Raw genomic sequence first — 57,059 nt, 5'->3', positions numbered from 1 at the left:
TAATTACCGCACTTATATTGGGATGCTTTTGCTACCCGTTAACGCCGTACTGTTTTACAACAGTGCTCCCCACCCCATTGTAGTATACTCAATTTTAGGCCTTATTATTTCAGGAAGTGTTTATTCATACCTCATTACACTGAAGGCATATCAAAATTTGATAGTGGGCAAATTATTCTATTTTATTTTGTATCTTTGCACTCTTGAAATAGCACCCTATTATTTCATGTATTATTGGTTTACAAAAAGTTAGATATAACAACTATGTCAAATATGAAAGTGAAAACAATTTTGGTTTCGCAGCCGGAACCTAAAGTAGAAAATTCACCATACTTCGAAATTCAACACAAACTAAAAGTAAAAGTAGACTTTAGGCCATTTATTCACGTAGAGGGTGTAAGCGCAAAAGATGTTAGGGCGCAAAAAATTGACCTTAACAATTACACTGCCATAATCCTTACCAGCAAAAATTCTGTTGACCATTTTTTTAGAGTAGCCGAAGAAATGCGCTATAAAGTGCCTGAGACTATGAAATATTTTTGCCAGAGTGAAGCTGTTGCTTTTTACCTGCAGAAGTATGTGGTGTACAGAAAAAGAAAAATTTATGTTGGCCAGAAAGATTTTGTAGATCTGTCTCCGCTAATTAAAAAGTATAAGGATGAGAAATTCCTTTTACCTTCATCAGACCAGCTTAACGAGGATGTTCCTCAAACACTGGACAGCCTAAAGGTAAACTGGACTCCGGGTACTTTTTACAAAACAGTAATGAGCGACCTTTCTGACCTTAAAGATGTTTATTATGATGTGCTTGCATTCTTTAGCCCAACAGGTATAAAATCTTTATTTAAGAATTTCCCTGATTTCCAACAAAACAATACACGTATTGCGGTATTTGGAAGCACAACACAAAAAGAAGCCTTAGACAGAGGCTTAAGAGTAGACATTATGGCTCCTGCACCGGGAACACCGTCTATGACAATGGCTCTTGAAAAGTACATTATAGAAGCCAACAAAGCCAAATAATAAAACCAAACACATACAATATCAGAAGCCGCTTATATAAGCGGCTTTTTTATTGATAAACTAGAGTTACCTTCGATACGTAACACAATAAAATATCCTCTCAAACAAAAAAAGAGCCGTAAAACGGCTCTTTTTCATTATTCTAAAATTTCCTGATTTATGCCACTGGTGCACCTGCCATGATTTCGTCATTGGCAAACTCTTCAAATTTGGCAAAGTTTTTCCTGAATGATTCAGCAAGCTCATGCGCTTTAGCATCATAAGCATCCTTATCATCCCATGTTGTTCTTGGGTTTAAAACCTCATCCGGAACGTTAGGGCACGTTTGCGGTATAGCTAAGCCAAATACCTTATGTGTTTTATACTCCACGTTATCAAGCTCGCCGTTAAGGGCAGCTGTAATCATGGCTCTTGTATATTTTAATTTCATTCTGTGACCTGTACCATAAGCACCGCCTGTCCAGCCTGTATTTATAAGCCATACGTTAACGCCTGCTTCTTTCATTTTAGCACTTAGCATTTCTGCATACTTTGTTGGGTGAAGCGGCATGAAAGGCGCTCCAAAACAAGCTGAGAAGTTAGGCTGAGGCTCGTTAACACCTGCTTCTGTACCGGCTACCTTAGCAGTATAACCCGAAATGAAGTGGTAAGCTGCCTGACCCGGAGTTAATTTAGAAACCGGAGGCAGTACTCCAAACGCATCGGCAGTAAGGAAGAATATGTTTTTAGGATTATGGCCTATTGAATCCGGCTGTATATTATCTATATGATAGATTGGGTAACTTACACGGGTATTAGGTGTGATAGATATATCTTCAAAATCAACCTCGTTAGTACCTTCTTTAAAGATAACGTTCTCTAGGATTGCACCTCTCTTGATAGACCTGAAGATATCCGGCTCGTTTTCTTCTGTAAGGTTAATAACCTTAGCATAACAACCGCCTTCAAAATTAAAGATAGTGTTCTCTTTAGTCCAGCCGTGCTCATCGTCACCAATAAGCTTACGTGCAGGATCGGCAGAAAGAGTGGTTTTACCCGTACCTGAAAGACCAAAGAAAATAGCAGTATCTCCATCGGCTCCTACGTTAGCACTACAGTGCATTGGTAAAGTATCTTTAAATACAGGAAGTATAAAGTTAAGTGCAGAGAAAATACCTTTTTTCATTTCTCCGGTATAACCTGTACCGCCTATAAGGGCAATTTTTCTTGTAAAGTCAAGGATAGCAAAGTTATGCTGACGTGTACCGTCTACAGCAGGATCTGCCATAAAGCCCGGCGCACATACCACATGCCACTCTGGTGCAAAGTTCTCCAGCTCTGATTCTTCAGGACGAAGGAACATGTTGTAGCAGAAAAGATTTGACATAGGAAGCTCTGTAACCACCCTTACATTCATTCTGTAATTAGGATCGGCACACACATAGCTGTCTCTTACAAAAACCTCTTTTCCGCTAAGGTATTCCGTTACTTTGTTGTAAAGTTTTTCAAACTTATCGCTGTCAAAAGGCAGGTTTACATTACCCCACCAAACTCTATCTTCAGTTATACTGTCCCTTACAATAAAACGGTCCTGCGGCGATCTTCCGGTAAACTCACCGGTGTTAACTGCCAGCGCACCTGTAGAACTTTCGACACCCTGGCCTTTTTCTATCGTAATATCATGTAACTCATCCGGAGTTAACTGATATTTTACATTAGCATTTTTAATTCCCATTTTCTCTAACGAAATCGTTTTCGTAAAAAGGCCAAAATTACTCATAAGTTTTGTTATTAAGTTGCATTGTTTCAGGGGACAAAAGTATAAAATTAAATTTTACAAAATAAAAATTTAGGATAAAATTATTCCTTTTGCTTCATTATCTGTAAAAATAATACTACCCACGCGCTAATTAATAACAATCCTCCAACAGGAGTGATAAATCCTATCGTTTTGAAATCGAATGCAAAAAGCGAATTACAGGCCAAAAAATAGATCGATCCGGAGAAGAAAAACACCCCTAAAACGGTAAGTATCAAAATGGCCTTTTTTGCCTTGTCTGAAATGCGTGTTATAAGGCCGATAAAAAGAAGAAATAAGGCATGATACATTTGATATTTTACCCCCGTTTCAAATACGGCTATAGAATCGGGTTCTATAAGTTTTTTTAATCCGTGTGCGCCAAATGCCCCAAGTATTATACCTGTAGCTCCCAGTATTGCAGCAATAGCTATAGTTTTTTTGTCCATGTGTGTTGTTTATAATGGGTAAAATTAAAAAGTTTAACGCATTTATTTCGCTAAAAAATTTTTATAAATATAACAAATTACTACTTTCGTGTTATAATTAAACTCCTAAACTCAATGAGGCATATATTAATAATTGGCGCAGGACGCTCTGCATCATCATTAATTAAGTACCTTTTAAACAAATCGGAAGCAGAGAACCTGCACCTTACCATTGCTGACCTGTCTTTAGAGCTTGCGCAAAGGAAAGCAGGCACACATCCGCGTGCCACGGCGATAGCTTTTGATATCTTTAATGCTGAACAACGACATACGCAGATAAGCAAAGCCGACATAGTAATATCTATGTTACCGGCACATCTTCACTATGAAGTGGCAAAAGATTGTATAACCCATAAAAAGCACCTTGTTACCGCGTCATACATTAGCCCTGCCATGCAGGAGTTGGATGAACAGGTTAAGGCAAACAATCTTGTTTTTATGAACGAGATTGGGCTTGACCCGGGCATAGACCACATGAGTGCCATGAAGGTGTTGGATGAAATTCGGGACAAAGGCGGCAAGGTTATACTGTTTGAATCGTTTTGCGGAGGACTTGTAGCCCCGGAAAGCGACAACAACCTTTGGAACTATAAATTTACCTGGAACCCCCGTAATGTAGTTTTAGCAGGACAGGGGGGCACGGCAAAATTTATTCAGGAAGGCACTTATAAATACATCCCTTACAACAAACTGTTCCGCAGGACAGAGTTCATGGATGTGGAAGGTTACGGACGCTTTGAAGGTTATGCCAATCGCGATTCGTTAAAATACCGAAGCGTTTACGGACTTGATGATGTAAAAACATTATACAGGGGAACCCTGCGCAGGGTAGGCTTCTCTAAAGCGTGGAATATGTTTGTTCAGCTTGGAATGACAGATGACTCTTACATCATGGAAAACTCAGAAACCATGAGCTACCGCGATTTTGTGAATGCATTTCTTCCCTACCACCCTACCGATTCGGTTGAACTTAAACTGAGACATAGCCTTAAGCTGGATCAGGATGATATACAATGGGACAAACTGGTAGAGCTTGATATTTTTAATCCCAACAAGATTGTTGGACTTATAAACGCCACACCAGCCCAGATACTGGAAAAGATTTTAAGCGACAAATGGACGCTTAGCCCGGAGGACAAGGACATGATTGTAATGTACCATAAATTTGGCTACGAACTTAACGGTGAGCGCAAACAGATAGATGCTACCATGGTATGCATAGGCGAAGACCAAACCTATACCGCTATGGCAAAAACAGTAGGTTTGCCTGTAGCTATGGCTACCCTGCAAATACTTAACGGAAATATTACCACGCCGGGTGTACAGCTTCCTCTAAACAAAGAAGTATACCTGCCTATATTAAAAGAACTGGAAGAATTCGGGGTTGTTTTTCACGAAAAGCAAGTTCACTATACCGGCTATAATGCCAATAACGTAGTGAGCTAAAACTCCTTTACTAACTCAACTTTATTCTTAAACCCCTCCAAGCCCCTCGGAGGGGTTTTATTTTATAAGCAATTTGCTATATTTGATTTTAAACTGAAAGGCTATGAAGATAAATTCGCTACAGATAGAAATAGACGGGATTGATAAAGAGATTTTACGCTACCTCATGGAAGATGCCCGTAAACCCATTTTACAGATTGCTGCAAAAATAGGCATATCGGGAGCTGCCATACACCAGCGCCTTCGTAAGCTGGAGCAGGCAGGCGTTATATCGGGATCTAAATTTATAGTGAATACAAAGGTTTTAGGATACAGCACCATGGCTTTTGTAGGTATTTATCTTGAAAAGGCATCAAGTAACTTTGAGGCAGTTAAGGAACTGAGAAAAATACCCGAAGTACTGGAATGCCATTACACCACGGGTAACTGGTCCATTCTTATAAAAATGATTTGCCGCGATAATGAACATCTTATGCAGCTGCTTAATAAAAAAATTCAGCCCATAAACGGAGTGTCGCGCACCGAAACCTTTATATCCCTTGAGCAGCAGATTGAAAGGCAGATACAGCTTTAAGTTAGTGTTCAGCATCCACTATTCTATTAGCAGACAAATACTTACAAAAACTCTTCACATCACTAAGCTTCTTCAGAATCAAAGAGTATACTACAAAATAAAAAAACCGCCGGGTTATAGGCCCGGCGGTTTATCAAGATATATATAGACAGGGATTAATCCCTGGAACCTCCAAATAACTGAAGTGCCCAATACAATAACATTGCCAGCGATCCTAATGCAGCCACCACATAAGTACGTGCAGCCCATTTAAGCGAATCTTCGGCTCCGGCATATTCCTGCTGTGAAAGCATGTTTTTGCTTTTAAGCCACGCTAAAGCACGGTTACTGGCATCATACTCCACCGGAAGCGTTATAAAGCTGAACAATGTCGCTATTGCCATAAGCACCAACCCTAAAACAGCTACATAAAATCCAATACCCATATTTGCAGCAGCACCCATAACAATCCCAATTATAATAAGTATTGGCGCAAGGTTTGATGATACACTAACAACCGGAACCATTTTAGACCTAAACTGTAGCATACTGTATGCCTGTGCATGCTGCACAGCATGGCCTACCTCGTGTGCAGCCACGGCAGCAGCAGCAGCATTACGTTGGTTATATACAGCTTCACTTAGGTTTACGGTTTTATTCGTTGGGTTATAATGGTCGGTTAGACTACCTGATGTAGACATAACTTTAACATCATAAATACCGTTATCGGCTAACATTTTTTGAGCAATTTCGGCTCCGCTCATGCCGTTACGTAAATGCACTTTAGAGTAGTATGCAAACTTACTCTTTAGCTTAGCACTTACTGCGTAACTTGCTAAAGCTATAATACCAATTAAAATATAATATCCTAATGCCATCTTTTCATGTTTTTATTATAATACCTATATCAAAATCAAAGCCAATCTGTTGAAAGATTAGCTTTAACTGTTATTTTGACACTTATTTATAACTTCTTGAGCAGGTAAACTGAAAGAGTGGCACTTTTTTATGTTCAGTCACAGTACCTCACTCCATTACATTACGTATCGAAATGACAAGCTCCAACCCTCTCAAGATAAAAATAAAAAAACCGCAGCGTAAACTGCGGTTTTATATATACTTTGTAACTTAGAAGCTTACCCAACAATATTAATAATCTTACCCGGTACAACAATTACCTTTTTAGGCTGCTGTCCGTTAAGCTGTTGTATGGTTCGCTCATCTGCAAGGATAGCTTTTTCAATATCAGGCACTGCCATATCCATAGGCAGTTCTATTTTAAAGCGCATCTTACCGTTAAACGATACCGGATATTCCTTACTGCTTTCTACCAAATGCTCAGGATTAAACACAGGGAATTTCACTTTAGAAATACTACCCTGATGCCCCAACCTGTGCCAAAGTTCTTCGGCAATGTGCGGCGCATAAGGCGAAATAAGCACTGCAAGCGGCTCCAGTATGGTACGCTCGTGGCATTTGATAGCCGTAAGCTCATTAACGGCAATCATAAACGAACTTACCGATGTATTGAACGAGAAATTCTCTATATCTTCCTGTACTTTTTTAATGGTTCTATGCAGCACTTTGTAAGCCTCTTTGCTTGCAGGGTTAGAGGTAACAATTAGTCCGTTATCATCAAAATACAGTTTCCATAATTTTTTAAGGAAACCCGACACCCCTGTAATACCGGCAGTATTCCAAGGCTTGGCCTGCTCCAGCGGACCAAGGAACATTTCATAAAGCCTTAAGGTATCCGCACCATACTGATCGCAGATGTCGTCAGGGTTTACAACATTGTATTTTGACTTGGACATTTTTTCTACTTCACGACCAACTATATATTTACCGTTGTCATTCAATATAAATTCAGCACCTTTAAAATCCTGACTTAATGCATGATTTTTAAACCCTTCAACATCCAGTTCATCTGAAGCGTTTACCAGAGACACATCCACATGAAGAGCCTGATAAGTAACCCCATCAAGACCTTCAGCATCAACATTTTTATTATATTCTTCTTTACTGACAAAAGTTTGCTTCCCGCCTTCTCTTTTTAGGAAGGCAAAAGCCGAAGTACCCAAAATCATACCCTGATTTATCAACTTTTTAAACGGCTCTTCCTGAACTATAAAACCTCGATCTTTCAGAAATTTGTTCCAAAAACGGCTGTATAGTAAGTGGCCTGTAGCGTGCTCGCTACCGCCTATGTATAAGTCTACATTCTCCCAGTATTGTTGTGCCTCTTTAGACACAAACTCGTCGTCATTATGCGGATCCATATAACGTAACCAGTACCATGAGCTACCCGCCCAACCCGGCATGGTATTAAGCTCTAATGGGAATACCGATACATTATCTATAAGGTCGTTGCTAACCACTTTATGTTCGGCAACACTCCACGCCCATTCTTTAGAGTTTCCAAGAGGAGGCTGACCGTCTTCTGTAGGAAGGTATTTCTCCACATCCGGAAGGCGTATTGGTAAATGCTTACCCTCTATCATTTGTGGTAACCCGTTTACATAATAAACCGGGAACGGCTCACCCCAGTAACGCTGGCGCGAGAAAACCGCATCGCGAAGGCGGTAATTGGTTTTACCTCTTCCCTGTTCTATATCTTCAAGAGCCTCAATGGCTTTTTTAGTCGCTTTTTTATAGTCAAGTCCGTTAAGGAAGTCAGAATCCTTTAGCTTAACGTTATCTTTAGAAGCATATGCCTCTTCAGAAATATCAACTCCGTCAAAAATATTTTTAATCGGGATATTGAAATGCTTCGCAAAATCATAATCGCGCTGGTCACCACTTGGCACTGCCATAACAGCTCCTGTACCATAACCTGCCAGTACATAATCACCTATCCAGATTGGCACCGGCTCTTTTGTAAACGGATGCTCGGCATAAGCTCCTGTAAACACTCCTGAAATGGTTTTTACATCGGCCATACGCTCGCGCTCACTACGTTTAGCAGTAGCTTCTATGTAAGCCTCAACAGCTTCTTTTTGTTCCGGAGTGGTAATTTTAGCCACAAGTTCATGCTCCGGCGCAAGTGTCATAAAGCTCACCCCAAAAATAGTATCAGGACGCGTGGTAAACACCTCAATACTGTATTCACCTGTATCATCACCCGTTAACAGGTGAAGGAATTTATTATGATTGTCTTTTACTTTAAATGTAACTGATGCACCTACCGATTTGCCTATCCAGTTACGCTGGCTTTCCTTTAACGATTCTGTCCAGTCTATAGTTTCAAGACCCTGTAAAAGTCTTTCGGCATAAGCAGAAATCCTCATACTCCATTGTGTCATCTTTTTACGGATAACCGGATGCCCTCCCCTTTCGGAAACACCGTTTACAATTTCGTCGTTAGCCAGTACCGTACCTAAAGCCGGACACCAGTTAACCTCAGTCTCCGCAAGGTAGGTAAGGCGGTATTTCAACAACATTTTCTGTTGCTCTTCTCCCGTGTAACCTTTCCATTGTGCAGCAGTAAACTGCGGAATGTTATCATCACAAACAGCATTTACTTTAGTATTACCGTTTGCTTCAAACTCGGCAACAAGGGTTTTAATATCTTCTGCCCTTTCAGCATCTTTATTATACCATGAATTAAACAGTTGGATAAATATCCACTGTGTCCATTTGTAATACTCCGGGTTAGAAGTACGTACTTCCCTGTCCCAGTCAAACGAAAAGCCTATCTTATCCAGCTGCTCCCTGTAACGTGCAATATTGGTTTCGGTAGTAATTGCAGGGTGCTGCCCGGTTTGTATGGCATACTGTTCTGCCGGAAGGCCAAAGCTGTCGTACCCCTGGGGGTGCAGCACATTAAATCCCTGATGGCGCTTGTAGCGTGCATAAATATCAGATGCTATGTATCCCAGCGGGTGACCCACGTGAAGTCCCGCCCCAGATGGGTAAGGAAACATGTCCAGCACATAATATTTAGGTTTATCAGAAACGTCTTCTGCCCTAAAGGTTCCGTTTTCAGCCCAGTATTTTTGCCACCTGGCTTCTATTTCGTTAGGATTGTATTTCATTGTATAAGTCTAAAGTCAAATGTTTGAAAGTCTTAAAGGAACGCAAATTTACGCTTATTGTACGAAAGTCAAAACTTTGCCCGTTATAAACTATGTATAAACAAATACTTTATTTATTTTTACACCTAAAATTAATGTGTGTATGGCATCATCTTTTGATCAGTTTCAAAAAAGAAGACTCATTTCCTCTTATTTCTCGGTTATTTTAATCATTTTCATAGTACTTACCCTGCTTGGGGCACTTGGCCTCTTTGTAATAAATACAGAAAAGATATCGGGCTATGTTAAAGAAAACATACCCCTTACGGTTTACTTTAAAAGAGAAGCAAAGGACAGTGTGGTTACCGCTTTTGGCAAACAGCTTAAAGATGCACCCTATATTAAAGACTACAAATTTGTAACAAAAGAGGATGCTGCCGAAAAGAATAAAGACATTTTAGGTGACTTTGAAACCCTTATAGACAATCCGCTTTTTGATTCTTACGACATTCACTTAAAAAGTGCTTATGTTCAGTCAGACAGCATTAAGAACATAGACATTGAGTTCAGGTCTAACCCTATGGTGGCCGATGTTAGCTATGATGCCGTAGTGGTGGAAATGGCAAACGAGAACATCAAGAAAATAAGCTTTTGGATACTGATAGTAACAGGCGGACTAACCTTTGTGGCCATGCTGCTTATAAACAGCTCACTTAGACTTTCTATCTATTCACACCGCTTTACCATTAAGACCATGCAGATGGTAGGTGCTACAAAATCATTTATCAGAAGGCCGTTTATTTGGAGAGGTATCAAACTTGGACTAATAGGCGCACTGTTTGCCATTGCCGCATTGTTATGGCTGGTAAACTATGTAGATAAAAAACTTCCGTTCCTTAACATCTGGAAAGACTGGGTACCTACAGCCATAGTTATGGCAGGAGTACTGGGGTTTGGTATAATAATAGCAGCCATAAGTACGTTCTTTGCTACGCAGCGTTTCCTTAACCTAAGGACAGACGATTTATATTAAACGATTAAACCTGAAACAAACAATTATGGGTAACGAGATAAAAACCAAATTCCTTTTTGAAAAGGAAAATTATAAAATACTACTTATAGGAATTGCAGTTATAACCATTGGCTTTATTTTAATGGCCGGAGGTGGTAGTGATGACCCAACCAAATGGAGTGATGCCATTTTTAATTTCAGAAGGATAAGACTAGCCCCTACTGTGGTGCTTATTGGCTTTGGTATTACTATTTATGCCATACTTAAAGACCCGGAAGCAAAAGCAAAAAAAGGAGAAAGATTCCCTGAAGATTCTGAAATAAAAAACTTCAAGAAATAATTACTGAATGGATTTACTGCAGGCTGTTATTATTGCCATTATTGAGGGCTTAACAGAATATTTACCCGTTTCATCTACCGGGCATATGATTATCGCTTCTTCCTTTTTTGGGATTGCAGGCGACGACTTTACCAAACTTTTTACCATAGTTATACAGCTGGGTGCCATACTTGCGGTTATCGCACTGTATTTTAAGCGTTTTTTCCAGAGTGTAGACTTTTACCTTAAACTGCTGGTGGCTTTTATACCTGCCGTTGTGTTAGGACTTCTTTTAAGCGATTTTATAGACTCATTACTTGAAAGTCCGTTAACGGTAGCCATATCTCTGGTTATTGGCGGGGTTATACTTTTAAAGGTAGACGAATGGTTTGGTGATTCAGAAAACACCGATATAAGCTACGGTACTGCATTAAAAATAGGATTTTTTCAGTGTATCGCTATGATACCGGGGGTATCGCGAAGCGGTGCCAGTATCGTGGGCGGTATGTCGCAAAAACTATCGCGTAAGGCAGCGGCAGAGTTTTCGTTCTTCCTTGCCGTACCAACCATGTTTGGTGCAACAGCAAAAAAATCATACGACTATTATAAAGCCGGATTTGAGCTTTCTCAGGATCAGATAAATATGCTTATTGTAGGTAACGTGGTTGCTTTTGTGGTAGCCATGCTGGCAATAAACACCTTTATCAACTACCTGAGCAGACATGGCTTTAAGATGTTTGGATACTACAGGATTATTGCCGGACTGGCAGTTATACTGATACATTACTTTATTCACCCGCTTACAATTATTTAATGACGCCGGAAAGTTTTCAGGAAGGAAAAGTATTATTGATAGACAAACCACTGCAATGGAGCTCTTTTCAGGCAGTAAACAAAATCAAGTGGGCACTTAAAAAGCATATGGGGCTTAAAAAGATCAAGGTAGGCCATGCCGGAACCCTTGACCCCTTAGCCACCGGACTCCTTATTGTATGTACCGGGAAATTTACTAAACGCATTCCGGAACTACAGGGAATGGAAAAGGAATACACCGGAACTTTTTACCTTGGTGCAACAACACCTTCTTACGACCTTGAAACGGAAGTTGACGCTACCTTTCCTACTGACCATATAACAGAACAACTTATACAGGAAACTACAAAGCAGTTTATGGGTGAAATAGACCAGAAACCCCCTGTTTTCTCTGCAATAAAAAAAGACGGCAAACGACTTTATGAACATGCCCGCAAAGGCGAGGAAGTTGAAATTGCTTCGCGTAAAGTAACCGTTCATGAGTTTGAAATAACCCGCATAGCGCTACCCGAGGTTGATTTCAGGATTGTTTGCAGTAAAGGAACCTACATCCGTTCTATAGCAAACGATTTTGGACAGGCGATGCAAAGCGGATCGCACCTAACTGCATTAAGACGAACAAAGATTGGAGAATTTTCAGTAGAGGGTGCCCTTACCCCCGATGCTTTTGAAGATGAAATTAAAAGTTTTAATTAGGAATAAAGCTTTGAGTATCTTTGCTGAATGAAAAAAATTATTTTCTTTCTTCTGTTATCGACAAACCTCTTTGCACAAAAAACAGAGCTTAAGGACGGCGACCTTATTTTTCAGGATATGGACTGCGGCCCTTTATGTGATGCAATTGAAGCAGTAACCGAAGGCTATAATGGAAACGACTTTAGCCATATGGGTATTGTATACCAACGCAACGACACAATTTATATTATTGAGGCTGCAGGCAGTGCCGTGCGGCTTACCACACTTGAAAAATTCTCTAAAAATACCAGTAAGCCCATGTATGTGGGCAGGCTAAAAAAGAAGTTCTGTAAACTCATACCTCAGGCTATAGATTTCTCCTTACAACAGCTTGGCGTTCCGTATGATGATGCTTATGTGTATGACAATGGCGCTTACTATTGCAGCGAACTTATATATGACGCTTTTAAGCATGCCAATAACGATAAACCTTTTTTTGAGCTGCAACCCATGACCTATAAAGAACCGGGAACAGATAACTTTTTTCCTGCATGGGTAGACTATTACAAAAGCATAGATGCCGAAATTCCCGAAGGTTTATCGGGATGTAATCCGGGTGGCATATCAACATCACATAAGATTGAGGTTATTGGCACTGTAGAATAAAACAAATAAAAAAGTCCGCTCAATGAGCGGACTTTTTTATTACATATTCTCTGCGTTTTGCAGCAGTAAAGTTATCTCTTCCATGGTACTTTCACCTTTATCATGCAAATACCATTTTTGCAGTTCGGTTTTAGCTTCCATATCAATTACACCGTGTTTAGCCTTATAATCGGCTATAAGCTTAGCGGCATCATGCGGTCTTGGCCCCCAACTGCCTCGGGCTATTTGGGTATCTTTTTCTACCAATACCAGCTTAGGTATAGACCTTGCCCCATTGGTAAGGTACTCGTTCATTAAATCGTCGTTTTCATCACGAAGTACAATACTAAGCTCAAGCTTATCGGTTTCGTCGGCCATTTTTTTAATAACAGGAACTATCTGGGCAGCATCACCACACCATCCTTCACTGATAACCAAAAGGATATGCTCTTTTTCAAGACCTGCCAATTTGTCTTTAATTTCCTGCGGAACCTTGATGGTTTTTTCAAGGCGGTTCATGCGCGCTTCGTTAAGCGTACTGTAATGCGTTAAGTCTTCCGACTGTGTAAGTCCTGTAGAAAGCCCGTCCTGCAGGAGCATTGATATATGATTTCTGTACTCTGAATAAGAATAACTGTTATCCAGACTTTTTTCTATTAGTGTACTCATAGTATAAATTTGTGCAAAAGTAAATTAACTTTTATAAAGCAAAAAGAAAGCCATCTAATAAAAAACTGTAATTTAGTCAGGCAAACTAACACACCATGAAATTTGACGACAGTACCATTGGCATCATTCTTTCGGGCGGGGGCTCAAAAGGAATTGCCCATGCAGGCGTATTAAAATATTTTGACGAGATAGGTATTAAGCCCTCACACATTGCAGGCACCAGTTCCGGTGCCATCGTATCATCCCTTTATGCCTTTGGGAAATCGCCCGAAGAGATACTGGAATTTTTCAAATCCATCTATTTTTTCCATTGGAAACATTTCACTTTCCGCAAGGCAGGATTTATAGATTCCGATTCCTTTAAAACCTATTTCCATTCCGTTTTTGGCGATACGCTTATCGGTGAAATAAAATGCCGTATGCACATAACCGCTACCGATTTGGTTTCGGGTAAACTGAAAATATTTGGCCCGGAAACAAAAATTGCCGATGCCGTTATTGCATCATCTGCCTTTCCGGGTATTATATCGCCGTATGAAATTGACGGAAAGATTTACAGCGACGGCGGCATTATTAACCACTTCCCTACCGATATCTTACAGGGCAGGTGCGAAACACTTATAGGCATTTATGTAAGTCCAATACAAAAGATAGGTCCGGAGGATTTAAAATCCATAAAATCGGTAACCACAAGAGCTTATGATTTACTTTCGGCAAACAGCAATATGCAGAAATTTACCCTTTGCGACTGGGTAATAAGCCCCGACGAACTGGCTATGTACAGCACTTTTGAAAGCAACAGGCAAAAGATGGAAGAGATTTTTAATATCGGGTACGAAGCCGCAAAAAAATCTTACGAAGAACTTATAGTTTAATTACATGGTACATTTAGCAGGCATACAGGCTTAAAAATGTGTTTTCGGCAAAACAATAATTACTATATTTGCACCATTCAATTTAAACCCTATGAAATACAAAAGAATCCTGTTAAAGCTAAGCGGCGAAGCTCTTATGGGCGACAGGCAGTATGGCATTGACCCAAAAAGGCTTGCCGAATATGCCAGTGAAATTAAACAAATACATGAAAAAGGTGTAGAAATTGCCATTGTTATAGGCGGCGGTAACATTTTTAGAGGTGTATCAGGTGCCAGCAACGGTATGGACAGGGTTCAGGGAGACTACATGGGAATGCTTGCTACCGTAATTAACGGTATGGCATTACAGGGAGCCCTTGAAGATGCAGGTATGCAAACAAGGCTGCAAACTGCCCTTAAGATTGAAGCTATTGCTGAACCTTATATTAAAAGACGTGCAGTACGCCACCTTGAAAAAGGAAGGATTGTAATTTTTGGTGCAGGTACAGGTAACCCTTACTTTACTACCGATACGGCTGCGGTACTTAGAGGTGTGGAGGTTCATGCCGATGTAATACTAAAAGGTACACGTGTTGACGGTATTTATACTGCCGATCCGGAGAAAGACGCAAGCGCTACTAAATATGACACCCTTACTTTTGAGGACGTACTTAAAAAAGGCCTTAATGTAATGGACACTACAGCCTTTACCCTTAGCCAGGAAAATGAACTGCCTATTATTGTTTTTGACATGAACAAAGAAGGCAACCTGGTAAAAGTTTGTGAAGGAGAACTTGTAGGCACTACAGTAAGCGTTTAATTTTTAAAACTGAAACGAAAAAGCATTATGGAAGAAATAGATTTTATTTTAGACAGCACTCAGGAATCGATGGCCGGTTCTTTAGCTCACCTTGAAAAAGAATTTCTAAATATACGCGCCGGTAAAGCAAGCCCTGCCATGCTGGGTGGTGTAAAAGTGGACTACTACGGCTCACAAACTCCGCTTTCACAGGTTGCCAATGTTAACACTCCCGATGCAAGAACCATAACTGTTACCCCTTGGGAAAAAAGTATGCTTCAGCCAATTGAAAAAGCAATTATGATTGCTAACCTTGGTTTTAACCCAATGAACAACGGAGATAATATTATCATCAGCGTTCCGCCGTTAACAGAGGAAAGAAGGAGAGATCTTGTTAAGCAAGCAAAATCGGAGGCAGAAGACGCTAAAATTGGCGTTAGAAATGCCCGCAAGGACGCTAACAACGAAATTAAGAAACTTGAAAAAGACGGTATGTCGGAAGATGTTTGCAAAAAAGCAGAAGACGATGTCCAGGAGCTTACCAATAGCTTTATAAAGAAAATTGACGACCTGCTTGTACACAAAGAAGCAGAAATAATGAAAGTATAAAGCATACCTACAATAAATTAAGAGTCCGCTATATAAGCGGGCTTTTTATTTATCACTTATCTTTGTAACAAATTTAAGCTTTGCACGTTAAGCACTAAAACACCACATGAGAGTTGTATATACCCTGCTCCTTCTTATTTGCAGTATAGCTGTCCACGCCCAGTACACCGTTACAGGAGTTGTTAAGGACGGCAGCACTAACTCTCCCCTTCCTTTTGCCAGCATTATTGCTAAGGACGGCATCATAATAGTGGGCGACCTTGACGGAAAATTTACCCTAGAGACACAAACCCTCCAGCAGGAACTAACTATAAGTTATACCGGCTATGAAGACAAAACCATAAAACTGCAGGCAGGCAAAAACTTTTATACGGTAAAGCTTAAAGCAAAACCACAGGAACTCAACGAAGTAATTATAACCCAAACGGATGCCGGTGCTCAAATTATCCGTCATGCCATAAACCGCAAGTCAGTTAACGACCCGCAGCAAAAGCTTAACAGCTTTAGGTACAAAACCTACAACAGACTTATTATAACCGCAAACCCCGACTCCCTATCAGGCAAAATCGATTCGGTTTTTGTATCTGAAAAAGCAGGACGTGTACTGGAAAAGATAGATTCAACAGGTTTTAAATTCAAAAAGCTGATTGAAAAACAGCACTTATATCAAACCGAAAAGGTCTCGGAATACAACTACACCAAAAACGAAGGCTTAAAAGAAAACATACTTGCCACCCGCATGGCAGGATTTAAAGAACCTATTTATGAGTTTATAGGGCTACAGTTACAGTCCTATTCGGTATATAATGACGTAGACCTTTTAGAGACTAAATACATAGGTCCGCTTGACGATAATGCATTTTCTGAATACAAATACCGCGTACTGGATACCGTAGCGATAGACAATAGGGAAACCTATATGATTTACTTTACTCCTAAAAGGGCTAAAAAGAAAAAAAGGCTTGACGGTATATTATACATAGACAGAGCTACATTTGGCGTAGCAAAAGCAGTATTTCGTGTAAAGAACGTATTAGATATTAACTCTACCCATTATTTTAAATTTGAAAAAGACCTTAACCTATGGTTCCCTGATAAAAAAACACTTAAGATAGTTAAGGGAAACAACAAACAGGACATAAACATACTTGGGGAGACCATTAAGTTTGATGCCATAGACGAGGCCAGCATACCAAGAGAAAAGGAAGCTTCCGATTTTGTGTATGTATATTCGGAATCGGTCAATTCTGAGAAAGAATTCAATATTCCGCTGGTTATTAAAAACCCTGCGATAGCCATCGAAATTAAGGAAGAGGCCATTTCCAGACCCGAAGAGTACTGGAAACAATATCGTACAACTACACTTGATGAGCGAGGCCTGAACACCTACCCAGCACTTGATAGTCTGGTAGCCGAGGAAAAAATAGAAAAGCTTGTTAAATTAGGTAAAAGGGTAATTACAGGTTATCTGCCCATAGGCTTTTTTGACCTTGATCTGAGACAAATAGTAAAATACAACAATTACGAAGGTTTTAGGTTGGGATTAGGTGGCATAACCAATAAAAAATTCTCTGAAACATTTAGAATTGGCGGCTATGGGGTATATGGTACTAAAGACGGCGAGTTTAAATACAATTTGGGAGCTGCCGTAAGAATCGGTAAATTTTCCGATTCCTGGATAGGCGGTTCTTATACTGAAGATGTTCAGGAGATTGGTAGTACGAATTTTGCTACTGATAAACGTGTATTTAAAATATATGACCCACGCCCTATTAACGTATCTACCTTTTACAAATACTGGCGTTGGCAGGCTTATTTAGAAACGAAAATCATACCTAAAACCGAAAGTAGGTGGTCTTTTAACCACACTGCCGTGGATCCTCGTTTTGACTATGTTTTTAACGTTAACGATCAGCTATACTCCAGCTACAACCTCTCAACTTTTGAAGGAACGGTTCAGTGGAATCCGTTTAGTGATTTCATGCAGACACCGGAAGGACGTACAGAGGTAGAAAAACGCTTCCCTAAGTTTACCTTCCAGTACACTCAGGCAATAAAGGGTGCGCTTGACGGAGATTTTAATTTCAGCAAATTTGACTTTAGGGCAGAGTATGAAAAGAAATACATTAACGGACAAAAAACATCTATAGTAGTACAAACCGGTTTGGCACTTGGCGAAATCCCTATTACCCATTTATACAGTACCTCACCTAACAACCTTGACAAAGACGGCGTTATTGCCCGTATAACATTTGCCGGTAAAAACAGTTTTGAAACCATGTACTTTAATGAGTTCTTCTCCAGTCAGTATGGTATGTTCCAGTTCAAGCATGCCTTAAGAAGGCAAAACCTTTTCTGGAAAATAAAGCTTACTCCGGTACTGGTAACCCGAACCGTTTGGGGTAATATGGAGCATCAGGAAAGACAGGTGGGCCAGCCTTATAAAACCCTTGAAAAAGGATATTATGAAAGCGGACTTGAACTTAACGAGATATTCCAGGGATTGGGGCTAACCTTCTTTTATAGATATGGTCCTTATCACCTTCCTGATTTTGACAGAAACATATCCATTAAGCTGTCGTTTGTGCTTAAACTGTTTTAATGGGATACAAACTTTAATCCCACGATTGACGCTATAAGGGTTGTAATAAAAAACATCCTCCAAAAATCGGCAGGCTCTTTAAACACCAAAATACCCATAAGCACGGTACCTACAGCCCCAACACCTGTCCATACGGCATAAGCAGTACCTATAGGTAATGTTTGTGTGGCCTTATACAGTAAAAACATGCTTATACTAAGGCAAACAAAAAATCCGCCCATCCAGTAAGTGGATGCGGTACCGGTAGCTTCTTTAGCTTTACCAAGGCATGAGGCAAAACCAACTTCAAACAGTCCGGCGATAATAAGTAGAATCCAGTTCATGGCACTAATATTTAATGCTGGCAAAGGTACTATAAATCGAACAGCTATTCTTTAATTATCCTGATAACACTCCTGTTTTCCCCTTCTACAAGATCAAGTATATATATACCCTTTTGAAGGAAACTAACATCAATACTTCCACTTTTTAAATCTCCCTTACTTACAAGCCTCCCATCTATAGTATAAAGGCTAAAAACAGCATTGAGATTATCTACAGGCGTTATGTAAAGTAAATTTGAAACGGGGTTAGGATAAACAGTAAACGATTGGGATTTATTCTCCGCTATTGCTGCAGTAATAGATGTTCCCGATAAACTTACATTGTTAAAAGTTACTCTTTTACCGTTATCAACAGTCATATCACTACCTTCAAATCGTACCCTTACCTTAAAATGCTCATTATTTGTAACTCCCTGAACCGATGAGAAATCAATTTCAAAAAGCTGATAAGTCTCTGTTAGCACAAAAGAAAAAACCTCCATACCCGTAGTAATCCATTCTACATCATTTGTAAGAGAATAATCAATGAGTAAATTATCTGCTGCCCCTTCATCCATAGCAGCAAAGGCAAACTTTATTTTTTTATATCCTGTTGTAGGAATAGTAAAAAGTAAAGTATTTTCCTTTCCGTCAAGCTGAAAAGGTTGCTTTATTTGGACAGCTTTCATATCCGACTCCTCAAACGATATATCATCATTTGCCTGAGGCTGATAATTTATTTCTGTTGGTTTATTTCTTCTTTCCATAGAGGCGGTTCGCCATGCAGGATGCCCTTCAGCAAACGGATATCCTTCAAGACAGGAAACATACGACACAAAAGCCCCTTCCTGAGAAATTGTATAAGTAGCATTTATACCTGTTAAAGGAGTATCGTTAGCAATATTTCCATCAAACATCCAAAAATAAACAAGCTCCTCTTCCGGCTCTTGTCCGGCAGGAATAAAATGTGCTACAGCAGAAAAATTCTCTGTAGGAGTATATACAACTTCTTCATCAAAACCAGTAATATCACCTGTCCAATGGCTAAATGCATAACCCGGTAGTGCCACAGCCTTTACAGTTACCGGAATATTATAAAAATAAACCCCGCTCCACGGATAAGGAGATTCTTCTACTCCGGGTGTAGCCGCGTTAATATTTATAGTATTGATTTTAATATATCCCATATCGGTGTCTGACACATTAAGTGTTGCAGACAAAGTCCCTGAAATATCAAACTCTTGCTGTATATGTTGTCTTTGATGAGCAGGGCGTTGAGTAGCAAAATTTATAATAGCTGCTGTATAGTTTTCCCAAGCCTGAACCGAAGGTATAGCAGACCATCTGTTGGAATGAGCTTCCATCTCAGGTGCGATTCCCTGTTTCATGTTATTATATATTCCCTGCATACGCTCAGGCAGGAAAGTCGTATTAAGCAAATCAGCAAACCGGTTTATAAAGTAATTCCTGAATTTTTGGTTTTCAAGCATCCTTCTAAAACTAAGTGTAGCCCAGGACGGATTAGGATGTGAAGTACCGTTAGGCTCTGTTGCCATAGCCAGGGTATTATGAGAAAAACTGCCTGCAAGTCCAAAAGCAACATCTGTATCTTTTAAAATCCACCTCCACCTTCCATCGTTACCATAAGGAGCCTGCGGGTTATAAATTCCTGTTCTTCGCCTAAAAAGCTCAACATTGTTATCAAGCCAGTCCTGGTTATCTATATAAATCTCGGCAATATAGTAATCAGTAAAATTAACAGGGTCAATTTGTGTTATAACATAATTGTAATTTTCATCTTCTTGAAGTGTATTTTCTTCCAGATAATCAATCAATGCATTATAATGATCTGCATCACCTTCTTTTACTTCAACCTGCCCTGCAAGTTCCAGGTAATCTATCTCATCATCAGGAATACCATAAACCCTTTCAAAATAATACTTATCATAGCGTTCCCTTAAATTAAGCATTCCCCAGTACTCACCATTAATAAAAGTAACTGTGGGCTGATAATCCTGAGTATCAAAATGTAAATGCTTTACCGAACTATGTATAAAGGCATCTAAAAAATAAGTAGTAGCAAAATCGTTGCCCGAGTTCCTCAAAATTATCCTCTTGAAGCTATCATCATTGCCTTCTCCAAAAAACGGATAATCCAGCCTGTCTTCACCAAATTCTCCCCTCGCATAAAGCCTTAATGATTTACTTGAGTAAGCCGAAGTTGTACCGCCATGAATTCGTATACCAACATCCTGATTTATTTTTTGTATTCCGTTTTCATAATAGCTAAAATTTCCTTTTACCTCTGCAGCACTGCCGTCGCGTTTAAAATTAGCATCACACCACCCAAGTCCGGCATTCGGATTTATCGCCCTCCAGTCATCAAAATCCTTTCCTGCCACATAAATACCTTCCTCATAACCAAAAAACAGGTTTTCGCTAAGGTTAATACATGCTACAGGAAGTGAAAACCAGTTTTCTCCTTGTGATGAAACAAAATAATTTGCCGTTACCACCTTACTTGGCATAGCTCCGCTTTTAACAACCTTTGCCCTTACTGTAGTACTTTTGTTTACCAAAAAATCGGGAATATAGGCAGGATTAAAATCATAAGTACTTGATATAGAAGCTATTTTATTCGGTTGGTTACTGCGATTTGATATTGCAATAGGCCCGCTGTAAGAATGTGTTATAAAGCTTTGCGATAAAAATGGACCAACGGGATTCCCCGGGTTTTGTGAATATTGGTTTTTATACTGATAGGTTGTCCCGCTAAGATTATTCTCATCAGGTTCAGATCCGTCGAGTGTATATAGAATTGAGGTGTCGGGTTCGTTAGCTGTAAGAACAAGGTTAAATCCTTCATTATAAAAACCTGAAGCAACAGAAAATGATGGTGCTTCCAAAATTTCCGAATACCCCGTGGTAGTATTACCCTCTCCTGGGGTAGGTTCAGGAAAAATCATAAAATTCGCACCCCCATCAGGCTGTCGCCCATAAGAAAAATTTTGAGGTATAATAACCCCATTATAGCTATCAACAACAACTCCTTCAGGATCAGTAAGTGTTACAATCTCACCATCAGCACTAATTTTAAAATTAGAATGCAAAGGAGTTAAAGGATCAGTTTTGTCTTTACCGGAACACCATAGTAAAAGATATTCTCCGGGCGCTATTATTTTGGAGGGAAATACCCATTGAAAAAGATCATTATTATCTGACAGTCCATACCCCTGAAGATCGATACTTTCTGTGCCTGTATTGTACAGTTCTATCCAATCTTCATAATCACCATCTTCATCGGTAATTATTTGTGAGTTGGATGTAACTACCTCATTAATTACGAGTGTTTGCCCATATACAAGAGGTATAAAAAACAATGATAAAAGAAGAACGTAAAAATACTTTTTCACAGCAATGTTAATTTAAGGTTAGGTGTATTTGCACAATATTACTAAAATTTAACCATATAAGATTCTTACACACCCTAAAAAGCTTTTATAGTTCCTGTTGTTTTTACTACATTTGCAGGCATTTGTATTTTGTAATAGGCAAAATACACCGTTTTTATTAGTTTATACTATTTTAATTTAAAACAAAAATGAAGCATACAAAAGTTAAAGACCTGTTGAACAGCACAAACACGATTGATGAGGTATCAGTAAAAGGATGGGTAAGAACTTTTAGGAATAATCAGTTTATAGCACTGAACGATGGTTCGGTTATACATAATATCCAGTGTGTTGTTGATTTTGAAAACACACCGGAAGAAACCCTTAAACGTATTACCACAGGAGCAGCTGTTGCTTTAAAAGGCAGCCTTGTAGAAAGCCAGGGTAAAGGTCAGACATATGAAATAAAAGTATCGCATATTGAAATTTTAGGAGACAGTGATCCTGAGAAATTCCCTATGCAGCCTAAAAAGCACTCACTTGAATTCTTAAGGGAAAATGCTCACTTAAGAACACGTACTAACCTTTTTGGCGCTATTATGAGAGTACGTTCGGTACTGTCTTTTGCCATACACCAATACTTTCAGGAAAAAGGCTTTGTATATGTAAACACGCCTATCATTACCGGTAGTGATGCCGAAGGTGCAGGTGAAATGTTTAAGGTAACAGCATTACCTTTTGACAACACCCCGCGTACAGAGGAAGGAAAAGTGGATTACAAAGAAGATTTCTTTGGTAAAGAAACTAACCTTACCGTATCGGGTCAGCTTGAAGCAGAAACCTACGCTATGTCTTTAGGCCAGGTATATACTTTCGGACCGACTTTCCGTGCCGAAAACTCAAACACGTCTCGTCACCTAGCAGAGTTCTGGATGGTAGAGCCTGAGGTTGCATTTAACGACCTTGACGCTAACATGGACCTTGCTGAAGACTTTATTCAGTACGTTATTAAATATGCTATGGAGCGCTGTGAAGACGATCTTAAATTCCTTGACGAGCGCCTTGCTGCTGAAGAAAAACAAAAGCCGCAAAACGAGCGTAGCGAAATGGGACTTTTAGAAAAACTTCAGTTTGTGCTTGAAAACAACTTTAAGCGCGTAAGTTATACTGAAGCTATAGACATCCTTAAAAACTCTAAGCCTAACAAGAACAAGAAGTTTAACTATATTATTGAAGAATGGGGTGCCGACCTGCAAAGTGAGCACGAGCGTTACCTTGTAGAGAAACACTTTAAGTCGCCTGTAATATTATTTGATTATCCTGCTAAAATTAAGGCTTTTTATATGCGCCTTAACGATGACAACAAAACCGTACGTGCTATGGACATCTTGTTCCCGGGTATTGGTGAAATTGTAGGTGGTTCTCAAAGAGAAGAGCGTCTTGATGTGCTTCAGCAAAAGATAGCCGATTTAGGTATCGACGAGGAAGAACTATGGTGGTATATGGATACACGCCGTTTTGGTACTGCGGTACACAGTGGTTTCGGACTTGGATTTGAGCGCCTTGTACTGTTTGTAACCGGTATGAGTAACATCCGCGATGTGATTCCTTTCCCAAGGACTCCACAAAACGCTGAGTTTTAATTTTCAGAAATTAGTATCGAGAATTGAGATATTATAATATAAAAAAGCCCTGCAGGATATTGCAGGGCTTTTATTATTTTAGCATTATAAAAACCAACTCTATGAAACCTTACCTATTACTATCTCTTATTTCATTAACAACAATCGTAAGTTGCAACGAAAAGAAAAACGACCACATAACCGCACAGGTAATTCATGAAGACCTCTATCAGGGAGAATCAATAACTGACCAAGAGAGTATTCAGATAAGAGAAGGCCTACATCTATTGTTTTCTGAAACTTCTATTAATGAAAGAATAACAGATTCTATAGCAGACATTATCAAATACGGCAAACTTTTCTGATCTGAAACCAACCGGGTAACGGTGCAGTTTTACGGTGGAGACATAACCGACACAGTTGAAGTGACTCTGAAACGTGATTTAAGTTTTTTCAAAAAAAAGTCTAATCCGGGAATAACAGCTCCTTCTAATTTAGAATACCAACAGATCTCAAACAAAGATGGACATTTCTTAGAAGTTGAGAACTACACTGAACTCCCTAACGGAAACAATTCAAAAAACACTTTGAGAGTATCTGAAAAAGCAACACTCTATAAGCTTGACACAACAGATAATAAATTTTATGATGAGTCAGGAAATATATTAGAAAATGTAACTGCAACCGATATATACAGAAGCCCTGGCGTTTATATCTTATCTCTAAAAACTAAAGGCAGTCAACCGGAAAAAACTATAATATATAACACAGCATTAAAAGACACAACACGGACTCCTTACATAGTAAGATTTCAAAATACAGAAAAAGCCCTGCCGGAATAGCTGGGCTTTTTTTATTAAGCATGTTAAATATAAAAAGCAACCTATCAAAAATTATACCTCTTTTTTTTATAATTATAATTTTTTCTAAAAACATAGCGTTTTAAAAGGGCTTTTTTGTACTTTTATAATTATTAAGACACTATGTTTTTACTATGCTCAAACAGAATTTACAATTAAAATTATCGCAAAAATTATCTCCGCAGCAAATTCAGCTGATGAAGCTGATACAATTGCCAACGCAGGCATTTGAGCAACGCCTTAAGGAAGAGATGGTTGAAAACCCTGCGCTAGAAACGGGCAAGGAAGATGAGTATGAGACCGATGAATTCACCAGCGATGAGTATGATGAGTACGATGATTATGACAACGACCATATTGATGCCGACGACATAAACATTGACGAATACCTTAGCGACGACGAAATACCAAACTATAAATTACAGGCAAACAATTACAGTGACGACGACGAAGAGCGCACTATGCCTTTTGCCGCCCCTGTTAGTTTTCACCAAAACCTTAGCGATCAGCTAAACACTTTTATACTTAGCGACAACGAAAGGGAAATTGCCGAATTTCTGGTAGGCAGTATAGACGACACCGGATACATCCGCAGGAGCATTAGCGACATTGTGGACGACATGGCCTTTACGCAGGGTATTTACACCGACGAAAAAACCGTAGAGAACATACTTCATATTATACATCAACTGGAACCGGCAGGTGTGGGTGCACGCGACCTACAGGAATGCCTGTTGCTACAATTAAAACATAAAACCCCTTCAGAATCTATAGATCTTGCAATAGACATACTGGAAAACCAGTTTGATGCCTTTACCAAAAAGCATTATGATAAGCTGCTTCAAAAGTATGACATCAGTCAGGATCAGCTTCGAAAAGGTATAGATGAGATAGAAAAGCTTAACCCTAAACCGGGCGGGGCTTATGACAGCAACTCTAAAATGGTAGAGCATGTAGTACCTGATTTCAGTATTCGTATTGTAGACGGCGAGCTGGAACTTTCACTAAATGGAAGAAATGCTCCCGAGCTGCACGTTTCAAAAGATTATCAGGAAATGCTGCAAAGCTATAAGGACTCAAGGGAAAAATCGAACCAGCAAAAAGATGCCGTACAGTTTATAAAGCAAAAACTGGATTCGGCTAAATGGTTTATAGACGCCATTAAGCAACGTCAGGAGACCTTATTTGTCACCATGAATGCCATTATGCATTATCAGGAAGAATATTTTCTTGATGGCGACGAAGCCAAACTGAAACCGATGATTCTTAAGGACATTGCCGACATGGTCGGGCTTGATATTAGTACCGTATCGCGTGTGGCAAACAGTAAATATGTAGAAACTCCTTATGGCACTAAACTGATTAAGGAATTCTTCTCAGAAGCTATGAAAAATGATCAGGGCGAGGACGTTTCGACTATAGAGATTAAAAAGATACTTCAAAACGTTATAGACGAAGAAGACAAAAGAAAACCGTTACCGGACGACAAACTTGCGGAAATATTAAAAGAAAAAGGCTATCCTATAGCCCGAAGGACTATTGCTAAATACAGGGAACAACTTGACATTCCTGTAGCAAGGATGAGAAAGAAAATATAACATGAAGAATATACTGCCGGCTTTCTCCTATATTTTCCATCCGCTGTTTATATCGGTATATGCTACGCTGTTCTATCTTCTTATTTCCCACCATTATTTTTACGGTTATGAAATCGTGCTTATATCGGTACAGGTGCTTATACTTACCGTACTGTTACCGGTTTGCGTATACTACCTGCTTAACTCACTGGGACTGATACGCTCTAAAATACACCTTGATAAAAAAGAGCGTAAAATACCCCTTGCCATACAGGCCATACTGCTTTTCATACTAATAAAACAGGGATTTGGCAATGTTACCATACAGGAGTTGCATTATTACTTTACGGGCTACCTTATAAGCACCCTTATAGCACTGCTTTGTATTTTGTTAGGTTATAAGGCCAGCCTGCACATGATGGGAGTAACATCGCTTACCCTATTTGTAATTTCCATATCGGCATATTACAGCCTTCCTATGAGCGCCATAATAGCATTTTTTATATTATGCTGCGGGTTTACAGCCTCTTCAAGACTTGTAATGAAAGCACACACTATGGATGAGCTTATACTGGGATCATTAATAGGCATACTGCCCCAAATAGGCTTATGGTATATGTGGTTACTGCCTTCGTTATAATTTAAAGGATGTAGAAGATAAGCCCGATATTAAGCGAGCTCAAATTTATTTTTTCGCCTTTAACAGTGTAAGCATCTTTATAGATTGGCGTAAAGCCATAGTAAGTATAAAAATTCCAGGTATTCCATCCGGCGGAAACATAAGCCCCACACAGTAGCTTGTTAAGATCAGGATTATTCCTTACACGAACTTCTCCTCCCGAAGCCCCGAAATAAGAGTGGTCACCTATAAGATAGCTTACCTTAAAACCGGTATATACCCTCCAGAATTTATGACTGTATGATGTAGAGTTACGCCATCTTAATTCTAACGGAATCTCAAGATAATGCAACACCTGTTTGCTTTTATCAAACGAACCTTCATCCACTACTTCATAAGCCCTTGTGGTTTCACCCCTCTCCTGGGTTTCGTAAACAAAAAGATTCTGCTTAATATTATTGTAAGAATACCCTAAACCAATGGCGACAGCATAAGTTCTAGCCTCGTTTATAGGCATGTCACGCAAAAAGCCAAAGGTAAATCCAGATGAAAATGCATTTTGCGAATACTGGTCAACCTTGTTTTGTACCAGATTATAGGATATGGATGCATAAAACTGATCTTCCCTGTAAAAAGGATCGGGCGTCAGGCTATCTGTTTTGGTAACGGCTTCGTTTATGTCGGTATTTTGAGCCACGCAGGGCACAGCCATAAACAGGAGCAGTAAAAAACAGGTAATTCGCATAGCATTTAAGGTTTTATACAAAGATGCAAAAGTTTGCTTATAGTTTATTTATCCTTGCCTATATTTTTACTCTTTTGCTTTACATCGCTGTTACCCAATAAAAAACTGTAAGGTTTGAGTGGTTTTACATGCATAAAGATCACGTTTATTATGCCCAATACTGGTATGGAAAGTATCATACCTATTACGCCCCAAATCATATTACCTGCCACAACAGCCAAAATCGTTATAAACGGGTCGAGGTTTACATTATCACCCACCACATAAGGTTCAAACAGATAAGACTCGATAAACTGTGCTACTGAAAAAGTAATCACTATACCAATTAATGCGGTTGTATCGCCATCAGCAATATAGCCTAAACCTATAGCTATTAAAAAACCTATAATATTACCTATGTACGGAATAATGGAAAGCAATGCTGCCAACACGCTTATGATAATAAAATTACTAACACCAAAGGCCGCCATACCCAGCGCATAAATAACAGCTAAAAATATCATGAGTATAAACTTGCCATACAGGTAGCCTTGCGTAATCTTAGTCGCCTGTGTGAGCACCTCATCAACATCCTTTTTATTTTCCTTCTTAAAGAGCTTTACAAAAAACTGCCTGAATTTTCGTCTGTAGTTAAGCAAAAAGAAAATATAGATAAACGTTAGCAGATAATCACCGCTAAACGAATACACGCCATTTATAAAGCTCAGCGCCTGTTTTCCCATATTACCCGTTGCCTCACTTTGTTGTTTTTCTATATCCTCGGGACCTAGTGGGGTTTTTTCATAAACATAGGCTTCAAGCTTTTCTATCTCGGGCATTATTTTTTGTTTGGCTTTATCCCAGTCGGCAACAAAGCTTTGTATCTGTATAGATATAAGTGCTACAAAACCCACGCTTACCAAAAAAAGTAATAGTGTATTTATTAGTGATGATGCCATGCGGGGTATTTTCCACGACTCCAGTTTTCGGGCTATGGGCAGTACCAATAAAGCTAAAATGACAGCGGTTAGTAGCGGTGCAAGAAAAGGCTTGGCCTTAACCAGGCCTGCCGTTAAAAAATAAACACCTAAAATGGCCGCAGTTGCGGTATAGAGTATTTGTTTACCAAATGTCATTCTGTAAAGTTTTTCTTTAAAGATAAAACTTACATCTTTAACATTATCAAAGTTTTAGGAAACTTTAGTATTTAGTGATTGTAGTAATCACTGTTCCAAATGGCAGTGTTAAAGTTCTTGCCTTTCCAAAAGCAATAGTAAAGTGAAATACCGCAAATACCTTTAAAAATAAAAAGAAAACAGATTAACCGCATTACCGACACGTCGGCTGCACCTAATGCCCCGTCTGATATCATGAAGGTTAGCATCGCACTCACCAGGATAAGAAACAATAAGAAACTACCGAAATCCCTAAATGGACGAACCAGCAACTTTCGCCAACCGCTTATATCTTTACCCCATTTATGTATAAGATAATAATACCCATTACCTATAGGAGCAAACAGTAAAGGATCATCATAATTATCCAATTTGAAGAGTTTGGACGGAGCGGCAATCTTAAATCCGCTAAGGTTAGTGTTATGCTGCTTTTCAAGTGAACGTATTTTTGAAACAGCTTCCTCAGGAACCTGTCCTTTAAAACGATGGCTGTTTAAAAACCGTAACCTGTAATCCACACAAACTGCCTTAATCTGGTCGATATGAAAAATCCTTTCGGATTCCAGATAATCAAAAATAAAGTCATTACTATCCTGCTCTCCCCCATCATTAAGCCTTTGTTTTATGGCTTCCCTTTGGGTTTCATCAAGAACAAGTAGTGCTTTTACCGATTCTATCAAATCGGTCTCGGTTATACTTCGCTTTCTTTTGGAAAGCAGTTCGTTTACAAGGTTTTTTCGCGGCAGCATCACTCATCATTTTAATATTACCCTTAAAATTAATGAATTAGATGTTTACAGCATGCATTAATCATCTTAAATATCAGGCCGTTATCTATCATTATTTTGCTGATACCCTCTATACCTTAGGCCTTTAATACTGTCAACTTTTCTCCAAAGTTCTTCATTTTCGGGGTTCGCTTCCGCTTCTTGAATTGCCTGTATAAGCTCAGGATTGTTACCGTATTTAATCTTTCCCGCAAGAGAAGGGTCTGCAAACAATAAAAGCACCGGAATACCGATAACAGCAATTCTTATTAGCATGTTCCTGTAAAACAAGTTCTTTTTTGTAAAATATTTTATGAGAACGACTATCAGCATAATAAGTAATCCGGCAATACTACTAAGAAGCATTACAGATGCCCCCGGCCACATCATCCACACGAACAGTATACCTATTAATGCTATCGAAAAAACAATCCCCGATAATACACTGCCTACTATACGCATTGTGCTTAATCCTTTATAGCTCTCATTTTTAAGGGGTATACCATTAAGCAAAGCAAAGCCTAAACATAAATACATCATGCTTAAAACAGGCATCGTTAAAACTAATAGCATAGCTCCCCCCGGAAGATGTAAAACAGACAATACAATTCCCGTCAGAATTAATATTGCTAAAATAAGTTCTGCTTTTTTCATAAAATGTGGTTGTGGTTATAGTTCTCAAACCTACAAAATTTAGCACAAACACCAACTTTTAATTCTTCCCGCTAAATACACTACTTTTGCCTTTTTGGAGTTATACTCTTGTGATGCTGAGATATAGGTTTTTACTGGTACTTTTGTGTTTGGTTTCCGCGGGCTACGCGCAGGAAACACCTGCGCTTTTTAAAAACCGAAAAATTACCGTTACTAACGACACCATTCGTATAGACAGTGTAAGTATCAATAAGGCATTTTTCAGACTACAGGACAAACTGGGCAACGATATAGATACCAGTTATTACCATGTAGACTTTCGCAATAGTACGCTCGTTTTTAAAGAGGGCATACAACCGGGAGACACCCTAAGCATGCGTTACCTTAACTACCCTGAATACCTTACCAAAAAATACAGCATTTATGACGATTCCAGAGTGGTGGACAATAATGCCACGGGGATCGAAAACCTCTATCGTGTAAACCGAAACCCTTTAAACAGTTTTATCCCTTTTGACGGACTGAACACTTCGGGTAGTATTACCCGGGGGATAACAGTGGGTAATAACCAAAACGCGGTTGTAAACTCCAACCTGGACCTTCAGATTACAGGAAAACTGTCTGACAAGGTTAGCCTGAGGGCCTCCATTCAGGATAGTAATATCCCGTTACAGGAAGGCGGATATTCGCAAAAGCTGGATGAATTCGACCAGATATTTATAGAACTTTTTAGCAACAACTGGAGCATACGTGCGGGCGACTTGTTTTTAGAAAACAGGCAATCACACTTCCTTAACTTTAACAAGAAGGTACAGGGTATTTCCACTAACTTCTCTTTTGGCGACGAGGATTCTAAAACCACAGTATTTGCAGCTGCCGCACTGGTAAGAGGGCAATATGCAAAAAGTACTTTTACGGGGCAGGAAGGTAATCAGGGTCCGTACAAACTGCGTGGCCCGAATGACGAATTGTATATATTGGTAATTTCGGGTTCTGAGAGGGTTTTTGTAAACGGCATCCTTTTAGAGCGTGGCGAAAACAACGATTATATTATCGATTATAATGCAGGGGAAATTATATTTACCTCCCTATTCCCCATTACATCGGAAATGCGTATAAATGTGGAGTACCAATACACCGTACAAAGCTACAGCAGGCTGCTTACCTATGGTGGCGTTACCCATGAAGAAGAAAAATGGAGCATAGGCGGGTTTGTGTACTCTGAAAATGACATTAAGAACCAGCCCCTGCAACAAAACCTTACCGAAGAACAGGTAGCCATACTGCAACAGGCAGGTGACGACCCCAGCCAGATGATGGCTCCGTCGGCTTATGTTGACAGTTATTCTGAAAACAAGATATTATACCGCAAAACAACTGTAAACGGTATTGAGGTTTTTGAATATTCCAACAATCCCGATGATGAGCTTTACAATGTACGCTTTAGCTATGTAGGCGAGAATTCAGGGAATTATATACTCGCAAATGCTGCCGCCATAGGCCGTATTTTTGAATATGTCCCTCCGGTAAACGGAATCCCGCAGGGTAACTACGAACCGGTAATACGACTGGTAGCGCCTCAAAAAATACAGATTGCCACCATATTGGGTAAATACAACCCAAGCGAAAAGACCAATATAAATTTTGAGGCTGGTATAAGCAATAACGACCTTAACCTCTTCTCACCTGTAGATGACGACAACAATAATGGTCTTGCAGGAAAACTGGACGCAAAACAGCGGCTGTATACCGGAAAATGGGAACTGGATGCTTTTGCCTACTATCAGTTCGTCCAAAAGGATTTCAGGACCATAGAGCGTCTTTTCAATATTGAGTTTAACCGTGACTGGAACCTTAACGGGATAACCACTACCGAAGGCAACCAAAGCTATCTGGTGGCAGGTACTGTTTTCGGGCTACCGGAAAAGGGGAATTTCAATTATCAGTTGGAGCAGTTGGACTATTCGGGAAGTTTTTCGGGTACGCGTCAGGTGGTGGACAGCCGATTTGTTTTTAATAAGCTATTGGTACAGGACAGGGGAAGCTGGCTAAACAGTAACGGTAATTACTCTTCATCAGAATTTATAAGAAATGAAGCACTTGCCAAATACCATTTCGGGAAAAACTGGGTGGGTGGTACTGTGCGCCATGAAGACAATCGCGAGCGCCTAAAGGAAACAGGACAGCTTTCGATACTGAGTCAGCGATTTGCCGAATATGGGGCTTTTGTAGGACGAGGGGACAGCACCAAGGTGTATATGGAACTGGGTTACCTGCAAAGGTCTAATGACAGTATTGTAAATAACCTGTTGGAAAAAGTAAATACTTCCCGTTCGTATTACTTAAAGTCAAGGCTGCTTAAAACCGATAAAAGCGACCTGACCGTTTTTGTAAACTACAGAAATCTTAAGTTTACCGACCCTGCCATTAAGAACGAACAATCGCTAAACTCAAGGGTTTTATATAACGACAGGTATTTTGACCAGCTTATGCAGGTTACCACCGCTTATGAAACCTCATCGGGTACCATACCGCAACAGGACTTTACCTACCTTGAGGTCGAACCGGGACAGGGCGTTTATACCTGGAACGACTATAACGGCAACGGCATACAGGAGCTTCAGGAGTTTGAGATTGCCCCTTTCCCAGATCAGGCCAAGTATGTACGGGTATACCTCCCTAACCAGATTTTTATACGTACGCACCAAAATAAATTTTCGCAGTCGCTTACCCTTAACCCTAACCAATGGCAAAACGAAAAGGGGATTAAAAAACTGCTATCCTATTTTTACAACCAGTCCTCATTTTTAATTGACAGGAAAATAGAACGCAACCCGGGCAAGTTTGACCTTAACCCTTTTGATACAAGTGAAGAAAGGCTGCTGGGCTTAAATTCCAGCATACGCAACAGCCTTTTTTACAACAGGGGAAAACAGGATCATTCTGTTACTTATACCTATCTTAAAAACAGGGCGAGGACATTGCTTAATGCAGGATCTCAGGAAAGCAGGAACAGTTCGCACCAATTACAATATGCACATCTTGTAAAAAAGACGTGGCTGTTTGGCTTTAACGGACAAACCATAAACGCCGATACCTACAGTGAAAATTACGGCAGCAGGAATTATGAAATACGCGGCTACCTGCTTGCTCCTAAAGTGTCGTATATCTTTTCTAAAAATGCGAGTTGGGATTTGTTCTATGAATACAGAAATAAAGAAAACCGTATAGGCGACAGGGAACTGTTAGACCAGCAGCGTTTGGGAACCTCATTTACCTATGCTTCCGAAAGGCAGTTTACTGTAAACGGGGAATTTTCATTTTATAATAACGCATTTACAGGCAATGAACTTTCTCCGGCGGCCTATCAGATGCTTGAAGGATTACAGGCAGGCAAAAACCTTACCTGGCGATTGCTGTTGCAAAAAAACCTTACCCAGTTCCTGGATGTGAATGTAAACTATCAGGGACGAAAAAGTGAAACCAGTAAAGCCATACATACCGGTAATGTACAGTTAAGGGCATACTTTTAATTAAAGGCAAGTTTTTCCTTATCGGTAAAAGCATCCGACTGAATTACATACTTCCTCGTAAAGATTTTAAGATCTTCCGGCTGTTTTGCATAATTGGCAATAAGAAACTCCTTATCCTCGTCAATTTCTGAAGTATAGCCTGTTATCCAGGGCACATTGTCCTGAATATTTAAACGGATTAGCCTCGCCTCATAGTTTTGGGCGTCTTTTGCAATAACTTCCTCAAGTAAATCAGTCCCTCTGTTAAAATAACGCATTTTCGGAACAATTCCGTTTTCATATTTGGCCATCAGCACCTGTGAAGCAGCTTTATAAGCTAAAAGGGTGGTATTAGTGTGGCTGTTTTCAATTTCCTTTAATGAAGCATAAAAATCAGTAGCTTTTGACTGCGATACTGCTGCATTAATGTATTGCTGCCTTATGGTAGCCAGTTCATTTTTCGGGGTAATAAAAAGAAGACAAAAAAAAAGCCCTAATACTTTCATGAAGATCGTTTTAGGGCATAAAGATATGGGATTTAACCATTAAACAGTTCTTAAATTTAGTTAGCGTCAAAAACCAACGGCTTATTTATCAAGCGAAAAGCTATAGGCTACCTGCACCTCATCGGCTACTTTTTTGCTTACCACACTGGGTACCTCAATATCAAAATCGGCAGGTTTAACCATAAAGTCTCCAGTAATAATAATAGTATTTCCTGATTTTGATACCATAGCCGTATCGGTTATTTTTTTGGCCTTGCCGTGAAGGGTAAGTTCTCCGGTAATCTTAAACTGTTTTGGTTTTTCGGTCACATCCGCCAGGTGGAAATTTTCCAGACTCCCTTTAAATACAGCTTTAGGATATTTAGCGGTTTCAGCATAACTCTCGTTAAAGTGTTCTTCCATCAGGGCAACCTTAAAACGAAAACCTTTCATTAAAGCCAGCACTGCCATTTCTCCGTTATCAGCATTGAATATAGCCGATACCGTTTTGTTTTCGGCCGCCACTTCTTCAAAAGAAGGTACAGAGGCCTCAAATTTTATATTTCCTTTTTTAGTGGCAAACTTTTGCGCCTTGCAGACAAATGGCACAAAAGCCGCCATAAAAAACACCAAGAAGCTTTTTTTAATCATAACTTTTATATTTAGTTATTCTAATAATCCATCCTCATTCCATTGCAGGATAACGTTAATCCGGTTTTGCGACATCCTGCCTGTTTTTGGCATTAAATCCTCCTCTCCCGACTGCAACTGAATACGTGTAAGCAAATCGTGATTGAGTACTGCATCCTTAACCTGGTCATACGTTTGTAAGGGTCTTGATGAAGCATCTCCTCCCGGTGCATGGCAGAAAACACATTTATCATCTACTATACCCTTTACATATCCGGTATAGGTTACCGTACCGTTTATTATAAACTGATCGCTTATATCCTCATAGGTATTAGATTCGCAGGAGCATAAAGCCGCTTCCATTAACGCTATGCTTATATATATTAGTTTTTTCATTTTAAAATACCCTGTATAAGTTAAACCCAAAAAAGAAATCGCCGTTACCCCAGTCGCCCGCCGCAGTGGTTATATAACCGCCTTCGGTCATAGCCTGCGAGTTGGTAAACAATAACTGGAACACGTGTCCACCTGTTTCTATATCCAACCCCACAGAAAGCGGATTTTGGTAATATCCCGGCTTATCAAAATTGTATATGTATTCCATGTTTAGGGAAAGTCTTTTCCCTATTTTATACCTGCCTCCCGCACCCAGCGATACCTGATTATCATTTTCTATATCCGGATTGTACAGGTTTTTATGAATATACATAGGCACTACTTCCAGTGAAAGCTTTTCGGACACTTTTCGTGAAACCAAAAACTGGGTAATGTAGGTAAGCCTGTCATTAAACTCTATGTTAGGGTAGTCATCCTTTTCCAAAAAGGTATTTACATCTACCGTATTGTAGCCTATAACCGTTAAAGGGAAATCGTCTCCCTGATTTGCCAGCCTGTACTTTACGGCTGCCTCATATACTTTTAAAAGGGTGTGGCGTGACGCACTAACCGAAAGCCAGTCAGTAAAACCATAAACCCCTCCAATTTTAGTGGTTGCCATATCCAGTCCAAAAAACTCTGAGATACCGTCCTTTACCGTTCCAAACCTGTGTGAAACTACAAAATAGGCTTCTTTGGCAGCTGGTGTTTTGGTAGACTGTAATGTTACTATCTGTAATCCTTTAAAAGCCGGGGTATCATACCCCTTAGTGGCTGTTGTATCTATTTCTGCCAAAAGGTCGTCCTGTGCAAATGCCGAAAAACCTCCCATAAGGCAAAGCACTGTTACAAAAAAATTCCTCATCCGTATTATTGATTAATTGTACACTGATCCAGTTTTACTTCGCCAAAAAGTTCATCAAAGCCTATACACCTTCCCTTTACTTTAATCTTCTCTCCTGTTTTGGCCGCTAATGCTTTATCAAAGCTGCACGACACACCACCAGTCAATGCCAGTGTAGTACTGTCTGATTCATTTACATTACCAAGCACCACTATGGTTTTATTAAGGTATTTAGAGTTGGCCTTAACCCTATCGGTTTCATAATCCTTTACCAGGGTTTCGGCGGTAATGGTATAAGCTGGCTGCTCTGACTCTATATTACGGGCATCTTTATATAAAAAGCCGAAATAGAAATAGTAGGCTGCTACCAAAACCAGCATCAGTATACCAGAAATGATGAGTATTCTTCTTTTTTTCATGTGTTGGGATTTGTAATAAAAATCTGCTTATGATGCTTAAAATTATCAAACCTCCTGCTGTAAAAAAGAAGAAAAAGGGCATATAGCCCGATTGATTTAGAATTTTGCCCTTATGATTTAGAATTTGTTTTTAAGAAAAACTCACAGGTATAAATAAAAAAAGGCCCTCTCACAATGGGCCTTTTTTAAAAAGAAGATAGTCTCACATTTAATCTTCAGTTATTTCCTGTTTTCATCTATCAGCTTCTGGATAGTGTTCCAATCGTAGTAATGGAATGTCATACCATTACTCATTGCCACAAGCATACCTTTAGGGAATTTGCCTCCCAAATTCAGGCTGGTTGCATCGGCGCCATCACACTCAATAGTTGAGGTTGGTATCTCTGCCAGTAATTTATATTCATTAGGATTACCGTTCATTCCTTCACGAGGATAAACCATAAAAGTATTGGCCTGTTGGTTAGACACCAGTATATATCCTGTAGAGTCGGTAGCCTTATAAATAGCTATCCCTTCATGATCTTCCTTAAAATCAGCTTGACCAAAAAAGGCAAGCTCATCATTACCTCCCTGTGGGTCGGCGTTGTATTTTCTTATACCTTTTCCTTCGTCACAGTAATAAACCATACCAAGTTCGTCATCTACAGCAATGGCCTCAATTTCTTTGTTCATACTGTAATCACCAAACTTCCTTACCACTTTAGCAGTTACCGTACCGTTATCATTTCCGGCAAGTTCATACTGCCATAAATAACTGCCCGATGGCCCACTTTTTCTGCCTACTATAGCATATATAGAAGTAAGACTGTCTTTGGTTTGAGTGTATAGTGCAACGCCCATTGGGTCGCGCTCTGCCTCGCCCGTAAATACATCTATACCGCCATTATCAATTGGCTCAAGATCCGGAAGGCTGAAAACCCTAATCTTGTTGCTTTCCCTCTCGGTGGTAACAGCAACATCGGTTTTTTTACCGCCTATCATCAGTCCGTAAGCAATATCAACATTGTTAGGCCTTTTAAGGGTAATCGATTTTTTTACGATTTTACCATTAAGGTCATATATGTACAATCCGCCATCGGTATCCTTATCAGTTCCTACAATAAGGCTTTTGGTTGCATCTTCTGGGTTTATCCATATAGATGGGTCGTCAGTGTCGTGTGGAGTAGCTTCAGTCACTACAGCAGGCTTTATGGCATCTTCCCTTACCGGGGCCAGCTTATCTCCACAGGAAACAAGCGTTAATCCTAAAGCAGCTGCAAGTATTATGTTTTTTCTCATTTTTTTGTCAGTTCTGTTGTGTAAATAATTTCGCCGTGGTCGTTAACTACCTGTACAAGCATTTTTTTTCCGGTTACAGAAAAGCACATAAACCCGGCTTCGTTGTTGGCATACAGGGTTCCCTCTCGCTCACCACTTGGCCGTACCTCACTCCCCGCCCCCGAAAGGAACTGGGTAGTATAGCGGCCTTTTGGTCTTACTACCTGCAAATCGTGCTCATGCCCGCACAGGTAAGCATCTACCTTATACTTATCAAAAAAAGCGGCAAACTTTTTTTCAAATAATTTTGTATCGGCGCTGTTCTTTCTCTTCCCCCCGCTATATAACGGATGATGCCCTACTACTATTTTCCATTTGGCATCGGTTTTTTCAAGTGTTTCTGCCAGCCATTTCCTTTGTACAGTAGTATCCTGGGCAATAATATTTTCATACATATCATTATCCTTGTTATAGTAGCTGTCTATAAACGGATTAGTATCCATAACTACCATAAGCAGTTTACTGCCGTCTTTAAGGGTAAACGTTTCCTGATAATACTTATCGGGCATTTGCCAGCGGCGGCTCACTTTTGTATAATCTATCTGAGCCTGTATGTTACCGTTGTAATCATGATTACCTAAAGCAACATACCAGTTTTCATACAGCTTTGTATTGGTATAGATGTCTTCAAAAGAATTTTTAAGCTGAGGGTCCTGTGTACTTTCTATCCCGTTAGGATAAAAGTTATCGCCTACAGAGATTGTAAAATCTATATCCAGCGTTATGGCAGCAGCACCCATTTGTTCTGCCACAGGCTTTTGATGGTACTGACCATGACGCCCAAAATCGCCTAATACCAAAAAGTGAAGTGCATCTTCTTCCTGCTGCAGCTTAGGTATAAATTTTCCCTCATAACCGGATTCGGTTTCTTTAAGGTAACCCTGAGCCCCTGCATTAAGAAAGGCCAGCAATGCTGTAAATAGAACCAGTTTTTTCATACTACTTTAAATTTATAGTGCCGGAAGCACCCTATTCTTCCGGCACCTAAATTATTATTTTTAACTCTTAGAAGTCAAACTTAATACCAAGGTTATATCTGCCCTGGTAGTACTCTAACTGCTTAACCCTGTCCTGAACACCCTGATAGTAACGTAAAGGCTGGTTTGTTAAGTTTTTAGCCTCGGCAAATATGCGTAGGTTTTTAGCAATCTTGTATGATGCGTTTATGTCAAGGAAGAATTGTTTGTCGTAGTAACTGTCGTTAAACTCATCTGATCCAAGTTCGTCAAGATAATCTGAAGCGAAGTTTGTTGAAACCCTTGCAGAGAACTTACTGTTTTCCCAAGAAAGCGATCCGTTAAACATGTGCGGTGCAGTACCCGGAAGGCTAACGTCTTTTCTTTCGTTACCGTCTTCATCAGCAATACCTTTTGCTTTAGAATCAGTGTAAGTATAGTTAACATATACACCAAAGTACTTAAGGAAGCCCGGTAAGAAATCAAGCTGTCTCTGGAAAGCAACCTCAAAACCGTATACATCTACATTATCACCATTTCTTGACTGAACGAATGTCCACTCCTCCCCAACCGGAACAGGATTATCCTGACCAGGGAAATCGTTAGCAAAGTCAGTATTAGAATACTGGTTGTTGCTGTAAGTATAGATAAAATCCTGAAGGTTTTTATAGAACACCCCTCCTGAAATTAAACCTACCGACTTAAAGTAGTTTTCTGCCATTAAGTCGAAATTGTAAGCATAAGTAGCTTTAAGGTCAGGGTTACCTGCCATGATTTCAGAATCAGAAGCTACGTTGTTGATATAAGGAGCCAGGTCATAATAATTAGGCCTTGCCAATGATGTTGTAAATGCAGCCCTGATTACTAAATCGCTTGTAGCGTCATATTTAAAAGTAATACCCGGTAAAACATTAGTGTAAGAGTTTGTAGTTTCAATTTTTCCTTCAAGCTCCTCTTCATCAAGTACCCTGTTACCGGTATAATCTATGTGAGTATTCTCTATACGGGCACCAAGAATCACAGAAAGTTTATCTGATAAATCCTGATCCCATCTTACATAACCTGCAAAAATGTTTTCTTTTGCTTTATAGTTTACCGCAAGGAATTCAGACGGATCTGATTCGCTTTCATAAAGGTTTGGATTGTTTAGGTCTAATCCGCCAAGGTAAGCAGCCGAAGCAAATGTACCGGGTACATACTGGCTTCCCGGATTAAATCCATCACCTCCCCAGTAGCTTGTAGCAACATCTGCAAGGGTAATATCCTCAAGAGGCTCATAAGCAAAGAAGTTATTATCCCTAAGCTTATCTTTTAACCTTAAACGTAAACCTGTTCTTAAACGTCCTTTTTGTCCTTCTATAACCGAGAATGGGAAACGGATATTTACTTTAGCACCAAACTCGCTTTCTTTAGTATAGTCACGGTTTTCTGTAAGCTCACTGAATTCAAATGAAGAAAGGTCTTCTCCTGTAGTAGTTACAAAAGGCTTTCTCATGTCAGAAAGGTTTACATTAAAAGGAAGATCTTCCTGCTCAAACTCGATGTAACGCTCGTTAGGACGGAACTCTTTTGCAACAGCATAGTTTGCCTGCCAGTCTAAATCCAGTTTAGGACTTAAAAGGTGTTCACCTCTTAAAGAGTAGTTTTGTACCATTTGGTCTTCCAGCCTTCTGTTTTTATTACGATTGTTATCTATACCTCCTTTGGTTTCTCTTTTTACCGTACCCATGTAGCTTACAATTTCCTCACCGTTATATTCCGGCTCAATATCATCATAAGTAATCCTGAAACGGTTTTCACGGTCGTCTCTCCAGTTGTAAATACCGCTTGCAAAAATGGTATTGTACTCGTTAAACTTATAGTCTACCGCAAATGACCCACTGCGACGTATACGCTGTACATCATATTTTCTTATCTGTTGTTCCTGTACGTATACATTCCCAAAATCGTCCTCAGTCCATACTGCCTCGATGTTGTCCGATCCAAAATCGTTATCATTGTAAGATCCGCTTACAACCACACCAAGTTTGTTATTTAAATAACGGTTACCATATACAAACGCACCCGTATATATACCTTTTTCGCGAATAGGGCTGTAACCTCCTGCAAGTGTTGCAGAAATCCTCTCGCCGTTTGGAGTAGCACGAGTAACAAGATTAACCGATCCACCTATTGCATCGGCATCCATATCCGGAGTAAGTGTTTTATTTACCTGAATGGTAGAAATCATATCTGACGGAATAAGGTCCATCTGTACATTACGATTATCACCTTCTGCGGATGGGATTCTGTCACCGTTAAGGGTTACCGAGTTAAGCGACGGGGCTAAACCACGCACAATAATATTACGTGCTTCACCCTGGTCATTCTGCATAGTAATACCCGGCACACGCTTAAGTGCATCACCAATGTTAGAATCGGGAAAACGACCTACCTGGTCACTCGAGATTACATTAGTAATATTACTGTTGTTTTTTTGCTGATTAAGTGCCCTTGCCTGTCCTCTAAGTGCATCTCCTACCACAACAACTTCGCTAAGTGTTTCAGATCCGCTTGTTAAAACAAAGTTCACAGTAGTATTTTTACCTTCCTCAACAGTCACTTCCTGAGATTGTGACTGGTAGCCCAGATAAAGGACCTCTACAGTATAAGTACCTGCCGGCACTTCTAAAAATTCAAAATCTCCTATCTGGTCAGAAATAGTATAGCGATTCCCTATACTTAGTTTTACTGTTGCACCGGGAAGCGAGAAATTCTCATCCTGATCGGTAATCTTACCGGAAATAACACCGGCCTTTTGAGCATAAGCAGAAACGCTCAGCACAAAAACCGATATAAAGAGTAATAATTGTTTCATTGATTTAATTTTTGTGTTTGTTGGGCGCAAAACTAGGAACCACATGTAAAGTAGGAGTTAGCACTTTATTATGTCAAAATGACTATAATACTAAATCAATGTAAACATTGAAAAGAAACTGTTAACTAACCTCTTCTATAAATATTTTATTAACCAAAAAGAAAAAGTTGTAACTTTAATACAGCCAACAATCTCTTTTTAAGCATTTTAAAAAGACTCCAACCCTACAATATGCAAACACAAAAGTTATTTCAGCACCTTTTATTACTCTCTTTTCTTATTGTGCTTCCTCAACAAACATCAGCTCAGGCTGTGTTGGCATTGTTTTTTGGAGATAAGATACAAAGCGATAAGGTTTCGGTAGGTTTATATTTTGCAGGGCAGTCGTCTTACATTACCAATACAGATGACAGTAAGAATTCCCTTGGGCTTGCCATAGGTGCTTATACCGATATTAAGCTTGGGGAAAGCAACAAGTGGATGATAACAAACTTCATGTCGTTTAAATGCCCTAAGGGAATGAAGGATATCCCCTTAAACTATCAGGTTATTGAAAATGCCGATTATCCTGCCGACTCAAGAATTGAGCGCAAGCTTACCTATTTTGAAATTGTTCCGCTATTACGATATAAGTTCACTCCTTCCTTAAGCATTGCCGCAGGGCCACAGTTTGGGGTTAGAATAAAAGCCAAAGATTTATACATCGACGAACGCGAAGACGGATCTACCAGCACGGTAGAATATAAAACCAAAGACTATTTTACCCGATTTGATGCCGGACTGGCCGCCGATCTTCAATATGTATTGGAAAAGGGTGAGGGTATTCACTTTAACTTCCGTTTTTGCTCAGGACTAACCAACATATATAAAAGTAATGTACCGTTTACAGGACATAACCAGTATTTTCATTTTGGGGTAGGTGTGCCCATTGGCGGAAGTAAAAAACCAAAATAGCCTATGAAAAAGTTATACTCTTTCTCATTCTTAATTCTTGTTTTGTCATTAGCTCCTGCAAAGGCACAGGATTTACGGGAAGCCTACAGGGACAGTATTGCAAACTCTCAATGGCCTTATGTATTGCCTGCATGGGGGCAGCGCATTACAAAGAGAGGCATCGACCTGCCTTATCCTGCCGGGATAATGATAAACTATGTAAATGCATCACAAAAAATAAACATTAGTGACTTACAGGTTGGTATTAACGACTTAGACCCTGTACCTCTGGACTTTGTGAAGTTTGGTGAGGTAAAGGCAAAAGTGCAAAGCATTAATACCCGAATTGATGTTTGGGCCCTGCCGTTTGTTAACTTGTACGGAATTTTCGGCAAAACGTGGGCAAATACATCTGTAGAGGTGGTTTATCCTGTTCATTTTAAAAGTGAAGTAGACTTTAACGGAAGCATAATGGGTGCCGGGCTTACCTTTGGCGGCGGGTACAAACATGTTTTCGGGACTATAGACTATAATCACACCTGGAGTCGGTTTGACGAGATAAAAGGAGCCATACATTCACAAATGGTGACTCCCCGATTTGGATATATTTTTCAGTCTAAAAGGCATCCTGAACGCAATCTTGGCTTGTGGATAGGCACACAGGGACTGTTTATAAACCGGACTACCGAAGGATCTATAAATCTGGGAGATCTTAATGTAGGCGTTAACCCTATAGACTTAGACATTGAAGGAACCGACTGGTATCAAAACCTTGGCCCGGCACAAAAACTGGTGGTAAAACAAATAGCCGACAAGGTAAAAGACAAACTTGAAAACATAGACGTATCGGACACTACACTTAAATACTCCCTTAAAAAAGAAGCCGTATCGCACTGGAGCATGTGTTTTGGCGGCCAATACCAGCTTAACCATAACCTGCAGTTTAGGTTTGAAACCGGATTTTTGGGCGGACGCTCATCCATATTAGTATCAACAAATTACAGATTTGGATTCTAAAATGAGAAGGGCCTTACTTTACATATTATTTTTTTCCTCTGTAGTAACTCTTGCTCAGGACAAAAAGGAGAGAGTAAAGGTAAGCATGCGCGACTCGCTTGACGGAGCTTTTGACATGAGCGACTATCTGATTTATGCGCATGGTTTTATTGCCGTGCCTACCATTATTACTGAGCCTGCATTTGGAAGTTTTGGTGGTGCGCTTGTACCCGTTTTTATAAATAAAAAAGACCCGTATGTAAATCCGGAAACAGGGAAGATAACACCCGTTCGACCCGAAATAACCGGAGCGCTGGGTATGTATACCGCAAACGACAGTTGGGCAACAATGGCTTTTAGGAGCGGTACCTTTGCCAAACAGGGAATCACCTATAGGGCAATGGCCGGATACGGAAGTCTCAATATCTCGTTGTATGAAACACTTCCCGAAATAGGCGAACAGGAGTTTAATTTTCATTTCAACACCATACCGGTTTATCTTCAGGCACTTAAACTGCTTAACAACCCAAAATGGAGTGTGGGTGGTAAATATTTCTTTCTTAAAACAGAATTATCACTACCGGGGGGAAACCTCCCTGAGTTTATACGAAACAAAGAAGTAAACAGCATTACCAGCCAGCTTGGAGGAATTGTTCAGTATGATGATCGCGATAATATTTTTACTCCGGATAAGGGAATTCGCGTACAAGGTAGTTTCTTCTGGTCAGACAATATAATTGGCAGTGATTTTGATTCCTGGCGTATAAACTACACAGTCATTGGTTATAAACCCATTACCAAAAAACTTATTGGAGGTATACGCATTGAAGGAACCAATGTATTTGGGAGCCCGGCTTTTTTCCTGAAACCTGCTGTTGATTTAAGAGGTACGGCAGCAGGCCGCTACCAGGCCAACAACACCTTAGTCACAGAAGGCGAGTTGCGATGGGACGCCTACAAGCGATGGAGTGTTATGTTTTTTGGAGGTTTGGGCAGTGCCTTTGATGATTATGACCAGATGTTTGACAAGCCACTTGCTTACGGCTACGGAACAGGCTTTAGGTACCTTATTGCCCGCAAGTTTAAACTGCGAATGGGCATAGATGTGGCAAAAGGTAATGAACAATGGGCCTACTATATTGTTTTTGGCAGTAACTGGCTACGATAAATCATACCACAAACCTTGGTATATCCATAGGCAGCCTGGTTAGCAGCTCATAGTTTAACTGACTGCTCAGTTCTCCAAATGATGCCACAGTAATTTCCTGTTCACCCTGTTCCCCTATAAGGGTAACCTTGTCGTTTATTGCTACATTAGGGATATTGGTCACATCTGCTATTACGCAATTCATATTTACCGTACCGACTACCGGAGCCCTCATTTCATTTACAAGCACATGCCCGGTATTGCTAAGACTTCTGCTAAAACCGTGAGCATATCCTACGGGCACAACAGCTACTTTTATTTCCTGATGGGCAAAATAAGATGAGCCGTAGCCTATAAACTCTCCCGGAGGCACCGTTTTTAAACTCATAATCTTACTCTCCCAGCTTATAATACGCCGTAAAGGAGATTTTACCGTTTTATATTTATTGAGGTATTCTATTAATATTTCAGGGCTTGGCCAAAAGCCATACTGCATAATCCCTATGCGTATCATGTCATGATGCATATCAGGTAAACGAACGGCTGCCGCACTACAGCAGGTATGTATCATTTGGGGCTGTATGCCTGCATTTTTAAATTGTTTTATTGCCCTTTTAAAGTTTATCTTCTGCTTCTTAACCCTGAAATAATTAGTTATGCTTTCGGCACCGGCAAAGTGCATGCATAAACCTTTAAATACAAGTGTATCGGTATTAGCCTTAAAAACATCTGCCAATTGCGGAATCATGGCAGGTTCAAATCCGGTGCGGTACATACCTGTTTCTATTTCTATGTGTACCAATGCCTTTTTACCTATCTGTTTTGCGGCTTTTATGGCGGCGGTTAGCCTTTCCGTATTAAAAACATAAAACTCAATCTCGTTGGCAATGGCCCATTCCAGATCAGAATCCTCAATAGCACCCATTATCATAATGGTCGTGGCCGATGATACCGTGTTTTGAACCCTTGCTGCCTCCTCGGCATTAAAAACCGAAAAATGGTTAACCCCACAGTCTTCGGCCATGGTAACATATTCCTCTATGCCGTGCCCATAGGCATTACCTTTAACTACGGCACTTATTTTTGTATCACTAAAATATTCCCTCAAAAAATCCCAATTACTCTGTAGTGCATTTTTGCTAAGTTTAATATGGGTGGATTTCATCATAACTGTTGTGCTTTTCTGTGTATTTCAATAAACATTTTAATTGCGGTCTCTGTTATCTCATCAGGATAATCATATTCGGGATGGTGCAATGGCTTGCAATCCTCTCCCGATCCTATACCAAACATAGCCCCCGGAAACAAATTGGTAAATACCCCAAAGTCTTCCCCAAAGCGAAAGCCCTGTGCTAGTGTTTCCCTTTCCAGTTCGAGTTCATAGGCTGCGCTATTGATAATATCTACCGCATTATGATCGTTTTGATTGGATTCAAAAGGTTCAATCATCCTAAAACTTACTTCCAGTCCTTCTTCCTCCGCTATCTTTTGTGCAAAGCCTCTGGCTGTACTAATGGCATCATCGAGCCTTTGATTATTATCGGCACGCATGGTTAAATGAACCGACCCCTCCCCTGCCGAAACGCCGTAAGCCATCTCTCCCAGTTGGGTATAAACAGGAGTAACCGTTATATAGGCCGGTTTGTTTTCTTCGTTAAGACCTAATGCCTTTAGGGTATATTTACTCATGGCTGCTGCGGGATTCCTACCGTTCCACGGTTCGGCGGCATGTGCGGTGTATCCTTTAAAGTAGGCAGCAAGACTAACAACACTGGATGTAAAACTGCCTGTTTTGCAAACTATCTTATGTTTTTTGAAACCCGGCAGGTTGTGCAAGGCAAAAACCATATCAATATCCAGCGATTTAAAAACAGGATCTAAAGCCACATTACGGGCTCCCCATCCATTTTCTTCGGCTGGCTGAAACAATAGGTATACATTACCGTTTAAAGGCTTTTTTTCTCCAAAAAACTGTGCAACGCCATACATTATAGTACTGTGACCGTCGTGTCCACATTTGTGAGATACTCCGGGTATGGTGGACTTATAAGTAATATCGGTATTCGTTTCCTGTATTGGCAGGGCATCCATGTCGGCACGAAACAAAATACTTTTCCCCGGCTGCTCCCCATAAAAGGTTACAAGTATACCGGTTTGTGCCACTTTATCTATTTTATCAGGATTTAGTTTTTGCAACAACCCAAAAAGGTACGATTGGGTATTGTACTCCTGTTGTGAAACTTCAGGATGCTGATGCAGATAATGCCTTACAGCGGTTAAGTTTTCCATAATCATCTGTTTAGGCTAATAATGATACTAAAAAATACCGAGGTAAGGAAGAATCTTACGGACTTTAACGGTATTTAAACGCTTTACTCTATAATCTCCAGTGTACCGCCATCTATCATCAGGTTAAATTTGTAGATATGATTCTTATCGGCAAATGTATCTTCCATTACATGTCTAAAAGATTGCTCGTCAATTACCTCACTCATCTTCTTTATACCCTCCAAACCAAAGTCTTCAGAATAAACCACATCAAGATATCTTACCGTAGAGGAAGTTTTTTGGCTCTTGTCCAAGCATTTAAAATACAGGCTTTCCAAAGTATCTTTATAAAGATTATCTCTAACCAAGTGGTAGTCTTCACGCTCAATCATTCCGTCATAGCGTACATACCATTTTTCTTTTTTTATAGTTTCAATTTTTTCCTCTGTGAAAAATTCACGTACTGTTAACTCAACCCTGTTACCGCCCATAATTTCATATTCTCTGTACGAATAAAAATCATTATTTAGATTTCTTTTATACTTATGGGAAATATGAAGCATGGCCATAAAATCGGTATTGTTATTTGATGTAATTAAATAACTGTCACTACTGTTTCCTGAATTTACCTTTATTATAAGAACCTGTGTTTTTTCATTAAGGCTCCAGTAATTATCAAGAATTATCTCAGTATTGTTTTGAGGAAACATTTCAACACCTACCGTTTTGAGTTTAGCTTCCCAATACGGGTTTACCTTTTTATCGTTGGTAAGTAAAAACCTTAAATAATCTATGTGGGTAGTATCGGAAAAGACCGGTTTAGTTGCTTTATCTGTTACAGAAGAACCTTCTTTAACAGCAGAGTTTTGCTTACAGGAAAGCACTAAACACAGGCAGACTGCGTAAAAAATTACATTAGTTTTTTTTCTCATGCTTTTTAGTTGGCTCCTTAAATATAGTAAAAAAATATTCTTACATATTTGAGATATCTTCCTAAGTATATCTACCTGATTTTAAAAAACCGTGGTTTTTACGCTACTCTAATTTACTATACAAGCGTAATTTAGCATCAACAATCAATTGATTTACAACCAAAGGTGGAACAGCTACCACTCTAAAAAACGGGCGTTTTTCCGAAAAGCCTTACGAGTAGGAAAACCAACTAATAAATTATAATATTATGTCAAATTCAGTAGAAGCTCCTGCAGTAGTAGGAGGATGGACTGCTTATCATCCACTAACCCCTGCAGACAGACAGGTGTTTGATGAAGCAATGAAAGGTTTTGTTGGGGTTAGTTATAACCCGCAATCAGTATCAACTCAGGTAGTAGCCGGTAAAAATTACCGTTTTAGATGCCTGGCTTCTATGCCGCCTGCAGAAGTGGTTTGGGAAGCTATTGTAGAGATCTATCAGCCACTTAACGGTGCGCCTCACATTACAAGCATCACAAGAATATAACTTTTTGCTTTTAATTAGTAATAAGGCCGTTTGGTATAAAACCCAAACGGCTTTAGTAATTATACACGTAAAATTACCTGATTTTAAAAACCGTGGTTTTTACGCTAAAACAGTCTTTTTATCATTTATAAATTAGCTCCTGCAACCACACCTAGTTTCTTAACAAATCAACCAACCAAAAACACTACCATTATGACAGCCCAAAATAAAACAGAAGAGCCTGTAATGGGTATGTGGAGTGCCTACAGCAAACTCACCCCACAGGACAAAGAAGTTTTTGAAGAGGCCTTAGAAGGCTTTATAGGCATTAACTACAGGCCACTTACAGTTGCTACCCAGGCTATTGACGGAACCAACTATCATTTTAAATGTATGGCATGCCTGCCTCCCAATGCTATAATGTGGGAAGCGATAATAAAAATATACAAACCCCTAAAAGGGAAACCACAAATAAAAGGCATTACTAAATTATAGCCCCCTTATCTTTCATCCAACTAAAAACCGTTTGCTAATTTACTTTACAGGCGGTTTTTTTATTCTTGATAAAAATTCGTTAACCCTGTTTTATTCAATTTTTGAATTCTTTAGATTTGCTTTTTACACAAGCCAAAATAATTAATCGAAGAAATTACTGTAAGCCTATGGGAATGTTTGTAATAAGCAAACGAACGAACGGAGACTATAAATTTGTTTTCACTTCCAGAAAAGGAAAAACGATTTTTACCAGCTTAAGCTGTAAGCAAAAATCGGATTGTGAAAAGATAATTGAAGCCATTGCCGGAGATATTTCCCAGTTTACCTTCAGGAAAAACAGCACCCCTTCTGGCAAGCATTTCTTCAGGCTGTCTAAAGACGGATTTATTTTGGCCACCAGTCGAAAATACTCCACACCGCTTATGCTGCAAAAAGGTATAGACGAAATAACAAAATATGTGCTTACGGCTGAAATTCTTGATTTTTCTGCCGACAAATCTATTTTCCCACCAGAGGAAGAGGTATTTGCTGATGCTACTGAGAATAATTAACCGAATGTCTTAATAATATTTAGGCAGTTCCAACCAGTCAACAATATCAAGTGTATATTTATTAAAGAATAGTATAAAAAAACCTGAGAACATTACACTTATAAAGCACACTATAGAAATAAGCTTTACATATTTAACCGGACTGAATTTTGTTACTAATCCTATTATAAAGGGTAATAATATCATATAGAAAGGAAACATAAAGTAACTTCCTAATCCATAAGCACGACTACTGAATTTATAGTCTAAAAATAATGCTGCATATATAATAGCAGAAAGCAATAAGCCCATTAAAAAGTAAACGGGTTTAGTATCTTTAAGAGATGTAATAATAAAAATTACAGCAGCAATAAATACCATAGCACAGGCTAAAAGAAAAAGTCCAATAAGTATCCCCATAGTTAAAGAGCATTAAACTTTTAAAGAACCCCTAAACCCTCTTGCCGCATAATAGGATTCCGCACCATTATGGTAAAGGAAAACTATATCATACCTGCGGTCGCAAAATACTGCCCCGCCCAGTTTTCTTATGTTATCTGGAGTTTTAACCCAACTTGAGGTTTTGGTATCAAACTTACCTAAGGTTTGCAGTTCCCTGTACTCTTCTTCGTTTAATATATCAATACCCATAGAAGCCGCTACATCTACGGCACTGCCACCTGGTTTATGCTCTTTCCTGGATTCCAGTGCTTCCCGGTCATAACAAAGGCTCCTGCGTTTTGGACTTTCGGCAGAGCAGTCATAAAAAATATACTCACCTGTTTTTTTGTCAACACCCACCACATCGGGTTCGCCACCAGTCTCTTCCATAGCATCCAGCGACCATAGCTTTTGCGGACTGGCTTCCAGTTTAGCCTGTACCTTATCCCACTCCACCCCTTTATGGCGGTCCATATTCTTTTCGAAACGTGCTTTTAAAACCTTAAGCAGCTCTGCTGCCTGATCTTTAGATAATTCTTTTTTATTGCTCATTTTTTACGCTTTTATACTATTAGTCTTTCTTGCTGTCGGCCTAAAGTACCATGAAACTATTGTTAGCACTATAAGCAGTGTAGGCCCGAACAATTCTCCAGCTGGACTGCCCGATGCAAGATGTGAAATTATCGCCCCGGTCATGGCAAAGAAAAATCCGGCATAAGCCCATTCCTTTAGCATGGGATACTTAGGGATAAGCACAGCAATAACCCCTAAAACTTTCCATATCCCTAATATAGTTAAAATATAAACAGGGTAACCCAGTTGCGTTATCCTGGCTGTTTCCTCTTCAACCTTTAAAAGCTGTACGATTCCGGTAGAAAGCATCCCTAAAGAAAGCCATCCTGTGGCAATCCAGTAAATAATCCTGTTTCTTTTTTCCATAGTTACTGTTTTAAATTGCTTACTATTTCCTCCAGGCGGTTGTGTGCCATATTTAGCCCCTGTGCAAACGGAAGCTGCAACATTTGATTACGCATTGCTACCGACCTATACACTATATGCATAGTAAGTCTGCTGGTAGTATCGGTAAGTTTCTCAAATTCCAGAAATTCGAGTTGTACCTCAAAAGGTGTATTCTCCATTTCAAAAGTGCGCACTATCCTTTTACTGGGTTCAAATTCATGAAAAGTACCATTAGCACTAAATACCACCTGCCCTTCCGGGTTTGTGGTTTCAAACCTGTATCCCCCATACTTTTTAGCTTCCAGTTTCACTACGTTTGTAGTCATCCACTGCCCAAAAAGATCGGGATCTTCATATGCCTTAAAAAGCAGCTCTACCGGCAAATCAAAATTTCGGATCACTACCAGTTCCTGTCTGCTGTCTTCAGCATGAATTTTTGTTTTTAGTTCCATTATTGTTCGTTTTTTGATTGATAATTCTTCATTACGGCTTCGAGCTTGTTGAACCTGTCGTCCCACATTTTACGGAAAGGCTCAATAAAATCGGCAATCTCCTTCATCTTTTCCGGATTTAAATGGTAGTAAATCTCCCTGCCGTTTTGTTCCTGCTTAAGCAACTGACATTCGGTTAGTATCTGCAAATGCTTGGAAACTGTAGGCCTTGCGGTATCAAAGTTAGAAGCAATAGCTCCTGCTGTCATTGCCTGTGTAGCCACCAAAACAAGTATTGACCTTCTTGTTGGGTCGGCTATAGCCTGAAATACATCGCGTCTTAAATTCATCGTGTAGTTATTTGACTACGAATATATATGTAGTTATTTAACTACGCAAATTTTTAAATCAATTTTTATAAATTTAATTATCTTTGCAACTAAGATACTTTTTAAATAAGATATATGGATATCACTGAAAACGCCCTTAAAGTAAGGAAACTGAGCCAACAGTTTGCCTATACTTCCATTCAAATGCACGAAAACATCGGCAGAAAAATAGGATTAAGCGGCACTGACCACAAATACTTAGGGTTCTTAATTCAAAAGGGAGAAATGACCGCAGGTGAGCTTTCGGTACTTACAGGATTAACAACCGGTGCTGTTACCGGACTTATAGATCGTTTTGAAAACAAGAAACTTGTGAAAAGAAAGGCTGATAAACATGACAGGCGAAAAATAATAATTGTGCCTAATCATGATAAAATAATTAATCTTATAACTCCTTTCTATCAGGATTTTCAGGATAATACAGATAAATTATTCACTACATTTTCGGACAGTGAACTAAAAACACTGGAAAAATATTTTGAAAATGCGATGAAAATAATGAACGAAAAAATCGATCAATTAAACAAATAGTTAGAAATGAAGAATACAGAAATTGAAGTGAATAAAGAAGATGTTTTAGACAGTGGCCCATTTTACCACGGAACGAGAGCTGACCTGAAAATTGGTGACCTTCTTACAGCAGGCTTTAGATCTAACTATCACCCGGGAACCATAATGAACCATATTTACTTTACAGCTTTAAAAAATGGCGCAGGCCTTGCAGCAGCCCTAGCTAAAGGAAATGGTGCTGAGCGTGTATATCTGGTAGAGCCAACAGGATATTATGAAAATGACCCTAATGTAACCGACAAAAAGTTTCCCGGCAACCCAACCAGATCCTACCGCAGCAAAGAACCTTTAAAGATTATTGGCGAAATAACCGACTGGATAAGACTGACACCGGAAGAAGTGCAGAAGTGGCATGAAAATCTTAAAAAACTACATCAAAACCCTGATGCAAAAATCATAAACTGATTACCTCCACCTACTCTCCCGCCATTCTTTCTGTTCCTTTTCATTTAGAAAAGTCCAGGCTACAATTCGGGTAGATTTATTACCGGTACCCATAGGTATAGTTTTAACCACATTGGCACCTACATGCTCTAAGGCTTTATAAATTCCTTTAAGATTACTTTGTTTTGAAACCAGCGTAGTGAACCAATAGCAGTTTTTAGCCGTTTTTTGGCTCTCTGTAATCATTGTAGCCACAAAACGGTATTCTCCGCCATCATAAATAAGTTCGTTGCTTATACCCGCAAAATTAAGCTCAGGAGTTTTATATTTTTTACCAGAAAGATTCTTCACCTTTCGCTGTGTGCCTTTTTGGGCTTCTTCGGCCGACGAATGAAACGGAGGATTACACAAGGTAACATCTATCTTTTCCTGCACCCCTATAATTCCTGTAAAGATATTTTTAGGATTTTGCTGAAGCCTGCATTCTATCTTATCCTTAAGAATAGGATTAGCATCTGTAATACTTTTAGCCGATTCAATAGAATCTGCCACAATATCACTCGCTATAAAATTCCAGTTATATTCTGTAACGCCAAGAATAGGGTAAATACAACTGGCACCGGTACCCACATCAAGGCATGTAATTTTATTACCTAAAGGCATTGTACCTTTATTGCTTTTGGCTAACAGGTCTGCAAGGTAGTGGATATAGTCGGCACGCCCCGGTATGGGCGGGCAAAGGTTTCTATCAGGAAAGTTCCAGTGTTGTATTCCGTAATAGTGATGAAGAAGCGCCCTGTTTAAAAGCTTAACGGCAACCGGATTGGAGAAGTCGATCGAATCATTACCAAATTTATTGGGTTTTATAAAATCGGCCAGTTGGGGAACTGCAACCACTAAAGCATTAAGATCATAAAGCCCCCTGTTTTTATTACGCGGATGTAATTCTGATTTTTCTTCCCTATCCTTTTTTAAAGACATACCTTGGTGATTACTTGTAGTCGGCCAAAGATACTTAAAAATGAGGAAAGGGGATTTGAGAAGAAACTTATAAGATACTATATAAACAAAAAATCTTCAGTTTTCACTGAAGGTTTTTATCTGTAGGAAAGATTGGCAGTTATCGAACTCTTTTACAAAGGATAATTTTATCTATTAGCTTCAGGCCACTTCTCCTTCCATTCGTCAGACCATCTGAAATCATTTCTATAACTTTCAGAAATATAAGTATAAATAAAAGCTTCTTTTTTACCTCCGGGCTTTATTATATATAGATAACTTCAGATATATTTATACCATCATCTCAAAATAAATATCTATCAAATGACTTTTCCTTTCAGCAATTTGTTGTTTACTAACAACTATCCCACTAAACCTCTTTTAATATTATCAACTGTTTTTTGTGGTGAAGTTGATGTATATAACATAATAGCTATAAAACACCCAAAGGCGGCTATTAACAAAATGATTTTATTTCTTTTAGTCATAAAGCTCATCTATGTTTTTACTATATATATATATATTAAATTTAGTATTTAAAACGAAAATACTTAATATTCAAAATTATATCCTGACTTAATAAAAGAATGTTCATTCTCCCCACTACATGTAAAAAGGATTTCACATAAATCATTATCGTCACATTGTCTTGATTCAATTTTTCCATTTTCCCTATCTATAACCAAAGAGCCTATATATCTAAGTTTATTATCTTCATTTTTATAACAAAAGAGATTGTCTTCTTTCAAAACCCGAATAATTTTTATTCCATCTCCTGTTAAACAAACTTCTTCATAACAAAACTTTAAATTTAAATCTAAGTCTTTAGTTATTTCAAAAACTTTAGTGACAACTGCATTATACGAATTTCCATTATGAACTCTTTCTTTAAGGTATATATAAAGATTATTGTCTATAAGCTCTGTTTTAATATTAGGATAATCAAGAAGTTTAAAGTCAAATCCATTTTCTGAATTAAACCCCCATTTACCGTTTATTTTTATATAATTATTGGCAACCCTTTTTTCTAAATGATTATAGGGAAGTATAAAAATCTCTTTGTTCAAACCATCATTAACAACTAGTGCGTAAGTATCTATATCATTGTTATTTTTAATCTTAAATAATACAGTAGTCTTTAAATATTTAATAGACTTAAGGACTTTCTCAAATTCCGTCACAACTTCATTTGGAGTACTTTCTGTGGGGCTATTCGTATCGTTATACAGAACATAGTCATTGTCATCTCGAATTATCGTTTTATCGAGATTCTGTGAATAGGATAATCCATTTAACAGGAATAATCCAACTACTAAAATTTGCTTCATGGTTTACTGCATTATAAAGTGAATGGGCATTGTGCCATACCATTACTAATATAAACAAAAAAACCTCCAGTTTTCACTGAAGGTTTACACCTGTGGAGAAGATGGGAGTCGAACCCACGACCTCTTGCATGCCATGCAAGCGCTCTAGCCAGCTGAGCTACATCCCCGCTTGAGAGCAGCAAATATAATATATTTCATTTCTAAAAATACAAACTTTTAAGCAATTTGTTTTTATCCTTTACTATTTGCCTTAATTTTACCCAAAAACCAAATAATATGAGTACTACTACAAGACCTAATGGTTCTTTATATACCAAAATAGAAAACAAAATTGCGACGGTTGAGTTTGGCCACCCTGCCAGTAATTCCTTTCCGGGAGAGCTGCTTCAAAGACTAACTGATGAACTTAATTCCCTTAGCAATAATAATGAAGTAAATATTATTGTACTGAAAAGTGAAGGCGATGGGGCTTTTTGTGCCGGAGCTTCGTTTGACGAACTTCTTGCCGTTTCTAACCTTGAAGAAGGAGCTGTTTTCTTTGCAGGCTTTGCCAATGTTATCAACGCGATGCGCAACTGCAGTAAACTGATAATAGGCCGCATTCACGGAAAAGCTGTGGGCGGAGGGGTAGGACTTGCTTCTGCCTGCGATTATGCGCTGGCTACCGAAGGAAGCGCCATTAAGCTATCGGAATTTACTATTGGCATAGGTCCGTTTGTTATTGCTCCTGCCGTTGAGCGTAAAATGGGAAAGGCTGCCCTTGGTGAAATGACACTGGCTGCACACGAATGGAAAAATGCCTACTGGGCACAGGAAAAAGGCCTTTATGCAAAAGTTTTTGAAAACGTAAAGGAATTGGACAAAGAGCTTGACATCTTTACCTCAAAGGTAGCATCTTACAACCCAGAGGCACTTGATGCCATGAAAAAAGTACTTTGGGAAGGCACCGAAAACTGGGACAACCTTCTTGCCGAAAGGGCTAAAATATCAGGAAGGCTTGTACTTTCCGAATTTACTAAAGAAGCTTTAGAGAGGTTTAAAAAATAACCTCTCCCCTTGTTTTTAACCAGCCTGTAATACTTAATCGTTCCTGTTTTACAGGCTTTACTTCATGCTCAAGCACACTGCTTTCAAAAATAACCATACGCCCCTGCACAGGGTAAATATTCTCTATACGTTCAGTACCGTTTTCAGGTATATATATGGCAAGCTCACCGCCATATTCAGGCTGCCAGTCTTCTTCATTAAGATAACATACTATAGAGAGCCTTCTCCTGCTGTCATTTTGAAATGTATCTAAATGGCGTTTGTAAAAAGTGCCTTCCGGATATAATGCATAATGAAACTCCTGCTCTGTTATACCCATAAAACAGGTTCTGTTAAGATAATCAACAAAGTCGTTTAAGCGGGAAAAGAATCTTGTTTCGGCAGCATTGCAATTGGCTTCATCCAGCCAAAAGATAAAATCGCCCCTTACGGCTTTCATAACCTGTTCGTTAGTCCAGTTTCCTATGGCCGATTTCTTAAACTGGTCATCATCATATTTGGTAAGCAGGCTTTGGCGAAGCTCCAATACTTCTTCCAGCGGAAAAAAGTTTTCCACCACACTATATTGCTTCTCTAAAAGGTCAGAAATAACCTTTTCATACAACGGATTCAACTGTAACTCATCCATATAGCGCCATAATTAAAAAGGCGAGCAAAGATAATCGGAAAACCAATACGTTGAGAATAAATTAACATGATGCATTTTATTTAGTAAATTTGCACACTTAACACTATTATAATGAGCAAAATCAGGATTACAAAACAGTTCAATTTTGAAACTGGACATGCCCTTTACGGCTATGACGGAAAGTGCAAAAACGTTCACGGACACAGCTATAAGCTTTCGGTTACTGTTATAGGAACACCGATAACCGATACCGGCAACGTTAAGTACGGAATGGTAATTGATTTTGGTGATTTGAAGAAGATTGTTAAGGAAGAAATAGTGGACATTTTTGATCATGCTACAGTTTTTAATCAAAACACTCCGCATGTTGAGCTGGCAAAAGAACTTCAAAACAGGGGACATCATGTTATTTTAGTAGATTACCAACCTACCAGTGAGAATATGGTAATCGATTTTGCAGATAAGATTAAAAGCCGATTACCACAAAATATACAACTGCATTCATTAAAGCTACAGGAAACAGAAACTTCCTTTGCAGAATGGTATCAAAGCGACAATGAATAAAATTACTTCATAATAAAAAAGCAGCCCAATGGGCTGCTTTTTGTTTTTTGGCTGGTTAACTTGTTAAGTCGATATTGTTATTTCTTCACGATCACAAATTCCGAACGTCTGTTCTTAGCGTGCTCTT

Annotated in this window: 59 protein-coding genes and 1 tRNA gene (1 of these 60 running past the window's edge); 29 read left to right on the top strand and 31 right to left on the bottom strand. The window is 39.3% G+C overall.

Translation table 11 applies throughout. The features are described 5' to 3' along the window. Positions 1-253 carry the 3' portion of a DUF4271 domain-containing protein gene (locus NU09_RS07730; protein WP_129750707.1) on the top strand. 413 nt of this gene lie to the left of the window's left edge, so 253 of the gene's 666 nt are visible here — the last part of the coding sequence; the start codon falls outside the window, past its left edge; its stop codon occupies positions 251-253. A gap of 20 nt (positions 254-273) precedes the next feature. Beyond that, positions 274-1,023: a uroporphyrinogen-III synthase gene (locus tag NU09_RS07725; RefSeq protein WP_129750706.1), complete on the top strand. Its 750-nt coding sequence runs from the start codon at positions 274-276 to the stop codon at positions 1,021-1,023. A 157-nt stretch (positions 1,024-1,180) separates the two neighbouring features. Here the strand turns inward: NU09_RS07725 and pckA are convergent, their stop codons facing one another. Both pckA and NU09_RS07715 read right to left on the bottom strand, forming a co-directional pair. Beyond that, positions 1,181-2,782: a phosphoenolpyruvate carboxykinase (ATP) gene (gene pckA / locus NU09_RS07720; RefSeq protein WP_129750705.1), complete on the bottom strand. Its 1,602-nt coding sequence runs from the start codon at positions 2,780-2,782 to the stop codon at positions 1,181-1,183. An 80-nt stretch (positions 2,783-2,862) separates the two neighbouring features. Next, on the bottom strand, positions 2,863-3,249 hold the full coding sequence (locus tag NU09_RS07715) for a DUF423 domain-containing protein (protein WP_129750704.1): 387 nt from the start codon (positions 3,247-3,249) through the stop codon (positions 2,863-2,865). A gap of 114 nt (positions 3,250-3,363) precedes the next feature. Between NU09_RS07715 and NU09_RS07710 the strand changes: the two genes are divergently transcribed. Together NU09_RS07710 and NU09_RS07705 are read left to right on the top strand one after the other, a co-directional pair. Further along, on the top strand, positions 3,364-4,734 hold the full coding sequence (locus NU09_RS07710; protein ID WP_129750703.1) for a saccharopine dehydrogenase family protein: 1,371 nt from the start codon (positions 3,364-3,366) through the stop codon (positions 4,732-4,734). A gap of 103 nt (positions 4,735-4,837) precedes the next feature. Continuing rightward, complete coding sequence (locus NU09_RS07705; protein ID WP_129750702.1) at positions 4,838-5,308, top strand: Lrp/AsnC family transcriptional regulator; 471 nt, start codon at positions 4,838-4,840, stop codon at positions 5,306-5,308. A gap of 155 nt (positions 5,309-5,463) precedes the next feature. Here NU09_RS07705 and NU09_RS07700 read toward each other — a convergent pair whose 3' ends face one another. Further along, positions 5,464-6,165: a zinc metallopeptidase gene (locus NU09_RS07700; protein WP_129750701.1), complete on the bottom strand. Its 702-nt coding sequence runs from the start codon at positions 6,163-6,165 to the stop codon at positions 5,464-5,466. A gap of 258 nt (positions 6,166-6,423) precedes the next feature. Continuing rightward, positions 6,424-9,321, bottom strand: coding sequence for a leucine--tRNA ligase (gene leuS / locus NU09_RS07695; protein WP_129750700.1), 2,898 nt, complete (start codon positions 9,319-9,321; stop codon positions 6,424-6,426). Positions 9,322-9,463: 142 nt separating this feature from the next. On the opposite strand from leuS, the gene NU09_RS07690 reads away from it, so the two are divergent. Genes NU09_RS07690 through NU09_RS07670 form a run of 5 tightly spaced genes read left to right on the top strand, consistent with a single transcriptional unit; the run spans position 9,464 to position 12,785 of the window. Beyond that, positions 9,464-10,333, top strand: a complete 870-nt coding sequence (locus tag NU09_RS07690) for a cell division protein FtsX (RefSeq protein ID WP_129750699.1) — start codon at positions 9,464-9,466, stop codon at positions 10,331-10,333. A gap of 25 nt (positions 10,334-10,358) precedes the next feature. Next, the gene (locus NU09_RS07685) at positions 10,359-10,652 is read left to right on the top strand and encodes a DUF3098 domain-containing protein (RefSeq protein ID WP_129750698.1); all 294 of its coding nucleotides are present in this window, start codon (positions 10,359-10,361) and stop codon (positions 10,650-10,652) included. A 7-nt stretch (positions 10,653-10,659) separates the two neighbouring features. After that, positions 10,660-11,445 (top strand): undecaprenyl-diphosphate phosphatase, encoded by a 786-nt coding sequence (locus NU09_RS07680; RefSeq protein WP_129750697.1) that lies wholly within the window; start codon positions 10,660-10,662, stop codon positions 11,443-11,445. Next, complete coding sequence (gene truB / locus NU09_RS07675) at positions 11,445-12,140, top strand: tRNA pseudouridine(55) synthase TruB (protein ID WP_129750696.1); 696 nt, start codon at positions 11,445-11,447, stop codon at positions 12,138-12,140. The genes NU09_RS07680 and truB overlap by 1 nt, the downstream gene beginning before the upstream one ends. Positions 12,141-12,167: 27 nt before the next feature. After that, positions 12,168-12,785 carry a YiiX/YebB-like N1pC/P60 family cysteine hydrolase gene (locus NU09_RS07670; RefSeq protein WP_129750695.1) on the top strand — a complete coding sequence of 206 codons (618 nt, stop codon included), beginning with the start codon at positions 12,168-12,170 and terminating at the stop codon, positions 12,783-12,785. A 39-nt stretch (positions 12,786-12,824) separates the two neighbouring features. Here NU09_RS07670 and NU09_RS07665 read toward each other — a convergent pair whose 3' ends face one another. Further along, the gene (locus NU09_RS07665) at positions 12,825-13,433 is read right to left on the bottom strand and encodes a thioredoxin family protein (RefSeq protein ID WP_129750694.1); all 609 of its coding nucleotides are present in this window, start codon (positions 13,431-13,433) and stop codon (positions 12,825-12,827) included. Between the two features lie 95 nt (positions 13,434-13,528). Here NU09_RS07665 and NU09_RS07660 point away from each other — a divergent pair, with 95 nt between their 5' ends. From NU09_RS07660 to NU09_RS07645, 4 genes are all read left to right on the top strand, one after another. Next, on the top strand, positions 13,529-14,308 hold the full coding sequence (locus NU09_RS07660; RefSeq protein ID WP_129750693.1) for a patatin-like phospholipase family protein: 780 nt from the start codon (positions 13,529-13,531) through the stop codon (positions 14,306-14,308). Positions 14,309-14,399: 91 nt separating this feature from the next. Continuing rightward, entirely contained in the window at positions 14,400-15,107 is a 708-nt protein-coding gene (gene pyrH, locus NU09_RS07655; RefSeq protein ID WP_129750692.1) for a UMP kinase, read from the top strand. Positions 15,108-15,131: 24 nt separating this feature from the next. Continuing rightward, the gene (frr, locus tag NU09_RS07650; protein ID WP_129750691.1) at positions 15,132-15,695 is read left to right on the top strand and encodes a ribosome recycling factor; all 564 of its coding nucleotides are present in this window, start codon (positions 15,132-15,134) and stop codon (positions 15,693-15,695) included. Between the two features lie 106 nt (positions 15,696-15,801). Beyond that, positions 15,802-18,297: a DUF5686 family protein gene (locus tag NU09_RS07645; protein ID WP_129750690.1), complete on the top strand. Its 2,496-nt coding sequence runs from the start codon at positions 15,802-15,804 to the stop codon at positions 18,295-18,297. Here the strand turns inward: NU09_RS07645 and NU09_RS07640 are convergent. Together NU09_RS07640 and NU09_RS07635 are read right to left on the bottom strand one after the other, a co-directional pair. Continuing rightward, complete coding sequence (locus NU09_RS07640; protein WP_129750689.1) at positions 18,294-18,620, bottom strand: DMT family transporter; 327 nt, start codon at positions 18,618-18,620, stop codon at positions 18,294-18,296. The two genes, NU09_RS07645 and NU09_RS07640, sit on opposite strands and share 4 nt — an antisense overlap. Positions 18,621-18,664: 44 nt before the next feature. Further along, a complete protein-coding gene (locus NU09_RS07635; protein ID WP_129750688.1) occupies positions 18,665-22,012 on the bottom strand; it encodes a CotH kinase family protein in 3,348 nt (1,115 codons plus the stop codon). A gap of 188 nt (positions 22,013-22,200) precedes the next feature. Between NU09_RS07635 and asnS the strand changes: the two genes are divergently transcribed. From asnS to NU09_RS07610, 5 genes are all read left to right on the top strand, one after another. Further along, positions 22,201-23,634: an asparagine--tRNA ligase gene (gene asnS, locus NU09_RS07630; RefSeq protein WP_129750687.1), complete on the top strand. Its 1,434-nt coding sequence runs from the start codon at positions 22,201-22,203 to the stop codon at positions 23,632-23,634. Positions 23,635-23,735: 101 nt separating this feature from the next. Next, a complete protein-coding gene (locus NU09_RS07625) occupies positions 23,736-23,978 on the top strand; it encodes a hypothetical protein (protein ID WP_129750686.1) in 243 nt (80 codons plus the stop codon). 21 nt (positions 23,979-23,999) lie between these two features. Next, complete coding sequence (locus tag NU09_RS07620; protein ID WP_129750685.1) at positions 24,000-24,455, top strand: hypothetical protein; 456 nt, start codon at positions 24,000-24,002, stop codon at positions 24,453-24,455. Positions 24,456-24,607: 152 nt separating this feature from the next. Next, the gene (gene rpoN / locus NU09_RS07615) at positions 24,608-26,071 is read left to right on the top strand and encodes an RNA polymerase factor sigma-54 (RefSeq protein WP_129750684.1); all 1,464 of its coding nucleotides are present in this window, start codon (positions 24,608-24,610) and stop codon (positions 26,069-26,071) included. Position 26,072: 1 nt separating this feature from the next. Next, positions 26,073-26,690, top strand: a complete 618-nt coding sequence (locus NU09_RS07610) for a hypothetical protein (protein WP_129750683.1) — start codon at positions 26,073-26,075, stop codon at positions 26,688-26,690. Between the two features lies 1 nt (position 26,691). On the opposite strand, the gene NU09_RS07605 is transcribed toward NU09_RS07610, so the two are convergent. The 4 genes from NU09_RS07605 to NU09_RS07590 form a co-directional block, all read right to left on the bottom strand. Next, on the bottom strand, positions 26,692-27,414 hold the full coding sequence (locus NU09_RS07605) for a porin family protein (RefSeq protein ID WP_129750682.1): 723 nt from the start codon (positions 27,412-27,414) through the stop codon (positions 26,692-26,694). A 44-nt stretch (positions 27,415-27,458) separates the two neighbouring features. Further along, positions 27,459-28,529 (bottom strand): AI-2E family transporter, encoded by a 1,071-nt coding sequence (locus tag NU09_RS07600; RefSeq protein ID WP_129750681.1) that lies wholly within the window; start codon positions 28,527-28,529, stop codon positions 27,459-27,461. A 71-nt stretch (positions 28,530-28,600) separates the two neighbouring features. After that, positions 28,601-29,317, bottom strand: coding sequence for a hypothetical protein (locus NU09_RS07595; RefSeq protein WP_242501843.1), 717 nt, complete (start codon positions 29,315-29,317; stop codon positions 28,601-28,603). Positions 29,318-29,398: 81 nt separating this feature from the next. Continuing rightward, positions 29,399-29,989: a hypothetical protein gene (locus NU09_RS07590; protein ID WP_129750679.1), complete on the bottom strand. Its 591-nt coding sequence runs from the start codon at positions 29,987-29,989 to the stop codon at positions 29,399-29,401. 113 nt (positions 29,990-30,102) lie between these two features. Here NU09_RS07590 and NU09_RS07585 point away from each other — a divergent pair, with 113 nt between their 5' ends. Further along, the gene (locus tag NU09_RS07585) at positions 30,103-33,522 is read left to right on the top strand and encodes a hypothetical protein (RefSeq protein ID WP_129750678.1); all 3,420 of its coding nucleotides are present in this window, start codon (positions 30,103-30,105) and stop codon (positions 33,520-33,522) included. Here the strand turns inward: NU09_RS07585 and NU09_RS07580 are convergent. The 8 genes from NU09_RS07580 to NU09_RS07545 form a co-directional block, all read right to left on the bottom strand. Beyond that, a complete protein-coding gene (locus NU09_RS07580) occupies positions 33,519-34,007 on the bottom strand; it encodes a hypothetical protein (RefSeq protein ID WP_129750677.1) in 489 nt (162 codons plus the stop codon). The two genes, NU09_RS07585 and NU09_RS07580, sit on opposite strands and share 4 nt — an antisense overlap. Positions 34,008-34,088: 81 nt before the next feature. After that, on the bottom strand, positions 34,089-34,637 hold the full coding sequence (locus NU09_RS07575) for a YceI family protein (protein WP_129750676.1): 549 nt from the start codon (positions 34,635-34,637) through the stop codon (positions 34,089-34,091). A 15-nt stretch (positions 34,638-34,652) separates the two neighbouring features. After that, positions 34,653-35,012, bottom strand: coding sequence for a cytochrome c (locus tag NU09_RS07570; RefSeq protein ID WP_129750675.1), 360 nt, complete (start codon positions 35,010-35,012; stop codon positions 34,653-34,655). 1 nt (position 35,013) lies between these two features. Next, positions 35,014-35,856 carry a DUF5777 family beta-barrel protein gene (locus NU09_RS07565; protein ID WP_207209764.1) on the bottom strand — a complete coding sequence of 281 codons (843 nt, stop codon included), beginning with the start codon at positions 35,854-35,856 and terminating at the stop codon, positions 35,014-35,016. 5 nt (positions 35,857-35,861) lie between these two features. After that, entirely contained in the window at positions 35,862-36,254 is a 393-nt protein-coding gene (locus NU09_RS07560; protein ID WP_129750674.1) for an OB-fold protein, read from the bottom strand. Positions 36,255-36,473: 219 nt separating this feature from the next. After that, positions 36,474-37,532: a phytase gene (locus NU09_RS07555; protein WP_129750673.1), complete on the bottom strand. Its 1,059-nt coding sequence runs from the start codon at positions 37,530-37,532 to the stop codon at positions 36,474-36,476. Next, on the bottom strand, positions 37,529-38,509 hold the full coding sequence (locus NU09_RS07550; RefSeq protein ID WP_129750672.1) for a metallophosphoesterase: 981 nt from the start codon (positions 38,507-38,509) through the stop codon (positions 37,529-37,531). Before NU09_RS07550 ends, NU09_RS07555 begins: the two co-directional genes overlap by 4 nt. Positions 38,510-38,576: 67 nt before the next feature. Beyond that, positions 38,577-41,384: a TonB-dependent receptor gene (locus NU09_RS07545; RefSeq protein WP_129750671.1), complete on the bottom strand. Its 2,808-nt coding sequence runs from the start codon at positions 41,382-41,384 to the stop codon at positions 38,577-38,579. A gap of 231 nt (positions 41,385-41,615) precedes the next feature. Here NU09_RS07545 and NU09_RS07540 point away from each other — a divergent pair, with 231 nt between their 5' ends. Genes NU09_RS07540 through NU09_RS07530 form a run of 3 tightly spaced genes read left to right on the top strand, consistent with a single transcriptional unit; the run spans position 41,616 to position 44,481 of the window. Next, the gene (locus tag NU09_RS07540; protein ID WP_129750670.1) at positions 41,616-42,338 is read left to right on the top strand and encodes an outer membrane beta-barrel protein; all 723 of its coding nucleotides are present in this window, start codon (positions 41,616-41,618) and stop codon (positions 42,336-42,338) included. A gap of 3 nt (positions 42,339-42,341) precedes the next feature. Then, a complete protein-coding gene (locus NU09_RS07535) occupies positions 42,342-43,334 on the top strand; it encodes a hypothetical protein (protein ID WP_129750669.1) in 993 nt (330 codons plus the stop codon). Position 43,335: 1 nt separating this feature from the next. Next, entirely contained in the window at positions 43,336-44,481 is a 1,146-nt protein-coding gene (locus tag NU09_RS07530; RefSeq protein WP_129750668.1) for a BamA/TamA family outer membrane protein, read from the top strand. Position 44,482: 1 nt separating this feature from the next. On the opposite strand, the gene alr is transcribed toward NU09_RS07530, so the two are convergent. The 3 genes from alr to NU09_RS07515 all read right to left on the bottom strand — a co-directional run bounded on the left by alr (position 44,483) and on the right by NU09_RS07515 (position 47,660). Next, a complete protein-coding gene (gene alr / locus NU09_RS07525) occupies positions 44,483-45,628 on the bottom strand; it encodes an alanine racemase (protein WP_129750667.1) in 1,146 nt (381 codons plus the stop codon). Further along, positions 45,625-46,749 (bottom strand): amidohydrolase, encoded by a 1,125-nt coding sequence (locus NU09_RS07520; RefSeq protein WP_242501842.1) that lies wholly within the window; start codon positions 46,747-46,749, stop codon positions 45,625-45,627. Before NU09_RS07520 ends, alr begins: the two co-directional genes overlap by 4 nt. Before the next feature lie 83 nt (positions 46,750-46,832). After that, positions 46,833-47,660 (bottom strand): hypothetical protein, encoded by an 828-nt coding sequence (locus NU09_RS07515; RefSeq protein ID WP_129750665.1) that lies wholly within the window; start codon positions 47,658-47,660, stop codon positions 46,833-46,835. A 248-nt stretch (positions 47,661-47,908) separates the two neighbouring features. On the opposite strand from NU09_RS07515, the gene NU09_RS07510 reads away from it, so the two are divergent. The 3 genes from NU09_RS07510 to NU09_RS07500 all read left to right on the top strand — a co-directional run bounded on the left by NU09_RS07510 (position 47,909) and on the right by NU09_RS07500 (position 49,212). Next, positions 47,909-48,187, top strand: coding sequence for a hypothetical protein (locus tag NU09_RS07510; RefSeq protein ID WP_129750664.1), 279 nt, complete (start codon positions 47,909-47,911; stop codon positions 48,185-48,187). A 192-nt stretch (positions 48,188-48,379) separates the two neighbouring features. Then, positions 48,380-48,661, top strand: coding sequence for a hypothetical protein (locus NU09_RS07505; RefSeq protein ID WP_207209763.1), 282 nt, complete (start codon positions 48,380-48,382; stop codon positions 48,659-48,661). A 167-nt stretch (positions 48,662-48,828) separates the two neighbouring features. Next, complete coding sequence (locus tag NU09_RS07500; protein WP_129750663.1) at positions 48,829-49,212, top strand: DUF1508 domain-containing protein; 384 nt, start codon at positions 48,829-48,831, stop codon at positions 49,210-49,212. A 9-nt stretch (positions 49,213-49,221) separates the two neighbouring features. On the opposite strand, the gene NU09_RS07495 is transcribed toward NU09_RS07500, so the two are convergent. The 5 genes from NU09_RS07495 to NU09_RS07475 are packed head-to-tail and all read right to left on the bottom strand — an operon-like array spanning position 49,222 to position 51,373. After that, on the bottom strand, positions 49,222-49,611 hold the full coding sequence (locus NU09_RS07495) for a hypothetical protein (protein ID WP_129750662.1): 390 nt from the start codon (positions 49,609-49,611) through the stop codon (positions 49,222-49,224). Between the two features lie 12 nt (positions 49,612-49,623). Continuing rightward, positions 49,624-50,184, bottom strand: a complete 561-nt coding sequence (locus NU09_RS07490) for a DUF4256 domain-containing protein (protein ID WP_129750661.1) — start codon at positions 50,182-50,184, stop codon at positions 49,624-49,626. A gap of 3 nt (positions 50,185-50,187) precedes the next feature. Further along, positions 50,188-50,571, bottom strand: a complete 384-nt coding sequence (locus tag NU09_RS07485) for a DoxX family protein (protein ID WP_129750660.1) — start codon at positions 50,569-50,571, stop codon at positions 50,188-50,190. A gap of 2 nt (positions 50,572-50,573) precedes the next feature. Further along, on the bottom strand, positions 50,574-51,044 hold the full coding sequence (locus tag NU09_RS07480) for an SRPBCC domain-containing protein (RefSeq protein ID WP_129750659.1): 471 nt from the start codon (positions 51,042-51,044) through the stop codon (positions 50,574-50,576). Then, positions 51,044-51,373 carry an ArsR/SmtB family transcription factor gene (locus tag NU09_RS07475; RefSeq protein ID WP_129750658.1) on the bottom strand — a complete coding sequence of 110 codons (330 nt, stop codon included), beginning with the start codon at positions 51,371-51,373 and terminating at the stop codon, positions 51,044-51,046. The genes NU09_RS07480 and NU09_RS07475 overlap by 1 nt, the downstream gene beginning before the upstream one ends. Before the next feature lie 114 nt (positions 51,374-51,487). Here NU09_RS07475 and NU09_RS17150 point away from each other — a divergent pair, with 114 nt between their 5' ends. Continuing rightward, a complete protein-coding gene (locus NU09_RS17150; protein WP_207209762.1) occupies positions 51,488-51,943 on the top strand; it encodes a MarR family winged helix-turn-helix transcriptional regulator in 456 nt (151 codons plus the stop codon). 6 nt (positions 51,944-51,949) lie between these two features. Beyond that, positions 51,950-52,387 (top strand): NAD(+)--rifampin ADP-ribosyltransferase, encoded by a 438-nt coding sequence (gene arr, locus NU09_RS17145; RefSeq protein ID WP_207209761.1) that lies wholly within the window; start codon positions 51,950-51,952, stop codon positions 52,385-52,387. On the opposite strand, the gene rlmF is transcribed toward arr, so the two are convergent. From rlmF to NU09_RS07455, 3 genes are all read right to left on the bottom strand, one after another. Beyond that, positions 52,388-53,347, bottom strand: coding sequence for a 23S rRNA (adenine(1618)-N(6))-methyltransferase RlmF (gene rlmF, locus NU09_RS07465; protein ID WP_129750657.1), 960 nt, complete (start codon positions 53,345-53,347; stop codon positions 52,388-52,390). A 569-nt stretch (positions 53,348-53,916) separates the two neighbouring features. After that, positions 53,917-54,693 (bottom strand): hypothetical protein, encoded by a 777-nt coding sequence (locus NU09_RS07460; RefSeq protein WP_129750656.1) that lies wholly within the window; start codon positions 54,691-54,693, stop codon positions 53,917-53,919. A gap of 93 nt (positions 54,694-54,786) precedes the next feature. After that, a tRNA-Ala gene (locus NU09_RS07455) sits at positions 54,787-54,860 on the bottom strand. A gap of 109 nt (positions 54,861-54,969) precedes the next feature. On the opposite strand from NU09_RS07455, the gene NU09_RS07450 reads away from it, so the two are divergent. Next, entirely contained in the window at positions 54,970-55,740 is a 771-nt protein-coding gene (locus NU09_RS07450) for an enoyl-CoA hydratase/isomerase family protein (protein ID WP_129750655.1), read from the top strand. Here NU09_RS07450 and NU09_RS07445 read toward each other — a convergent pair. Next, positions 55,730-56,368: a 2OG-Fe(II) oxygenase gene (locus NU09_RS07445; RefSeq protein WP_129750654.1), complete on the bottom strand. Its 639-nt coding sequence runs from the start codon at positions 56,366-56,368 to the stop codon at positions 55,730-55,732. The genes NU09_RS07450 and NU09_RS07445 overlap by 11 nt on opposite strands. A 111-nt stretch (positions 56,369-56,479) precedes the next feature. Here NU09_RS07445 and NU09_RS07440 point away from each other — a divergent pair, with 111 nt between their 5' ends. Then, positions 56,480-56,932 (top strand): 6-pyruvoyl trahydropterin synthase family protein, encoded by a 453-nt coding sequence (locus tag NU09_RS07440; RefSeq protein ID WP_129750653.1) that lies wholly within the window; start codon positions 56,480-56,482, stop codon positions 56,930-56,932. Positions 56,933-57,059: the final 127 nt, after the last annotated feature.

Origin of the sequence: Flavobacterium beibuense (assembly GCF_004151245.1) — a bacterium.
Classification (GTDB): domain Bacteria; phylum Bacteroidota; class Bacteroidia; order Flavobacteriales; family Flavobacteriaceae; genus Flavobacterium; species Flavobacterium beibuense_A.
Note: the sequence above shows the minus strand (reverse complement) of the source record. Positions and strands in the feature narration are given on the sequence as shown.

Bases quoted from the DNA above. Each gene is read 5' to 3' on its own strand.
- NU09_RS07710 (WP_129750703.1), top strand. From the start codon at position 3,364: ATGAGGCATATATTAATAATTGGCGCAGGACGCTCTGCATCATCATTA.
- NU09_RS07545 (WP_129750671.1), bottom strand. From the start codon at position 41,384: ATGAAACAATTATTACTCTTTATATCGGTTTTTGTGCTGAGCGTTTCT.
- alr (WP_129750667.1), bottom strand. From the start codon at position 45,628: ATGATGAAATCCACCCATATTAAACTTAGCAAAAATGCACTACAGAGT.
- NU09_RS07480 (WP_129750659.1), bottom strand. From the start codon at position 51,044: ATGGAACTAAAAACAAAAATTCATGCTGAAGACAGCAGACAGGAACTG.
- NU09_RS07555 (WP_129750673.1), bottom strand. From the start codon at position 37,532: ATGAGAAAAAACATAATACTTGCAGCTGCTTTAGGATTAACGCTTGTT.
- NU09_RS07520 (WP_242501842.1), bottom strand. From the start codon at position 46,749: ATGGAAAACTTAACCGCTGTAAGGCATTATCTGCATCAGCATCCTGAA.
- NU09_RS07575 (WP_129750676.1), bottom strand. From the start codon at position 34,637: ATGATTAAAAAAAGCTTCTTGGTGTTTTTTATGGCGGCTTTTGTGCCA.
- NU09_RS07550 (WP_129750672.1), bottom strand. From the start codon at position 38,509: ATGAAAAAACTGGTTCTATTTACAGCATTGCTGGCCTTTCTTAATGCA.
- pyrH (WP_129750692.1), top strand. From the start codon at position 14,400: ATGAAATACAAAAGAATCCTGTTAAAGCTAAGCGGCGAAGCTCTTATG.
- NU09_RS07570 (WP_129750675.1), bottom strand. From the start codon at position 35,012: ATGAAAAAACTAATATATATAAGCATAGCGTTAATGGAAGCGGCTTTA.
- NU09_RS07705 (WP_129750702.1), top strand. From the start codon at position 4,838: ATGAAGATAAATTCGCTACAGATAGAAATAGACGGGATTGATAAAGAG.
- NU09_RS07510 (WP_129750664.1), top strand. From the start codon at position 47,909: ATGTCAAATTCAGTAGAAGCTCCTGCAGTAGTAGGAGGATGGACTGCT.
- NU09_RS07665 (WP_129750694.1), bottom strand. From the start codon at position 13,433: ATGAGTACACTAATAGAAAAAAGTCTGGATAACAGTTATTCTTATTCA.
- NU09_RS17150 (WP_207209762.1), top strand. From the start codon at position 51,488: ATGGATATCACTGAAAACGCCCTTAAAGTAAGGAAACTGAGCCAACAG.
- NU09_RS07540 (WP_129750670.1), top strand. From the start codon at position 41,616: ATGCAAACACAAAAGTTATTTCAGCACCTTTTATTACTCTCTTTTCTT.
- NU09_RS07505 (WP_207209763.1), top strand. From the start codon at position 48,380: ATGACAGCCCAAAATAAAACAGAAGAGCCTGTAATGGGTATGTGGAGT.
- NU09_RS07495 (WP_129750662.1), bottom strand. From the start codon at position 49,611: ATGGGGATACTTATTGGACTTTTTCTTTTAGCCTGTGCTATGGTATTT.
- NU09_RS07725 (WP_129750706.1), top strand. From the start codon at position 274: ATGAAAGTGAAAACAATTTTGGTTTCGCAGCCGGAACCTAAAGTAGAA.
- NU09_RS07500 (WP_129750663.1), top strand. From the start codon at position 48,829: ATGGGAATGTTTGTAATAAGCAAACGAACGAACGGAGACTATAAATTT.
- pckA (WP_129750705.1), bottom strand. From the start codon at position 2,782: ATGAGTAATTTTGGCCTTTTTACGAAAACGATTTCGTTAGAGAAAATG.
- arr (WP_207209761.1), top strand. From the start codon at position 51,950: ATGAAGAATACAGAAATTGAAGTGAATAAAGAAGATGTTTTAGACAGT.
- NU09_RS07660 (WP_129750693.1), top strand. From the start codon at position 13,529: ATGAAATTTGACGACAGTACCATTGGCATCATTCTTTCGGGCGGGGGC.
- NU09_RS07475 (WP_129750658.1), bottom strand. From the start codon at position 51,373: ATGAATTTAAGACGCGATGTATTTCAGGCTATAGCCGACCCAACAAGA.
- NU09_RS07680 (WP_129750697.1), top strand. From the start codon at position 10,660: ATGGATTTACTGCAGGCTGTTATTATTGCCATTATTGAGGGCTTAACA.
- NU09_RS07490 (WP_129750661.1), bottom strand. From the start codon at position 50,184: ATGAGCAATAAAAAAGAATTATCTAAAGATCAGGCAGCAGAGCTGCTT.
- NU09_RS07605 (WP_129750682.1), bottom strand. From the start codon at position 27,414: ATGCGAATTACCTGTTTTTTACTGCTCCTGTTTATGGCTGTGCCCTGC.
- NU09_RS07610 (WP_129750683.1), top strand. From the start codon at position 26,073: ATGAAGAATATACTGCCGGCTTTCTCCTATATTTTCCATCCGCTGTTT.
- asnS (WP_129750687.1), top strand. From the start codon at position 22,201: ATGAAGCATACAAAAGTTAAAGACCTGTTGAACAGCACAAACACGATT.
- NU09_RS07445 (WP_129750654.1), bottom strand. From the start codon at position 56,368: ATGGATGAGTTACAGTTGAATCCGTTGTATGAAAAGGTTATTTCTGAC.
- NU09_RS07670 (WP_129750695.1), top strand. From the start codon at position 12,168: ATGAAAAAAATTATTTTCTTTCTTCTGTTATCGACAAACCTCTTTGCA.
- NU09_RS07690 (WP_129750699.1), top strand. From the start codon at position 9,464: ATGGCATCATCTTTTGATCAGTTTCAAAAAAGAAGACTCATTTCCTCT.
- NU09_RS07560 (WP_129750674.1), bottom strand. From the start codon at position 36,254: ATGAAAAAAAGAAGAATACTCATCATTTCTGGTATACTGATGCTGGTT.
- NU09_RS07625 (WP_129750686.1), top strand. From the start codon at position 23,736: ATGAAACCTTACCTATTACTATCTCTTATTTCATTAACAACAATCGTA.
- NU09_RS07600 (WP_129750681.1), bottom strand. From the start codon at position 28,529: ATGACATTTGGTAAACAAATACTCTATACCGCAACTGCGGCCATTTTA.
- NU09_RS07530 (WP_129750668.1), top strand. From the start codon at position 43,336: ATGAGAAGGGCCTTACTTTACATATTATTTTTTTCCTCTGTAGTAACT.
- NU09_RS07700 (WP_129750701.1), bottom strand. From the start codon at position 6,165: ATGGCATTAGGATATTATATTTTAATTGGTATTATAGCTTTAGCAAGT.
- NU09_RS07715 (WP_129750704.1), bottom strand. From the start codon at position 3,249: ATGGACAAAAAAACTATAGCTATTGCTGCAATACTGGGAGCTACAGGT.
- NU09_RS07450 (WP_129750655.1), top strand. From the start codon at position 54,970: ATGAGTACTACTACAAGACCTAATGGTTCTTTATATACCAAAATAGAA.
- NU09_RS07580 (WP_129750677.1), bottom strand. From the start codon at position 34,007: ATGAAAGTATTAGGGCTTTTTTTTTGTCTTCTTTTTATTACCCCGAAA.
- leuS (WP_129750700.1), bottom strand. From the start codon at position 9,321: ATGAAATACAATCCTAACGAAATAGAAGCCAGGTGGCAAAAATACTGG.
- NU09_RS07515 (WP_129750665.1), bottom strand. From the start codon at position 47,660: ATGAGAAAAAAAACTAATGTAATTTTTTACGCAGTCTGCCTGTGTTTA.
- NU09_RS07645 (WP_129750690.1), top strand. From the start codon at position 15,802: ATGAGAGTTGTATATACCCTGCTCCTTCTTATTTGCAGTATAGCTGTC.
- NU09_RS07565 (WP_207209764.1), bottom strand. From the start codon at position 35,856: ATGAGGAATTTTTTTGTAACAGTGCTTTGCCTTATGGGAGGTTTTTCG.
- NU09_RS07485 (WP_129750660.1), bottom strand. From the start codon at position 50,571: ATGGAAAAAAGAAACAGGATTATTTACTGGATTGCCACAGGATGGCTT.
- NU09_RS07595 (WP_242501843.1), bottom strand. From the start codon at position 29,317: ATGCTGCCGCGAAAAAACCTTGTAAACGAACTGCTTTCCAAAAGAAAG.
- NU09_RS07440 (WP_129750653.1), top strand. From the start codon at position 56,480: ATGAGCAAAATCAGGATTACAAAACAGTTCAATTTTGAAACTGGACAT.
- rpoN (WP_129750684.1), top strand. From the start codon at position 24,608: ATGCTCAAACAGAATTTACAATTAAAATTATCGCAAAAATTATCTCCG.
- NU09_RS07685 (WP_129750698.1), top strand. From the start codon at position 10,359: ATGGGTAACGAGATAAAAACCAAATTCCTTTTTGAAAAGGAAAATTAT.
- rlmF (WP_129750657.1), bottom strand. From the start codon at position 53,347: ATGTCTTTAAAAAAGGATAGGGAAGAAAAATCAGAATTACATCCGCGT.
- NU09_RS07590 (WP_129750679.1), bottom strand. From the start codon at position 29,989: ATGAAAAAAGCAGAACTTATTTTAGCAATATTAATTCTGACGGGAATT.
- NU09_RS07585 (WP_129750678.1), top strand. From the start codon at position 30,103: ATGCTGAGATATAGGTTTTTACTGGTACTTTTGTGTTTGGTTTCCGCG.
- NU09_RS07535 (WP_129750669.1), top strand. From the start codon at position 42,342: ATGAAAAAGTTATACTCTTTCTCATTCTTAATTCTTGTTTTGTCATTA.
- NU09_RS07640 (WP_129750689.1), bottom strand. From the start codon at position 18,620: ATGAACTGGATTCTACTTATTATCGCCGGACTGTTTGAAGTTGGTTTT.
- truB (WP_129750696.1), top strand. From the start codon at position 11,445: ATGACGCCGGAAAGTTTTCAGGAAGGAAAAGTATTATTGATAGACAAA.
- NU09_RS07460 (WP_129750656.1), bottom strand. From the start codon at position 54,693: ATGAAGCAAATTTTAGTAGTTGGATTATTCCTGTTAAATGGATTATCC.